General features: G+C 63.6%; 47 protein-coding genes and 2 pseudogenes (2 of these 49 cut by a window edge). 23 read left to right on the forward strand and 26 right to left on the reverse strand.

From position 1 onward, the window contains the following. Window positions 1-1,946: the 3' end of an RHS repeat-associated core domain-containing protein gene (locus tag IAE40_RS04650; RefSeq protein ID WP_200602747.1), read on the forward strand. The gene continues 3,148 nt to the left of window position 1, outside the view; only the last 1,946 of its 5,094 coding nucleotides appear in the window; the start codon falls outside the window, past its left edge; its stop codon occupies window positions 1,944-1,946. An 87-nt stretch (window positions 1,947-2,033) separates the two neighbouring features. Here IAE40_RS04650 and IAE40_RS04655 read toward each other — a convergent pair whose 3' ends face one another. Then, on the reverse strand, window positions 2,034-2,309 hold the full coding sequence (locus IAE40_RS04655; protein ID WP_197893368.1) for a polyhydroxyalkanoic acid system family protein: 276 nt from the start codon (window positions 2,307-2,309) through the stop codon (window positions 2,034-2,036). A 124-nt stretch (window positions 2,310-2,433) separates the two neighbouring features. On the opposite strand from IAE40_RS04655, the gene ubiE reads away from it, so the two are divergent. The 12 genes and pseudogenes from ubiE to IAE40_RS04710 all read left to right on the forward strand — a co-directional run bounded on the left by ubiE (window position 2,434) and on the right by IAE40_RS04710 (window position 12,579). After that, window positions 2,434-3,204 carry a bifunctional demethylmenaquinone methyltransferase/2-methoxy-6-polyprenyl-1,4-benzoquinol methylase UbiE gene (gene ubiE / locus IAE40_RS04660; protein WP_054894788.1) on the forward strand — a complete coding sequence of 257 codons (771 nt, stop codon included), beginning with the start codon at window positions 2,434-2,436 and terminating at the stop codon, window positions 3,202-3,204. Further along, the gene (locus tag IAE40_RS04665) at window positions 3,204-3,827 is read left to right on the forward strand and encodes a ubiquinone biosynthesis accessory factor UbiJ (protein ID WP_151925997.1); all 624 of its coding nucleotides are present in this window, start codon (window positions 3,204-3,206) and stop codon (window positions 3,825-3,827) included. The genes ubiE and IAE40_RS04665 overlap by 1 nt, the downstream gene beginning before the upstream one ends. Then, window positions 3,824-5,434: a ubiquinone biosynthesis regulatory protein kinase UbiB gene (gene ubiB, locus IAE40_RS04670; protein WP_197893369.1), complete on the forward strand. Its 1,611-nt coding sequence runs from the start codon at window positions 3,824-3,826 to the stop codon at window positions 5,432-5,434. The genes IAE40_RS04665 and ubiB overlap by 4 nt, the downstream gene beginning before the upstream one ends. A gap of 73 nt (window positions 5,435-5,507) precedes the next feature. After that, complete coding sequence (gene hisI / locus IAE40_RS04675) at window positions 5,508-5,900, forward strand: phosphoribosyl-AMP cyclohydrolase (protein WP_054894791.1); 393 nt, start codon at window positions 5,508-5,510, stop codon at window positions 5,898-5,900. 2 nt (window positions 5,901-5,902) lie between these two features. Continuing rightward, window positions 5,903-6,235 (forward strand): phosphoribosyl-ATP diphosphatase, encoded by a 333-nt coding sequence (locus tag IAE40_RS04680; protein ID WP_054894792.1) that lies wholly within the window; start codon window positions 5,903-5,905, stop codon window positions 6,233-6,235. 77 nt (window positions 6,236-6,312) lie between these two features. Then, window positions 6,313-6,597, forward strand: a complete 285-nt coding sequence (locus IAE40_RS04685; protein ID WP_054894793.1) for a twin-arginine translocase TatA/TatE family subunit — start codon at window positions 6,313-6,315, stop codon at window positions 6,595-6,597. A gap of 3 nt (window positions 6,598-6,600) precedes the next feature. Next, the gene (gene tatB, locus IAE40_RS04690) at window positions 6,601-6,975 is read left to right on the forward strand and encodes a Sec-independent protein translocase protein TatB (RefSeq protein ID WP_197893370.1); all 375 of its coding nucleotides are present in this window, start codon (window positions 6,601-6,603) and stop codon (window positions 6,973-6,975) included. Then, the gene (gene tatC, locus IAE40_RS04695) at window positions 6,972-7,763 is read left to right on the forward strand and encodes a twin-arginine translocase subunit TatC (RefSeq protein ID WP_063546576.1); all 792 of its coding nucleotides are present in this window, start codon (window positions 6,972-6,974) and stop codon (window positions 7,761-7,763) included. Before tatB ends, tatC begins: the two co-directional genes overlap by 4 nt. Beyond that, window positions 7,760-8,467: a 16S rRNA (uracil(1498)-N(3))-methyltransferase gene (locus IAE40_RS04700; RefSeq protein WP_200602748.1), complete on the forward strand. Its 708-nt coding sequence runs from the start codon at window positions 7,760-7,762 to the stop codon at window positions 8,465-8,467. Before tatC ends, IAE40_RS04700 begins: the two co-directional genes overlap by 4 nt. 216 nt (window positions 8,468-8,683) lie before the next feature. Beyond that, window positions 8,684-9,628, forward strand: a pseudogene (locus IAE40_RS25995) (methyl-accepting chemotaxis protein); the annotation flags it as partial. Between the two features lie 141 nt (window positions 9,629-9,769). Then, window positions 9,770-10,483 carry a methyl-accepting chemotaxis protein gene (locus IAE40_RS26000; RefSeq protein WP_414155833.1) on the forward strand — a complete coding sequence of 238 codons (714 nt, stop codon included), beginning with the start codon at window positions 9,770-9,772 and terminating at the stop codon, window positions 10,481-10,483. Window positions 10,484-10,635: 152 nt separating this feature from the next. Next, window positions 10,636-12,579 carry a HAMP domain-containing methyl-accepting chemotaxis protein gene (locus tag IAE40_RS04710; RefSeq protein WP_200602749.1) on the forward strand — a complete coding sequence of 648 codons (1,944 nt, stop codon included), beginning with the start codon at window positions 10,636-10,638 and terminating at the stop codon, window positions 12,577-12,579. Window positions 12,580-12,653: 74 nt separating this feature from the next. On the opposite strand, the gene IAE40_RS04715 is transcribed toward IAE40_RS04710, so the two are convergent. The 7 genes from IAE40_RS04715 to pip form a co-directional block, all read right to left on the reverse strand. Further along, entirely contained in the window at window positions 12,654-13,388 is a 735-nt protein-coding gene (locus IAE40_RS04715) for an amino acid ABC transporter ATP-binding protein (protein WP_054894811.1), read from the reverse strand. Beyond that, window positions 13,381-14,343: an amino acid ABC transporter permease gene (locus IAE40_RS04720; RefSeq protein WP_054894812.1), complete on the reverse strand. Its 963-nt coding sequence runs from the start codon at window positions 14,341-14,343 to the stop codon at window positions 13,381-13,383. The genes IAE40_RS04715 and IAE40_RS04720 overlap by 8 nt, the downstream gene beginning before the upstream one ends. A 78-nt stretch (window positions 14,344-14,421) precedes the next feature. Continuing rightward, window positions 14,422-15,219 carry a transporter substrate-binding domain-containing protein gene (locus IAE40_RS04725; protein ID WP_200602780.1) on the reverse strand — a complete coding sequence of 266 codons (798 nt, stop codon included), beginning with the start codon at window positions 15,217-15,219 and terminating at the stop codon, window positions 14,422-14,424. A 221-nt stretch (window positions 15,220-15,440) separates the two neighbouring features. Beyond that, window positions 15,441-18,014 carry a glucans biosynthesis glucosyltransferase MdoH gene (gene mdoH / locus IAE40_RS04730; RefSeq protein WP_200602750.1) on the reverse strand — a complete coding sequence of 858 codons (2,574 nt, stop codon included), beginning with the start codon at window positions 18,012-18,014 and terminating at the stop codon, window positions 15,441-15,443. After that, window positions 18,007-19,752: a glucan biosynthesis protein G gene (locus IAE40_RS04735; protein ID WP_081255321.1), complete on the reverse strand. Its 1,746-nt coding sequence runs from the start codon at window positions 19,750-19,752 to the stop codon at window positions 18,007-18,009. The genes mdoH and IAE40_RS04735 overlap by 8 nt, the downstream gene beginning before the upstream one ends. A 263-nt stretch (window positions 19,753-20,015) precedes the next feature. Further along, the gene (gene dtd / locus IAE40_RS04740; RefSeq protein WP_065863878.1) at window positions 20,016-20,453 is read right to left on the reverse strand and encodes a D-aminoacyl-tRNA deacylase; all 438 of its coding nucleotides are present in this window, start codon (window positions 20,451-20,453) and stop codon (window positions 20,016-20,018) included. Beyond that, window positions 20,450-21,421, reverse strand: coding sequence for a prolyl aminopeptidase (gene pip / locus IAE40_RS04745; protein WP_054894800.1), 972 nt, complete (start codon window positions 21,419-21,421; stop codon window positions 20,450-20,452). Before pip ends, dtd begins: the two co-directional genes overlap by 4 nt. A gap of 177 nt (window positions 21,422-21,598) precedes the next feature. On the opposite strand from pip, the gene IAE40_RS04750 reads away from it, so the two are divergent. Further along, window positions 21,599-27,100 carry a dermonecrotic toxin domain-containing protein gene (locus IAE40_RS04750; RefSeq protein WP_200602751.1) on the forward strand — a complete coding sequence of 1,834 codons (5,502 nt, stop codon included), beginning with the start codon at window positions 21,599-21,601 and terminating at the stop codon, window positions 27,098-27,100. A gap of 56 nt (window positions 27,101-27,156) precedes the next feature. Here IAE40_RS04750 and hutG read toward each other — a convergent pair whose 3' ends face one another. The 9 genes from hutG to hutU all read right to left on the reverse strand — a co-directional run bounded on the left by hutG (window position 27,157) and on the right by hutU (window position 38,301). After that, on the reverse strand, window positions 27,157-27,960 hold the full coding sequence (gene hutG / locus IAE40_RS04755; protein ID WP_125931231.1) for an N-formylglutamate deformylase: 804 nt from the start codon (window positions 27,958-27,960) through the stop codon (window positions 27,157-27,159). A gap of 10 nt (window positions 27,961-27,970) precedes the next feature. Continuing rightward, window positions 27,971-29,176: an imidazolonepropionase gene (hutI, locus tag IAE40_RS04760; RefSeq protein ID WP_200602752.1), complete on the reverse strand. Its 1,206-nt coding sequence runs from the start codon at window positions 29,174-29,176 to the stop codon at window positions 27,971-27,973. Between the two features lie 15 nt (window positions 29,177-29,191). Next, on the reverse strand, window positions 29,192-30,595 hold the full coding sequence (locus tag IAE40_RS04765; RefSeq protein WP_200602753.1) for an amino acid permease: 1,404 nt from the start codon (window positions 30,593-30,595) through the stop codon (window positions 29,192-29,194). Between the two features lie 104 nt (window positions 30,596-30,699). Beyond that, on the reverse strand, window positions 30,700-32,232 hold the full coding sequence (gene hutH, locus IAE40_RS04770) for a histidine ammonia-lyase (RefSeq protein ID WP_125931228.1): 1,533 nt from the start codon (window positions 32,230-32,232) through the stop codon (window positions 30,700-30,702). Between the two features lie 23 nt (window positions 32,233-32,255). After that, on the reverse strand, window positions 32,256-33,779 hold the full coding sequence (locus IAE40_RS04775) for an HAL/PAL/TAL family ammonia-lyase (protein ID WP_200602754.1): 1,524 nt from the start codon (window positions 33,777-33,779) through the stop codon (window positions 32,256-32,258). An 8-nt stretch (window positions 33,780-33,787) separates the two neighbouring features. Then, window positions 33,788-34,618, reverse strand: coding sequence for a quaternary amine ABC transporter ATP-binding protein (locus IAE40_RS04780; protein WP_054894807.1), 831 nt, complete (start codon window positions 34,616-34,618; stop codon window positions 33,788-33,790). Next, complete coding sequence (locus tag IAE40_RS04785; RefSeq protein ID WP_063541402.1) at window positions 34,615-35,466, reverse strand: ABC transporter permease; 852 nt, start codon at window positions 35,464-35,466, stop codon at window positions 34,615-34,617. Before IAE40_RS04785 ends, IAE40_RS04780 begins: the two co-directional genes overlap by 4 nt. Window positions 35,467-35,492: 26 nt before the next feature. Further along, window positions 35,493-36,461 (reverse strand): ABC transporter substrate-binding protein, encoded by a 969-nt coding sequence (locus tag IAE40_RS04790; protein ID WP_197893379.1) that lies wholly within the window; start codon window positions 36,459-36,461, stop codon window positions 35,493-35,495. A 160-nt stretch (window positions 36,462-36,621) separates the two neighbouring features. Then, complete coding sequence (gene hutU, locus IAE40_RS04795; RefSeq protein WP_063541406.1) at window positions 36,622-38,301, reverse strand: urocanate hydratase; 1,680 nt, start codon at window positions 38,299-38,301, stop codon at window positions 36,622-36,624. Window positions 38,302-38,313: 12 nt separating this feature from the next. Between hutU and IAE40_RS04800 the strand changes: the two genes are divergently transcribed. After that, entirely contained in the window at window positions 38,314-38,646 is a 333-nt protein-coding gene (locus IAE40_RS04800; protein WP_200602755.1) for a hypothetical protein, read from the forward strand. 104 nt (window positions 38,647-38,750) lie between these two features. Here the strand turns inward: IAE40_RS04800 and IAE40_RS04805 are convergent, their stop codons facing one another. Both IAE40_RS04805 and hutC read right to left on the reverse strand, forming a co-directional pair. After that, window positions 38,751-39,326 (reverse strand): HutD/Ves family protein, encoded by a 576-nt coding sequence (locus IAE40_RS04805; protein WP_153774278.1) that lies wholly within the window; start codon window positions 39,324-39,326, stop codon window positions 38,751-38,753. Continuing rightward, window positions 39,323-40,033 carry a histidine utilization repressor gene (hutC, locus tag IAE40_RS04810; protein ID WP_172964844.1) on the reverse strand — a complete coding sequence of 237 codons (711 nt, stop codon included), beginning with the start codon at window positions 40,031-40,033 and terminating at the stop codon, window positions 39,323-39,325. Before hutC ends, IAE40_RS04805 begins: the two co-directional genes overlap by 4 nt. 143 nt (window positions 40,034-40,176) lie before the next feature. On the opposite strand from hutC, the gene IAE40_RS04815 reads away from it, so the two are divergent. Further along, window positions 40,177-41,541, forward strand: coding sequence for a formimidoylglutamate deiminase (locus IAE40_RS04815; protein ID WP_200602756.1), 1,365 nt, complete (start codon window positions 40,177-40,179; stop codon window positions 41,539-41,541). A gap of 55 nt (window positions 41,542-41,596) precedes the next feature. Here the strand turns inward: IAE40_RS04815 and IAE40_RS04820 are convergent, their stop codons facing one another. Continuing rightward, window positions 41,597-42,169, reverse strand: coding sequence for a lipocalin family protein (locus IAE40_RS04820; RefSeq protein WP_197893383.1), 573 nt, complete (start codon window positions 42,167-42,169; stop codon window positions 41,597-41,599). Beyond that, window positions 42,166-42,420, reverse strand: coding sequence for an outer membrane protein assembly factor BamE domain-containing protein (bamE, locus tag IAE40_RS04825; RefSeq protein WP_054895277.1), 255 nt, complete (start codon window positions 42,418-42,420; stop codon window positions 42,166-42,168). The genes IAE40_RS04820 and bamE overlap by 4 nt, the downstream gene beginning before the upstream one ends. A gap of 222 nt (window positions 42,421-42,642) precedes the next feature. Between bamE and IAE40_RS26005 the strand changes: the two are divergent. Further along, window positions 42,643-43,677: pseudogene (locus IAE40_RS26005) on the forward strand (HAMP domain-containing protein); the annotation flags it as partial. 129 nt (window positions 43,678-43,806) lie between these two features. Then, on the forward strand, window positions 43,807-44,532 hold the full coding sequence (locus IAE40_RS26010) for a methyl-accepting chemotaxis protein (RefSeq protein ID WP_370671317.1): 726 nt from the start codon (window positions 43,807-43,809) through the stop codon (window positions 44,530-44,532). 52 nt (window positions 44,533-44,584) lie between these two features. Here the strand turns inward: IAE40_RS26010 and IAE40_RS04835 are convergent, their stop codons facing one another. The 3 genes from IAE40_RS04835 to IAE40_RS04845 all read right to left on the reverse strand — a co-directional run bounded on the left by IAE40_RS04835 (window position 44,585) and on the right by IAE40_RS04845 (window position 48,875). Next, a complete protein-coding gene (locus tag IAE40_RS04835; protein WP_197890305.1) occupies window positions 44,585-45,181 on the reverse strand; it encodes a DUF924 family protein in 597 nt (198 codons plus the stop codon). A 3-nt stretch (window positions 45,182-45,184) separates the two neighbouring features. Beyond that, a complete protein-coding gene (locus IAE40_RS04840; RefSeq protein WP_054895279.1) occupies window positions 45,185-46,195 on the reverse strand; it encodes a class 1 fructose-bisphosphatase in 1,011 nt (336 codons plus the stop codon). A gap of 229 nt (window positions 46,196-46,424) precedes the next feature. Next, window positions 46,425-48,875 carry a glycogen/starch/alpha-glucan phosphorylase gene (locus tag IAE40_RS04845; protein WP_200602758.1) on the reverse strand — a complete coding sequence of 817 codons (2,451 nt, stop codon included), beginning with the start codon at window positions 48,873-48,875 and terminating at the stop codon, window positions 46,425-46,427. Window positions 48,876-49,061: 186 nt separating this feature from the next. On the opposite strand from IAE40_RS04845, the gene IAE40_RS04850 reads away from it, so the two are divergent. Next, a complete protein-coding gene (locus IAE40_RS04850) occupies window positions 49,062-49,466 on the forward strand; it encodes a YkgJ family cysteine cluster protein (protein WP_054895281.1) in 405 nt (134 codons plus the stop codon). Between the two features lie 102 nt (window positions 49,467-49,568). On the opposite strand, the gene typA is transcribed toward IAE40_RS04850, so the two are convergent. Together typA and thiI are read right to left on the reverse strand one after the other, a co-directional pair. Next, window positions 49,569-51,389, reverse strand: coding sequence for a translational GTPase TypA (gene typA, locus IAE40_RS04855; protein ID WP_054895282.1), 1,821 nt, complete (start codon window positions 51,387-51,389; stop codon window positions 49,569-49,571). A gap of 127 nt (window positions 51,390-51,516) precedes the next feature. Then, window positions 51,517-52,971 carry a tRNA uracil 4-sulfurtransferase ThiI gene (gene thiI, locus IAE40_RS04860; protein ID WP_063541418.1) on the reverse strand — a complete coding sequence of 485 codons (1,455 nt, stop codon included), beginning with the start codon at window positions 52,969-52,971 and terminating at the stop codon, window positions 51,517-51,519. A gap of 480 nt (window positions 52,972-53,451) precedes the next feature. On the opposite strand from thiI, the gene glnA reads away from it, so the two are divergent. The 4 genes from glnA to ntrC all read left to right on the forward strand — a co-directional run. Then, window positions 53,452-54,858: a glutamate--ammonia ligase gene (gene glnA / locus IAE40_RS04865; RefSeq protein ID WP_065863890.1), complete on the forward strand. Its 1,407-nt coding sequence runs from the start codon at window positions 53,452-53,454 to the stop codon at window positions 54,856-54,858. Window positions 54,859-55,009: 151 nt separating this feature from the next. Continuing rightward, window positions 55,010-55,552, forward strand: coding sequence for a chorismate mutase (locus tag IAE40_RS04870; RefSeq protein WP_112899363.1), 543 nt, complete (start codon window positions 55,010-55,012; stop codon window positions 55,550-55,552). Window positions 55,553-55,815: 263 nt separating this feature from the next. Continuing rightward, window positions 55,816-56,901, forward strand: coding sequence for a nitrogen regulation protein NR(II) (gene glnL / locus IAE40_RS04875; RefSeq protein ID WP_063541424.1), 1,086 nt, complete (start codon window positions 55,816-55,818; stop codon window positions 56,899-56,901). Further along, a protein-coding gene (gene ntrC / locus IAE40_RS04880; RefSeq protein WP_063541426.1) for a nitrogen regulation protein NR(I) crosses the window boundary here: on the forward strand, window positions 56,898-57,671 show its 5' portion. It continues 663 nt past the right edge of the window; 774 of the gene's 1,437 nt are visible here — the first part of the coding sequence; the start codon lies at window positions 56,898-56,900; the stop codon falls past the right edge of the window. Before glnL ends, ntrC begins: the two co-directional genes overlap by 4 nt.

A 57,671-nucleotide genomic window follows, 5' to 3' on the forward strand; every position in this document is an offset into this window, starting at 1 on the left:
AGTACACGGACCAGAGCGGCCTCGACGTCACACTTGGCTACGGTGCACTCAGTCGCCCCGTCAACGAAACGATAGTGCCGGCAAAGGACCAGCCAGCACTTACGCAATCATTGGCATGGAGCCCCAATGGCAGATGCACCAGCTATAAAGATGTTGCCGGAGTCACGCAAGCCCGCAGGTACGATGCCCGCGGCAACGTAGTGGAAGTCGATGATCCGGACATCAAGGTCACCGCCGTATACGGTGCGTTCAACCGCATGAAGTCGCAGGTAATAACGCGCAAGAAAAGCGCGGAAAAGCTGACCATCGAATATTCCTACAATGCGCTCGGAGAAGAAGTCGAACGTCGCATCGTACCCGCCGACAAAAGCAAGGCAGTCACGGTCCAGCACACCTATCGCAAGAACCACCAACTGGCCACGCGCACTGTCATCGCCAAGGGGCAGACCGTACGCAAGGAAAGCTTCAGTTATGACAACCGCAACATGCTTAGCGGTTACGAATGCTCAGGCTCCGAGCTGAACCTGGATTCCTTCGGTAAAGCCATCACCAAACTGGAACTGACCAACGACGCGCTGGGCAACATCGTCACCTGCATCAGCCACTTCGACGGTGGCTCGGATACCGCAACCTTCCACTACGATAATCCGCAGGTGCCTTGCCAACTGAGCAAAATCTCTCACACACATGCCGATTACCCCGCTGTCATCGAGCTGAAATACGACGCCAATGGCTGCATGACCAAAAATGAAAAAGGCCAGACGCTGAGCTACGACGCCCTGAATCGGCTGGCCAGCCTGAAAGACGCAGAGCACACCTATCTGTATCACTACGATCCTCAAGGCCGGTTGCGCTCGCGCAGCAAGTTGACCGAACGTACCGATTGGCACTATGACCCGAGCATGACCATGCCGCTGCTGGTCAGCGAACGCCGGGGCGAAAAAACCCTGCGTCTGTGCAGGCTTGCCGAAGAGGTTTGCGCAACTACACACCCCGATACCGACAAACCGCTGCTTATCTGCGCTGACCGTGTGGGTACACCGCTGATTACCCTGGACGGAACTCTGGATCCGAAACTGATCAAGTGCTCCCCCTTCGGCATCAGCGATGCACCTCTATCGGCGGCCTGGACTGGCGGGCTGTATGACGACGTCAGCGGCGTCTATCACTTGGGTGAACGCCAATACAGCCCCTCGCTCATGCGTTTCACCACGCCCGACAGCTGGAGCCCTTTCGGTGCCGGGGGGTACAACATTTATGCCTATCTGGATCCGGTCAATTGCCCTGATCCGAATGGACATATTTCGTTCTGGGGATGGGTGGGCATCGCAGCGGCCGTACTACTTGGTGTCGTCGTGGGAGTGCTGACCATGGGGGCTGGCGTGGCGGCGATCATGGCTACGGGCATGACGTTGGCAGCAGGCATGATGGTCGCAGGCGGCGCATTGATACTCGCTGCCGGCGTAGTCGGCATAGCTGCTGAAGTGGTGCGCGACCATGACCCTGCCACCGCCCGTACGCTCGACTGGGTGGCATTTGGCCTAGGCGTGGCAGGCGCTGTCCTCACCCTGGGGGCGGGCTTCGCTCGTGGAGCGGCACAAACAGCCTTGCGTGGCGTTCGCAGCGCGGCCCCCAGGGTCGGGAGAATGAGCGTATATGCCGTTCAAGACAGAACGCTGGCTATCGAACTACAGCCGCTGGGTCAGACGCTGGAGGCTGGAGGGCGGGCAATGCAAGCCGAGTTCATTGGTGGCTCAAGATTTGCATACAGCACTGCCTCGGACATGGTCAGCGGGGTGCAGAGCGTTGGCAGCACGCTGGCATTGGACTTGCTCTCACGTCTGGCTTCCACCGCACCGTTCCGACTGGTTGGCATGACCATGGGCATGGAGGCGATGCTGGGCTTGGGCATCGGCGCCCGTCATCATCACGACCAGCAAGCCTGAGCAACGAGCACCTGTTGCATGCTTCCCTGCTGCGCCTGCCGGGCGCAGCAAGGGAAGCGCCCTACAGCCCCCGAGGGCTTCGTCAGATCACATCAGGGCCTTGTCCAGCGCACGCTCGATCTCGCCCTTGATGGTCCCGCTCATCATCGACAGCATCATGCCCAGCTTCAGCTCGACACGGATGCTGTCCTCGCCGATGTGCACGCTGCCGTTGGCGCCGCTGCGCGCGACATCGACGCGGTCGCCATTCCAGGTGGCCTTGAGGTCGTACTCGCGCGACAGCTTGTCGACCAGGCTTTCAGCCTTGGCACGGGCAGCTTCGCGACCGAGGGAATGTTTGCGTTCGACGCTGATCTGAGTCATGCGGGGTATCCAGGCAATGAAGACATAATCGGCATTATGCCCGCGCCCGCGAGACGGCACACCCCGCCAAGACAAATCCGCCCGTTCGCCCTAGAATGGCGGTAATTTTTTTCGGTGAAGCGATATGAACGACCAGCGCAAAGGCGACCACGCCGAACCCACCACCCACTTTGGCTACCAGGACGTCCCCGAGAGCCAGAAGGCGAAGAAGGTCGCCGAGGTCTTCCACTCCGTGGCCGCCAAGTACGACCTGATGAACGATGTGCTCTCCGGCGGCATGCACCGCCTGTGGAAGCGCTTCACCATCGAGCTGTCCGGTGTGCGCCCCGGCAACCGCGTGCTCGACATCGCCGGCGGCACCGGTGACCTGGCTGCCAAGTTCTCGCGACTGGTCGGCCCGACCGGCCAGGTGGTACTGGCCGACATCAACGAATCGATGCTCAAGGTTGGCCGCGATCGCCTGCTCGACCGCGGCGTGGCCGGTAATATCGAGTTCGTCCAGGCCGATGCTGAAAAGCTGCCCTTCCCCGACAACCACTTCGACTGCGTGACCATCGCTTTCGGCCTGCGCAACGTGACGCACAAGGATGAAGCCATCCGCTCGATGCTGCGTGTGCTCAAGCCTGGTGGCCGCCTGCTGGTGCTGGAGTTCTCCAAGCCCACCAACAAACTGATGTCGCGCGCCTACGACGCCTACTCCTTCGCCTTCATGCCCCTGGCCGGCAAGCTGATCACCAACGACTCGGAAAGCTATCGCTACCTGGCCGAATCGATCCGCATGCACCCGGACCAAGAAACGCTGAAAAGCATGATGGTCGATGCCGGTTTCGACCGCGTCACCTACCACAACATGACCAGCGGCATCGTCGCCGTGCACCGGGGAATCAAACCCTGATGCTCCTGGCCGGGCTGCTCGCCAGCGTCGAGCACGGGCTCAACCGTGTGCTGCGCATGGACAGCACCGCGCTGCCGCGCCTGGGCGCGCTGGAAGGCAAGGTGATCGCCATCGACTGCCGCCAGCCCGCCCTGCAGTTGTTCATCCTGCCCGACGAAGAGGGCCTGATGCTCGCTGCACATTGGGAGGGCGAGGTCGATTGCACCCTGCGTGCGCCGGCCGGCAGCCTGGCCCAGCTGGCCTTCGCCACAGACAAGAACGCCGTGCTGCACAGCCCGCAGGTCGAGCTGCATGGCGACAGCGCGGTGCTGCTCGACCTGGTCGGCGTGCTCCAGGACCTGGAGCTCGATTGGGAGTACGAGCTGTCGCGCTGGCTGGGGCCGGTCCCCACCGCGCTGATCGCCGGCCACTTGCGCCTGCGCGCACGCTGGACCCGGCAGGGCCTGTCGCGGTTCAGCCAGAATCTGTCCGAGTACCTGGCCGAGGAATCGCGTACCCTGGTCGGGCAGCGCGAAGCCGAAGCGGCATTCAGCGAGCTCGATGCGCTGAAGGTCGATATCGAACGTCTCGAGGCGCGCATCCGTCGCCTTTCCCACACTCTTGATTCCAGCGATAACGCATGAAGCTGCTCGCCGTCCGCCGTCTGTTGCGCATCCAGCGCGTCGTGATCCGCTACCGCCTCGATGACCTGCTGTTCGACCTGCCCCTGCCCTGGTGGCTGCTGAGCATCCGCCTGCTGCTGCCCTGGCGCTGGCTGCCGCGCAAGCCCAGCGAGCTCAGCCGCGGCGCGCGCCTGCGCCTGGCCCTGCAGGACCTGGGGCCGATCTTCATCAAGTTCGGCCAACTGCTCTCCACCCGCCGCGACCTGCTGCCAACGGACGTCGCCGACGAGCTGATGCTGCTGCAGGACCGCGTGCCGCCATTCGACCCACAGAAAGCCGTGGCGCTGATCGAAGCGCAGCTCGGTGCGAAAGTCGGCGAGGTGTTCAGCCGCTTCGACGTCGAGCCGCTGGCCTCGGCCTCGGTCGCCCAGGTACATGCGGCACGTCTCAAGAGCGGCGAAGAGGTGGTCGTCAAGGTGGTTCGCCCGGGGCTCAAGCCCGTGATCGCGCAGGACCTGGCGTGGTTGTTCCTGATCGCCAAGGTGGCCGAACGGGCCTCCGCCGATGCCCGCCGCCTACACCCGGTGGAAGTGGTCAGCGATTACGAAAAGACCATCTACGACGAGCTCGACCTGTTGCGCGAAGCAGCCAATGCCAGCCAGCTGCGGCGCAACTTCGAAGGCTCGGAGCTGATGTACGTGCCGCAGGTGTACTGGGACCTGTGCCGCCCGAAAGTGCTGGTGATGGAGCGCATCTACGGCGTGCCGGTCACCGACATGGCCACCTTGGCCGACCAGCGCACCGACATGAAGCTTCTGGCCGAACGCGGTGTCGAGGTGTTCTTCACCCAAGTGTTCCGTGACAGCTTCTTTCACGCCGACATGCACCCGGGCAACATCTTCGTCAGCACGGTCAAGCCGTGGAGCCCGCAGTACATCGCCATCGACTGCGGCATCGTCGGCAGCCTGACCGCCGAAGACCAGGACTACCTGGCACGCAACCTGATCGCTTTCTTCAAGCGCGACTACCGTCGCGTGGCGCAATTGCACATCGATTCGGGCTGGGTACCGGCACACACCAAGGTCAACGAATTCGAAGCGGCGATCCGCACCGTATGCGAGCCGATCTTCGAAAAACCGTTAAAGGATATTTCCTTCGGCCAGGTGCTGATGCGCCTGTTCCAGACGGCCCGCCGTTTCAATATGGAAGTTCAGCCGCAGTTGGTGCTGCTGCAGAAAACCCTGCTCAACATCGAAGGCCTGGGGCGCCAGCTGTACCCTGACCTGGACCTGTGGAGCACCGCGAAGCCCTATCTGGAACGCTGGATGCGCGAGCGCATGAGCCCCAAGGCGGTGTTCGGCAACCTCTATAGCCAAGCCGAGCAGTTGCCGCACCTGGCCGACATGACCCGCGACCTGCTCGAACGCTTGTCGCAACCGCACCTGCACGACCCGCAACTGCCAGAGCGCCGCCGGGCGGGCGACAACTGGGCGCTGCGCCTGCTCGGTGCCGGCCTGCTCGGTGGCGGGGCGACCCTGGCCACCGGTGCCGCGAGCCTCAGCGCCCCGGCCGCCTGGCCGGCGTGGCTGATGCTGGCTGCCGGGCTCTACCTGATCGTGCGCCGATAGCCAGCCGCGCTGCTGGCTGGCACACTAGGCGCAAAGGGTCCGGTACGGGAGCGGGCCTGTTTTGGAGTCGACGATGAAAGACTGGCTGGACGAGATCAAGTGGAACAGCGATGGCCTGGTACCGGCGATCGCCCAGGACCACAAGACCGGGCGTGTGCTGATGATGGCCTGGATGAACCGTGAATCGCTCGCCCTGACTGCCGCCGAGAACCGCGCCATCTATTGGTCGCGCTCGCGGGGCAAGCTGTGGCGCAAGGGCGAAGAGTCCGGCCATGTGCAGAAACTGCATGAGCTGCGCCTGGATTGTGACGCCGACGTGGTCATCCTGATGGTCGAGCAACTGGGTCATATCGCCTGCCATACCGGCCGTGAAAGCTGCTTCTATCGTGTCTTCGAAAACGGTGAATGGAAGATCGTCGACCCGGTCCTGAAAGATCCTGACACTATCTACCACGCGGGGCACTGAACATGAGCGACACACTCGATCGCCTGGCTGAAGTGCTCGAACAACGCAAGCAGGCGGCCCCCGACAGCTCCTACGTGGCGAGCCTCTACCACAAGGGTCTGAACAAGATTCTGGAGAAGCTTGGCGAAGAGTCGATCGAGACGATCATCGCCGCCAAGGACGCCGCCGTGAGCAAGGATTACAGTGATGTCATCTATGAAACCGCCGACCTGTGGTTTCATAGCCTGGTGATGCTCAGCGCACTGGGGCAGCATCCACAGGCGGTACTGGACGAACTCGACCGCCGCTTCGGGCTTTCCGGCCATGACGAGAAGGCCGCGCGCCAACCGACCTGATCGACATGCCCCTGCAGGAGCGGGCTCGCCCTGCGATAACGCCCGCTCAGGCTACACATCATTCAAGGGAGTACACCATGGGTATCTTTGACTGGAAACACTGGATCGTCCTGCTGGTCGTCGTAGTGCTGGTGTTCGGCACCAAAAAGCTGAAGAACTTCGGCAGCGACCTGGGCGAATCGATCAAAGGCTTTCGCAAGGCCATGAACGAGGAAGAAAGCAAGCCTGCCGAGCAGACTCCGCCGCCTGTACAGCCGTCCGTGCAACCCACCCAGCAGCCGCACAACACCGCGCCGCTGAGCCAGCCGCACACCATCGAGGGCCAGGCTCAGCCGGTCCAAGAGCCACAACGGAAAGACTGACCCATGTTCGGCATCAGCTTCAGCGAGCTGCTGCTCGTCGGCCTGGTTGCCCTGCTGGTGCTCGGCCCCGAGCGCCTGCCTGGCGCCGCGCGTACCGCGGGGTTGTGGATCGGCCGGCTCAAGCGCAGCTTCAACAGCATCAAGATGGAAGTCGAGCGCGAGATCGGTGCCGATGACATCCGCCGCCAGTTGCACAACGAGCACATCCTGCAGATGGAACAGGAAGCCAAGCGCATCCTCAACCCGCAGACACCGCCCGCGCAGCCCGTGAACACGCCGGCCGCGAGCGAGACTCCCGCACCTGTCGCCGACGCCAATGCCGCCCCAGCGGCGCCCACGACCACCCCTGAGCCGCACCAGCCGCCCCGAGCCCCATGAGCGAAACTCCGGAACACGACCAGCCCATGCCGCTGGTCTCGCACCTGACCGAACTGCGCACCCGCCTGCTGCGTTGCGTAGCCGTTATCTTCCTGATCTTCGCCGGGCTGTTCTCCTTCGCCCAGCAGATCTACACCCTGGTCTCGGCACCCTTGCGTGCGCACCTGCCGGCCAACGCGACGATGATCGCCACCGACGTGGCATCACCGTTCCTCACGCCGTTCAAGCTGACCATGATCGTCTCGCTATTCCTGGCCATCCCGTTCATCCTCCAGCAGATCTGGGGCTTCATCGCACCGGGGCTGTATCGCCATGAAAAGCGCATCGCCATCCCGCTGCTGATCTCCAGCATCATCCTGTTCTACGCCGGCATGGCCTTCGCCTACTTCCTGGTGTTCCCGCTGATCTTCGGCTTCTTCGCCAGCGCCACCCCTGAAGGCGTGTCGATGATGACCGACATCGCCAGCTACCTCGACTTCGTCATGACCCTGTTCTTCGCCTTCGGCGTCGCCTTCGAGATTCCGGTGGCGGTGGTGCTGCTGGTGTGGATCGGCGTTGTCGATGTGAAGTACCTGAAGAAGATCCGTCCCTACGTGATCATCGGCTGCTTCGTGGTCGGCATGATCCTCACCCCGCCGGACATCTTCTCGCAAACACTGCTGGCCGTGCCCATGTGGCTGCTGTTCGAGATCGGCGTGCTGTTCGGCGGCCTGATCCGCAAGCGCAGCCATCCGCAGGATGAAGCCGCGGACGACCACAACGACCAGCCACCAGCGACCCAGGCGTGAACCTGCTGCTGCTCGAGGAGGCCGACTTCGTCGCGGCCGACCGTGTCGTACTGGCCGACCGCCGCTTCACTCACATGCAGGACATCCACCGCGTGGCGGTGGGCGACACCCTGCGCGTAGGCCGCATCGGCAGCCTGATGGGCCAGGCCGAGGTGATCCGCCTGGAGGGCCACGAAGCCGAGCTGCGGGTCAGCTTCGATCAGGAGCCACCAGCGAAGCTGCCGCTCACCCTGGTGCTGGCCGTCCCCCGCCCCAAGATGCTGCGCCGTCTGTTCCAGACCATCGCCACCCTCGGCGTGCCACGGTTGATCCTGGTCAACAGCTACAAGGTCGAGAAAAGCTTCTGGCAGACGCCGTTCCTGCAGCCGGACAGCATCCGCGAGAACCTGATCCTGGGCCTTGAGCAGGCCCGTGACACCGTGCTGCCGGAAATCATCATCGAAAAGCGCTTCAAACCCTTCGTCGAAGACCGGCTGCCCACCATCGCCGACGGCACGCTCGGCCTGGTTGGCCATCCCGGCCCCTACCCGGCTTGCCCACGCGCGGTGCAAGGGCCGGTGACCCTGGCGATCGGCCCGGAAGGCGGTTGGATTCCCTACGAAGTGGAACTGCTGGGCAAGGCCGGCCTGGCCCCCGTACAACTGGGCGAGCGCATCCTGCGTGTGGAAACGGCGGTCACGGCTCTGCTTTCCCGAATATTCTGACCATTTGGTCAGCATCCTGGCATCAAGTTTCTCCCCAGCAGGCCGATGGCCTTGCAACACAAGAAAATTCTGGCTTTTCAAGTCGCCGGGGAGATCGTCATGTACGGAAAGGTTGTCCAGTCGCTGGGAAACGTGAGCGTCAGTCGCAAACTGGGGGCCGGCTTCGGCCTGGTACTGTTGTTGACCATGGCCATCACCGCCACAGGCTGGCGCGGCATGGACTCGATCATCGACCGCGGTGACAAGCTGGGCAACATCTCCTTGATCCTCGGCTACAGCCAGGACCTGCGCATCGCCCGCCAGCAGTACGAACGCAATCGCGACGACGCATCGGCGGGCGAGCTGGAAAAAGCGCTCGGCAAGCTCGAGCAGCAGGTCGAGATGATGCTCGGGCAGATCGAGCATCCGCAGGATCGCCAGCGCCTGGAGCAGCAGCGTCAAGCCGTGCGCCAATACCGCCAGGCCTTCGTCGAGCTCAAGCAGGCCGGCCAGCGCCGTGAAGCCGCACGCAGTGTGCTGGGTGACAGCGCCGACAAGGCCGCTGCGCTGATCGGTCAGGTGCAGCAACGCCTTGCGCAAGGTGGCGACATCAGCCTCTATCAACAGATCGTGCAGGCCAGCGCCTTGCTCCAGCAGGCGCGCTTCCAGGTGCGCGGCTACACCTATAGCGGCAAGGCCGAATTCCAGCAGACCGCGCTGGATGCCATCGACCAGGCGCTCGCTGTGCTCAAGGCCCTGCCGGCCAGGGTGCCCGCCGAATACGCCGCCAGTCTCGATGATGCCGCCAATGCCATGGGCGCCTATCGCGATGCGGTGAACCAGTTCGGCGCAGCGCAGACCAGCGCGGAGCAGACCTTGCAACGCATGGTTGTACAGGGCCAGGTGTTGATGGATGCCGGTACGCAGATGACCGCATCGCAGACCGCCGTGCGCAACAGTGGTGCCCTGCAGGCCAAGACCCTACTGGGCGGAGCCAGTGCCCTGGCCCTGCTGCTAGGCATCATTGCCGCCTGGGCCATCACCCGGCAGATCGTCGTGCCCCTGCGCCAGACCCTCAGCGCCGCCGAACGCGTGGCCAGCGGCGACTTGAGCCAGGACCTGCTGGTGCAACGTCGCGACGAACTCGGCCAACTGCAAGCCAGCATGCAACGCATGACCCAGGGCCTGCGCGAACTGATCAGCGGTATCGGTGACGGCGTCACCCAGATCGCCAGCGCTGCCGAAGAGCTGTCGGCCGTCACCGAGCAGACCAGCGCAGGGGTCAACAACCAGAAAGTCGAGACCGACCAGGTCGCGACCGCCATGAACGAAATGGCAGCCACCGTGCAGGAAGTCGCGCGCAACGCCGAGCAGGCGTCGGAAGCGGCGCTGATGGCCGATCAGCAGGCTCGCGAGGGTGATCGGGTGGTCGGCGAGGCCATCGCCCAGATCGAGCGCCTGGCCAACGAAGTGGGTAACTCCAGCGAAGCGATGAACCAGCTCAAGACCGAGAGCGACAAGATCGGCAGCGTGCTCGACGTGATCAAGTCGGTTGCCCAGCAGACCAATCTGCTGGCCCTCAACGCCGCCATCGAAGCTGCACGCGCAGGTGAGGCTGGTCGCGGATTCGCCGTTGTCGCCGATGAAGTACGCAGCCTGGCGCAGCGCACCCAGCAGTCGACCGAGGAGATCGAGGAGCTGATCGCCAACCTGCAGAGCGGCACCCAGCGGGTATCCAGTGTGATGGACAGCAGCCGCGAACTCACCGACAGCAGCGTCGAACTGACCCGTCGCGCCGGCAGCTCGCTGGATACCATTACCCGCACCGTGTCGTCGATCCAATCGATGAACCAGCAGATCGCTACGGCGGCAGAGCAGCAGAGTGCAGTGGCCGAGGAGATCAACCGCAGCGTGATGAATGTACGGGATATTTCCGACCAGACCTCGGCGGCCAGTGAAGAGACTGCCAGCTCCAGCGTCGAGCTGGCGCGGCTCGGCACCCACCTGCAGGGCCTGGTAGCCCGCTTCCGTCTCTGAGCGCCGCCGGGCAAGGAATAATCACTACCTGCCAGTGGAACTTTCCCACAGGATTTACAGGTCGAGTCCCACGCGCGCTCTGCCGATGAGCAGAAGGACCATGCTGGCAACCTACCAGCATGGTCCTTCTCTCATATGGATGGAGACTCGCCATGTTCGGATATCTCAATCGCTGCCTCGCCAACCTCAGCGTGCGACTCAAACTCACCCTCGGCTTCGCCGTGGTCCTGTTGCTCACACTCGCAACCACCGTCAGCGGCTGGCGCGCCCTGGACGGTGCCATCATCCGCTCGCAACAGCTCAGCGAGATCGTGCAGATCAGTGACCTGAGCAAAGACCTGCGCGCCGAACGCATCACCTACCGCGTGCTGGCCGACGACACCAGCAAGACACGCATCGACGCGATCCTCGACCAGCTCGAACGCCGGCTCACCGTGCTCCAGCAACGCAGCAGCGTCGACCAGTCGCGCGAGCTGCTCAGCGAGAAGCTGCGTCAGTTGCAGCGCCTGCGCGAGAACTACGCCGAGCTGCTGCGCGCAGTCGATAGCCGTGCCGAGCTGCGCAAGATCATGCGCGACAAGGACCGGATACTGGATGAAGTCATCGACGACCTGCAGACCCAAGCGCTGCTCAAGCTTCCCGCCGACCAGCCGCAGGGCAACCTGCTCGGACTGATGGACACGCTCACGCGCCAGGTCGACAGCGCCAACCAGCAAAGCCTGGTACCCGCCTACACGTTCTCGCCCGTCGAGGACTTCGCACAGGTCGGCAATGCGGCGCTCGATGCTGCGCAAGCCAGCCTGGAGCAAATGCTGACGGCACTTGCACCGCTCGCATTGCCGAGCGAGCTCATGGCGCGCCCCAAGCCCGCCCTGGCCGAGTACCGGGCCAGCCTGGAGCAATACCGTCGCGCAGCGATCCGCGTCGAACAACTGCAGAGCGACATGGAAGTCATCGGTAACGACCTGAGTGACGCCAGCGTGACGCTGGCCGAGCAGAAAGTTGCACAACGCGACCATGAAGCCGTAGCCGCTCGCTCACTGCTGACCAGCGTGGCACTGCTGGCCTTGGCTGTCGGCGTGCTGGCCGGCTGGCTGATCACCCGGCAGATCACCGAGCCACTGCGCCAGACACTGGCCCAGGCCGCCCGCATCGCTCGCGGCGACCTCAGCCAAGTGGAAACGGTGGCGCGTCGCGACGAAATGGGCCAGTTGCAGCGCAGCATGTGCGAGATGACGCTGAGCCTGCGCCAGCTGATCGGCGGCATCGACCAGAGCGTCGAGCACTTGTCACAAGCGGCCTCGCAACTGGCCGGGGCCAGCGCAGACACGCTCGAGCGCATCACTCAGCAGCGCGAGGAAACCGACCAGGTGGCCACGGCGATGAACCAGATGAGCGCGACCGTGCAGGAAGTGGCACAGAACGCCGAACATGCCTCATTGGCCGCAACCGACGCTGACCAGCAGGCGCAAGTGGGCGATCAGGTAGTGGCCGAAGCCATCGCGCGTATCGAACAGCTGGCAACGCAGATGGACCGCTGCCTCACTTCGATGCAACACCTGGCGGGGGAAAGCCAACGGATCGGCAGTATCCTCGACGTGATCAAGTCGGTGTCAGAACAGACCAACCTGTTGGCCCTCAATGCGGCCATCGAAGCGGCACGTGCCGGCGAAGCCGGTCGCGGGTTCGCGGTGGTGGCCGACGAAGTACGGGGCCTGGCCCAGCGCACCCAACAGTCGACCGAGGAGATCGAGCACCTGATCGAAAGCCTGCACCAGGGCACCGATGAAGTCACTTCACTGCTCGACAGCAGCAGGACCCTGACCGAGCAAAGTGTCGAGCTGAGTCGCCGCGCGGGCGATGCATTGGGGCAGATCACCCGGACCGTATCGAACATCCAGGGGATGAACCAGCAAATCGCCACCGCCAGCGAAGAGCAGAGCGTGGTGGCCGAACAGATCAACCGCAGCGTGATCAGTGTGCGCGAGGCTTCCGATCACACCAGTTCGGCGAGCGAACAGACGGCCACTTCCAGTGGTGAACTACAGCAGCTGGGGCAGCAGTTGCGGGGGATGGTGGGGCGATTCAGCCTGTAGGAACGGTGGTGTGCCTTGGCGGGCAAGCTTGCGCCTACAAGAGGTCGGGCTTGCCCACGCAAAGAGCGATCCGATCAAAGCACCTGGCGCAAGAACGCCTGGGCCCGCGGGTCCCTCGGCGCCGCGAAGAACGCAGCGGGTGCCGAATCTTCCAGCAACTTGCCATGGTCGAAGAACAGCACCCGGTCAGCCACCTCACGGGCAAAGCCCATCTCATGGGTCACGCAGACCATGGTCATGCCTTCCTGGGCCAGGGTCTTCATGACATCCAGCACCTCGCCGACCATCTCGGGGTCGAGCGCCGAGGTCGGTTCGTCGAACAGCATCACCTTCGGATCCATCGCCAGGGCGCGGGCAATGGCCACCCGCTGCTGCTGCCCCCCCGAGAGGCGAGAGGGGTATTCATTGACCTTCTGGCCAATGCCGACCTTCTCCAGCAGTGCACGGGCCTTGGCTTCGCGGTCGGCCTTGCTACGTTTGCGCACCACCTTCTGCGCCAGGCACAGGTTCTCCAGCACGGTCATGTGCGGGAACAGGTTGAAGTGCTGGAACACCATGCCGACTTCACGGCGGTAGGCGTTGATATCGGTCTTGGGGTCTTCCAGGCGCAGCCCATCGATGGCCACATGGCCTTCGTCGAAATGCTCCAGGCCGTTCAGGCAGCGCAGGAAGGTCGACTTGCCGGAACCCGAGGGGCCCAGCACCACCACCACCTCGCCCTTGGCAACCTGGGTGGAGACGTTGTCCACCGCACGCACCACCTGGCCACGGGTGTCGAAGACTTTCAGCAGGTCACGGACTTCAATCACTTTGCGCAAGCCTCCGCTCGAGCCGGCTGGCAATGTGCGACAGCGGCAGGTTGATCAGCAGGTACAGGCCTGCCACGCAGAACCAGATTTCGAAGGTCGAGAACGACGTGGTGATCGCCTCGCGACCGCTCTTGGTCAGCTCGGTAATGGCGATCACCGACACCAGCGAGGTGTCCTTGACCAGACTGATGAACTGCCCCGCCAGTGGCGGCAGCACACGCTTGAACGCCTGGGGCAGGATCACATGGCGCATCGACTGGCTGGCATTCAGGCCCAGCGAGCGCGCCGCTTCGTTCTGCCCCTTGGCGATCGACTGCACACCGGCACGGACGATCTCGGCCACATAGGCGCCGGTGAACAGCGCCAGCGCCGCCACCCCGGCGAACTCGCGGGACAGGTTGAGCACGGTGCCGATGAAGAAATAGAAGATGAAGATCTGCACCAGCAGCGGCGTACCGCGCACCAGTTCGACATAGACCGTGGACAGGTCGCGCAGGGTCGGGTTGCTCGACAACCGGCACAACCCGGCGAACAGGCCGATCACCAAACCGAACGCACCGGAAAGCACCGAGATCCACAAGGTGGTCCACAGGCCCCAGGCCAGCGGGCCGGCCGCCCAGTGGCGGGTGACGCCGATCTGGTCGCCCTCGGCGACATCGTCACCACGGCTCAGTTGCAGACTGTCCTTGACCACCTCCAGCACTTGCACCTCGCCGTCCTCGCTCTTGAGCGTGACGCGGGCGTCGTTGCCGGACACGACGATCTCCTCGACGGTGCCGTAGGCCGCGGCGCGCTGCACGTCTTCGGCCTGGAAGGCGAAGTACTGCGGCACACGGTTCCAGCGCCACTCGTAGGAAATCATCGAGGTGGCCATGTACAGACTGAACGCCAGGCCCACCAGCACCAGCGCGGTAAGCGCGTGCCAGGGCCACTGGGCTTTCTTGTGTTTGATCACGTGGGTGCTTCCGTAAATGCGAACGCGCAGGGGTTGCCTGCGCGTCAGGGTCATCGCCAGGGCTTGTGGTCCGGGCTCTTATTCCATGTCCTTCAGCCAGTCGGTCTTCTTGAACCACTTGTCGTGAATACGATCGTAGGTCCCGTCGTGCTTGATCTGGTGCAGGAAGTTGTTGATGAAGTTGATGCTGTCGTAGTCGCCCTTCTTCAGGCCGAATGCCAGCGGCTCGTAGGTGAAGGGTTCTTCCAGGTAGACCAGCTTGCCGGCGCCTGCCTTGTTCACCGCGACCACGTTGTACGGCGCGTCGTAGACGAAGGCATCGGCCTTGCCGTTGACCACGTCCATCACCGCTTCCTGCTCGTTGTCGTAGCCGTGGTACTTGGCCTTGCTGATCAGCTTCTTGGCGACCAGCTCGCCGGTGGTGCCGAGTTTGGAGGTCAGGCGGTACTTCTCGTTGTTCAGGTCCTTGTACGACTTGATCTCGCCTGCCAGCTCCTTGCGGATCAGCAGGGTCTGGCCAACGACGATGAAGGGTTCGCTGAAGTTCAGGCGCAGGTTGCGTTCCTGAGTCAGGGTCATGCCGCTGCCGATCATGTCGAACTTGTCGGTCAGCAGGGCCGGGATGATGCCGTCATAGGCGGTGGAGACGGTTTCGAGCTTGACGCCCATGGACTTGGCCATCGCCTTGAGGATGTCGACCTCGAAGCCGACGATCTCGCCGCGCTTGTTGGTCATCTGGAACGGCATGTAGGTCGGGTCCATACCCACGCGCAGGGTGCCGCGCTTGACCGCATCATCGATGGCGCCCGCCTGGGCGGTTGTGACCGCGATCAGCGCGGTGACGCCGAGCAGCATGCGCGACAGGTATTTCTTCATCATCACCAGGTCCCCTAGCAAGAAGTACGCAGAATTTTATTGTGTGCACGATCGTTCCGACCGGTGCGTTGTGTCGGGACGGATGCTAACGCATGCAGGCCCTGGGACCTAGAGCCGGTGGGGACTTTGTTGGCCAAAAATCATGGCAGCAGAAAAAGCTTCGCGGGCAAGCCCGCTCCTACAGGCTTTGTAGGAGCGGGCTTGCCCGCGAATGCGATGGATCAGGCGCCGACAAGTGCCGGCTGGCCCTCACCCTCGGGATGCAGCGGCAACAGCGGCGAGTGCGGATCGTTGGCGATGGAGTTGCGCCACACCTTGATCCACGCCTCGTTCTGCTCGGTCCACACCCGCTCGTGCAGGCGCGACAGCGCCACCGGATCGCTCAGCAGGGCCAGGCGAGTATTGCCGTCGATCCCCTTGGGGCCCGCTTCCAGCGCCTTGGCGATACGCTCGGCGCGCAGCGTCTCGATCGCATCGGACTGACCATGACGGGCCGTACCCATGGCGCAGGCCAGGGCGTTCTGACGCGGATCGACCACGGCGCGAACGAAGCCATCCTTCAGGGCGTGCCAGCGGTTCTCGTGGGTGTACTGGTCGGTTGCCAGCAGCTCGTGCGGCGTGGCGTATTCCTCGGGAATCAGGAACAAGCGCTCGTCCTTGGCCGCCAGGCCCAGGCGCACACGGCTGGAGATCACCGAAACCGGGATCGACAGCACCAGCGAGCCGACGATCGGCGCCAGCCACCACAGGAAGCTCGGATTCAGCCAAGCCACCAGCGCAGCCCAGGCGATACCCAGCAAGGTCTGCGGGCCATGACGCCGCACCGCTTCGCTCCACGGGGTGGAATCGTCGTCACGCTGCGGCGAATTCCAGGTCGCTGCCCAGCCGAGGAACGCGGCCAACACGAAGCGGGTGTGGAAGATCATCCGCACCGGCGCCAGCAACATGGAGAACAGCATCTCCATCAGCATCGACAGGGTCACCCTGATCCGCCCGCCGAACTCGGTCGCGCCCTTGGCCCAGATCAGGATGATGCTGAGCAGCTTGGGCAGGAACAGCAGCACGATGGTGGTAGAGAACAGCGCGATGGCTTTTTCCGGGTGCCACTGCGGCCACAGCGGATACAGCTGGAACGGCTCGATGAAGTACTGCGGCTCCATCAGCGTGTTGGTTGCCAGCAACGCGGTCGACAGCACCAGGAACAGGAACCACAGCGGCGCCGACAGGTACGACATCACCCCGGTGAGGAACACCGCGCGGTGCACCGGGTGCATGCCCTTGACCAGGAACAGGCGGAAGTTCATCAGGTTGCCGTGGCACCAGCGCCGGTCGCGCTTGAGCTCATCGAGCAGGTTCGGCGGCAGCTCTTCATAGCTGCCCGGCAGGTCGTAGGCGATCCACACGCCCCAGCCGGCACGGCGCATCAGCGCGGCTTCGACGAAGTCGTGGGACAGGATCGCGCCGGCGAAGGCGCCCTTGCCCGGCAATGGCGCCAAGGCGCAGTGCTCGATGAAGGGCTTCATGCGGATGATCGCGTTGTGCCCCCAGTAATGCGATTCGCCCAGCTGCCAGAAGTGCAGGCCGGCGGTGAACAGCGGGCCGTACACACGGGTGGCGAACTGCTGCATGCGCGCATAGAGCGTGTCCATGCCCGAAGCCTTCGGCCCGGTCTGGATGATACCGGCGTCCGGGTTGGCCTCCATCAGGCGCACCAGGCTGCTCAAGCACTCACCGCTCATCACGCTGTCGGCGTCGAGCACGACCATGTACTTGTATTCGCCCCCCCAGCGACGGCAGAAGTCGTCGAGGTTGCCGCTCTTGCGTTTCACGCGGCGGCGGCGGCGGCGATAGAAGATACGACCGAAGCCTTTCGCCTCACGGCACACCTCGAGCCACGCCTGTTGCTCGGCAACGGCGATGTCGGTGTCGTTGGTGTCGCTGAGCACGAAGAAGTCGAAGCGGTCCAGGTTGCCGGTGGCGGCCACCGACTCGAAGGTCGCGCGCAGGCCAGCGAAGACCCGTGGCACATCTTCGTTGCAGATCGGCATGACGATCGCGGTGCGGGCATCGGCCGGGATCGGCTCGTTGCCGGCACTGCTGCCGGAAATCTTGTACTTGTCGCGGCCGGTGAGCAGCTCGAGGAAGCCCATCAGCGCGGTCCAGAAGCCCGCCGACACCCAGCAGAACAGGATGCCGAAGAGAATCAGGATGGAAGTCTGCAAGGCATAGGGCCAGACCTGCACGACGGTGTCCCAGATCGGCTGGTTGACCACTTCGTCCAGGTCGACGAACGACCAGCCCTGGTACGGCAGGATGCCCTTCATGTACCAGCCGGCGACGATGGTCTGACCGATCATCAGCGCCAGCAGGATGTAGCGGCGCAACGAACCGACCCGGCGCCAGCGTGCCGGCGGCAACTCGCGCTTGGGCGGTTGCGGAGCGTTGGTGCGGCCAGTCATGCGCCGCCACATGCGCACCAGAATATTGGTGCGCCAGGGCTCGGGCAGGACCTTGGTACGCTTGATCGGCGGGGCGATCTTCAGGCACAGGCGGCCACCGCCGTCGACGCCGAGCATCTCGGCCTCTTCGAGCTCGGCGGCACTGCCAACCGTCAGACGGGAACCCACCGAAGCCTGGACGGCCTCGGTGGCGCTGGCGGCCGGATCGGCCGCCAGGCGTTGGTGCAGCTCGCTGAAGGAAGAGCAGCTGGCGAGTTCCGCTCGCTGCTCATCGCTCAGAGGGAGGTGGGCCAGGTACTCGCCAAGCGATTCCGGCCTTGCGCTTGAGTTACTCATCGGCAGGCAACTGATAGCTCCAGGTTTCGGTCAGCACCTTCTCGGTGGTGGCCGGGGCCCCGTTGGTGGACGCCGCGTCGGCGGCTGGTTGCTCGGCAGGCGTCTCGGCCTTCTCGGCCTTGGCATGCTGAGCCTTGGCGTGCTTGGCGGCCGCCTTGTCCTGCTTGGTTTCGGCAGGTTTGGTTTCCTTCGGCGCCTCGACCGGAACATCGCGTACCAGCGCGGCACGCATCTCGGTGGACTTCTTCGGATCCTTGACCTTCAACCGCAGGGTCAGACGCCAGCCCTTGATCTCAGGGTTGTAGCGTAGATTGTTCTCGACCAGCTCGGCATTGTCGCCCACGCTGACCTGGCTGCGCACCGCGGTGTCTTCCGGCAATGCCGCCAGCACCGGGCCGTTGAAGTCGACCAGGAAGGCCACGCTGCCATCGGCCTGACGGATCAGGTTGGCTTGCTTGACGTCACCGGTGGAACGCAGGGTCTGCTTGACCCAGCCAAGGTCCTGGGCCTGGAACTTGGGCTCGCTGATGGTCCAGTGCAGGCGGTAGTTGTACTCGAAGGGCTTGCCTGGCTCAGGCAAGGTTTCCGGGCTCCAGAAAGCAACGATGTTGTCGTTGGTCTCGTCGGCAGTCGGAATCTCGACCAGGTCGACGGTACCCTTGCCCCAGTCGCCCTTGGGCTCGATCCAGGTGCTTGGACGCTTCTGGTAGTTGTCGTCGAGGTCTTCGAAGTCGCTGAAGGCGCGCTGACGCTGCATCAGGCCGAAACCACGCGGGTTCTCGACGCTGAAGTTGCTGACTGCCAGGTGTTTCGGGTTGTTCAGCGGACGCCACAGCCATTCGCCGTTGCCGGCGTGGATCGACAGGCCTTCGGAGTCATGCAGCGCCGGACGGTAGTTCTGTACCTTCGACGGCTGGTTCGGGCCGAACAGGAACATGCTGGTCAGCGGGGCGATGCCCAGGCGACTGACGTGATCGCGCAGGAACACCTTGGACTTGACGTCGACGATGGTGTCGTCGCCTGGACGCACGGTCAGCTTATAGGCGCCGGTGGAACGTGGCGAATCAAGCAGCGCGTAGATCACCAGGTGCTTGTCGGCGGGCTTGGGCTTCTCGATCCAGAACTCGCGAAAGCGCGGGAACTCTTCGCCGGACGGCAGCGCGGTGTCGATGGCCAGGCCACGGGCAGACAGGCCATAGGCGTGCCCCTTGCCGACCACGCGGAAGTAGCTGGCGCCCAGCAGGGTCATGATCTCATCCTGCTTGTCAGGCTTGTTGATCGGGTAGAGCACGCGGAAACCGGCGTAGCCGAGGTTCTTGGTGGCATCGGCGTCATGCGGTACGTCGCCGAACTCGAAGCGGCTCGGGTCGTACTTGATCTCTTCGACCTTCTTGGCGGTGATCTCGTTGATGGTCACCGGCGTGTCGAAGTGCATGCCCTGATGATAGAAGGAGAGCTTGAACGGGGTCTTGTCATTCGCCCATTCGGCCTTTTCCTGGATGAAGCGGATTTTCTGATAGTCCGCGTACTTCATGTCGCGGAACACCGGAGGCAGGTTGCTCTTCGGTGCTTCGTACTTCTGGCCGGCCAGATCCTTTGCCTTGGCTGCAACATCGTCAAGATTGAATGCCCACAGCTGGCCAGCGCTCATCAGGCCAACCAGCGCTGCGCCTGCCAACAAGGCCGTGCGCAGCCGATTGCCGGGGATTCTTGGTGCATTACAGGGACTTACAATCACGAGCAACCCTCGCCGTAAACAGATCATGAAACCAACGGCCAGCGACCAATGCCGGGTTGGCGAGCACTGTTCGGACCCCGCAAGGGCGCAATGATTCCCCAAACGGATCCAGACAATGCTCGAGTCAGAGTGAAACGAACCTGCGAACGCAGGCTCACGCAGCGCGCGATTATCCAGCAGGCTGCGTTACAACGCATCAGGCTGGACAAACTATTTATCGTACAAAACCCCTTGTTTTCCTACAAACAAGGGGTTTTTGCGGCTCATATTTGTAACATAAATGTTACGGGGCCATCATTGACCAGGTGAACCTGCATATCTGCACCAAAACGGCCACTCTCGACGTTCGAGTGCTGAAGCTTAGCCTGCTGCAAAAGATAGTCGAAAAGCTCGGCTCCCAGTGCAGGCGGCGCCGCCGTCGAAAAGCCCGGCCGCATGCCACTACGGGTGTCGGCGGCCAGGGTGAACTGCGACACCAGCAGCAGCCCGCCGCCGATGTCCTTGAGCGACAGGTTCATCTTGCCTTGCGGGTCGCTGAACACCCGGTAGTTCAGCAGCTTGTGCAAAAGCTTATCGGCATGTTCGCGGGTATCTTCAGGCTCGACCGCCACCAGCACCAGCAAACCCTGGTCTACGGCGCCGACGATCTCGCCCTCGACTTCGACCCGTGCTGCGCGTACACGCTGCAGCAGGCCCTTCATGCTTCTTCCAGGGGCAGGTCGAGCAGGCGACGCGCCATCTGGTCTGCCGCGCGTACCAAGGCATCGGTGATGCCTGGCTCGGACGCGGCGTGGCCAGCATCGCGGATCACCTTGAGTTCGCTGTTCGGCCAGGCCTGGTGTAGCTCCCAGGCGTTGTCCAGCGGGCAGATCACGTCATAGCGTCCATGCACGATCACCGCCGGCAGGTGGGCGATCTTCGGCAGATCGCGGATCAGCTGGTCCGGCTCGAGGAAGGCATTGTTCATGAAGTAGTGGCATTCGATACGGGCGATCGACAGCGCACGCTGAGGCTCGGAGAAGCGATCGACCACCAGCGGATTGGGACGCAGCGTGGCAGTACGGCCTTCCCAGGTCGACCAGGCCTTGGCGGCTTGCATCTGGGCGATCTGGTCGTGGCCGGTCAGGCGCTTGTGGAAAGCCTTGACCAGGTCGCCGCGCTCATCGGCCGGGATCGGCGCGATGTAGTCCTGCCAGTAGTCGGGGAACAGACGGCTGGCGCCCGCCTGATAGAACCATTCTATTTCCTGGGGACGGCACAGGAAGATCCCGCGCAAAATCAGGCCATGCACGCGCTCGGGGTGGGTCTGGGCGTAGGCCAGCGCCAGCGTCGAGCCCCAGGAGCCACCGAACAGTACCCATTTGTCGATGCCCAGGTGCTCGCGGATGCGCTCCAGGTCTTCGATCAGGTGCCAGGTGGTGTTGTTCTCCAGGCTCGCGTGTGGCGTGGAGCGCCCACAGCCGCGCTGGTCGAAGGTGATGATGCGGTAGAGGTTGGGGTCGAAGTAGCAACGACTCTGCGCGTCGCAGCCCGAGCCCGGACCTCCGTGGATGAACACCACCGGCAAACCTTCAGGCGAACCACTTTCATCGACATACAACACGTGCGGCGCTTCCACGGCCAGATCGTGCCGGGCGTAGGGTTTGATCTGCGGGTAGAGGGTCTGCATTGCGCACTCCGTGTGAGGATTGTTCGGCCGAGGGCCATCATAAACCTGAATTGCGCTTTGAGCATGTACCCGTGTGATGGGCCTGCCAGATCATTGCCCCACGGCCTCTATAAACTGTTATGTCAGCCTGGCCTGCGCGGCTCACTAGCATCGGCGATTTCCCCATGAGACACCGCCATGAAGCCTTCAGCCCCCCTCGCTCCCCACGCCTTGATCGAACACAAGATGCCGCCGTGGATGCACACAACCCCTGCCCATGCGCACACCATCATGCGCGAAACCCTCAAAACCCCGCCGACCTGGTTCGCGCAGGCCAACACTACCACCCGTGACCTTGCCCAGGCCTATACCGACTACCAGGCCCACAGCACCGAGCTCAATGCGCAACTGGGTGCGCTCCCGGCGCTGACAGCGTTCGCCACCCAGCACTTGCGCCAGGCGATTGAAAAGCGGTTCACGTTGTCCCTCGACGTGTCCACCCACTACCTGATCAATGCCAGCAAGGCAGAAGCCTACAAACTGCAGCTGGAAGGCGATCCCGTCGTCAATGGGCAGCGTGCGTTGAAACTGGCCACTCAATCGCTGCTGCACTGTGCGCTGCAGAATTTCGAGGAGGCCGAAGCCGAGCCCAATGGGCTAGATGGACAATGGCTCAGCGCAGCCGTTGTCGACAGCAACACTTTTACGTTCCTTACGCCGGACGGAAAGCAACTCTCCATCGTTCCCCACGAGTTCGCGGCCCTGAGCCGTGAGCTGGACATCGGCGGCCAGTACCAGACGCTGATCGGCGACGTGTTGAACTCCGCGGCGCCAGCGCTGCGCGCGACCGAACAGGCGGCCTTGCGCGTGGAGGTGCATAAAGCCTTACTCAGCCAAGCGATCGACGCCGAATTGCACTCGATACTGCTCGCCCTCGTCGAGGACAAGCCAGCCGAGTACCAGGGCAGCCCGGTGCGTTGCGCCGGGCTGGCCCTGTTCGGGGTGCCGTTGACCGGGGCCATGGTCATCGGCGCCGTCCCCTCTCCCGAGCAGCTACTGACCTACGATCCGCTGCTATTGCCGCACAAAGGCCTCCTCGTCACCTACCTGCCCGGCAGCGACACCCCCTTGCAGCAGCACCATTCGGTGCACGAGGCACAGGCCCACTTGCGCGAACAGCTGTGGATGATGCCGATCGATCAGCTCAAGCGCGCAGTGCCGGCGCGTGACAGCGCCACCTTCTTCGAAAAGCTGCGCGACTGCCTGCAACCGGTCGACTGGAGCACCGTACAACCTGGCCCCGACGGCCAAGACGGCCAGGTCGAGCGGGTCCGCGACCCAGACGCCTGGGTTCCGGTGACCCTGGAGCCCTTGCGCCAGCCGCTGCTCACCCATCAGGTCGAGCACAAGCAGCAGCGGCTCAAGGACGACGCGGCATTCCACGCGGTGCCCACCGCCGTCGAGGACGAAAAGACCGCCGAAAAGCGTCGAGCCTACTTCACCCAGCTGGCATTCGACGCGCTCAACATCAGCGCCTTCTTCATACCCGTGCTGGGCCAGGTGATGATGGGCGTGGCCGCTATCCAACTGAGCTACGAGGTGTTCGAGGGCCTGGACAGCTGGGCCAGCGGCGACCAGCAACAGGCCTTCGAGTACCTGATGGATGTGGTCGAGAACGTGGCGCTCACCGCCGCACTGGGGGCCGCCGGCGGCACAGGCGAGGTACCGGCGCTCGAGCGTATTCCGGTCGAAACGCCCTCGTTCATCGAAGAACTCACCCCCGTCGAACTGCCCGATGGCCAGACCCGCCTGTGGGCCCCCGACCTGCGGCCGTTCGCGCACGACATTCTGCTGCCAGCCGACCTGCAGCCAGATGAATTCGGCCTGTACCATCACCAAGGCAAGACCTGGCTCGCGCTGGACGGCACCCACTATTCGCTGAGCCAGGCGACGCCTACTGGTGAATACCGGCTCGAACACCCGCACAACCCGCAGAGCTACCAACCGAGCCTGCGCCACAATGGTGCCGGTGCCTGGCTGCACGAACTGGACCAGCCGCTGACCTGGCAGGCGCTTACCCTCATGCGTCGCGCAAGCCCGCTGGCCGCCGCGTTCGATGATGCAACCATCACCCGCATTCTGGAGATCAGCGACACCCAGGAAGACGTGCTGCGCCGGATCATCGCCGATAACCAGCGGCTTCCCGCACTGCTGGAAGACACCCTGGCGCGCTTCACGCTGGACCAGCAGATCAGCCAGACGCCCGCCTACGCCGAGCCACACATGGCCCAGGCAGAATTCGCCAATCGCTACAGCGCCTTGTCGAGCAGCGTGACGCCATCCGCAGAGCTCATCCAGCAGCGCTACCCGCAACTGCCGAATGCCATCGTCGAGGAACTGCTGCGCCACGCCACGCCCGAGGAGCTGCAAAGCCTGGCACAAGCCAAGGTGCCCTACCGCCTGGCCCAGGAAATACGCCTCTACCAGCAACAGGTGCGCCTGGCGCGTGCCTACGAGGGGTTATTCCTGGACTCGGTGCGCAATGCCGATAGCGAGCGGCTGGCGCTGTACACGCTGGAGCAGTTGTCCGACTGGCCAACCGGCACCCGCCTGACACTGGAGCAGTTGCCTGGCGGAACCTTCGAGATCGGCACCACCGACACGCAGGGCCAGACCCTCGTCAGCACCGCCTCAGGCTACCTTGCGGAATCGGCCACCTCCTTGTCCTCGCATACTTCGTTGTACAGCGCACTGCTCGAGGTGATACCCGCCGCCCTGCGCGAAACACTGGCGGGCGACGGTGCCGAACAGACCCTTGCCTTGCAGCGCCTGATCCAGGCCAACCTCCTGCCACGCGCTACGTTCAGGCGCCTGCTGGGCATGCAACCGCTGAACCCAGGCTACCGCTCACCGATGCGCCTGGCCGACGGGCGCATCGGCTACCCACTGGGCGGTCGAGGTGCGGTTGGGGGTTCGTTCACCCGCCATACACTGCTGCGCATCATCCGCACCCTCGAACTGCCCGAACACCTCTCCCGCTCGGCCGAACAGATCCTGACCCGCCTTGAAACCAGCGGCATGAACCGTTCGGACATCCATAACCGCCTGCGCGAGCTGCAAGAACAGCGCACCGCCCTGCAGCGCTGGCTGGACGATTGGCGCACGGCGGTCCACCCCGACATCCTTGTCCCGCCACAAACGTTCTCCGAGCTTCAGGCACGCTTCATGAATCACTGGCACCGCAACGCATTGCCCGCCCTCGGAGACACCCAAGCCCCGCTGCACCTGGAGCGCATCGACCTCAGCAGCTTCCCTTCGGACCTGCCCGACTTCCTCAGGGCGACCATCACGCACGTGCAACTGACCGAGCCGTCATTTGGCAGTAGCGTGGGTTGGACCGCATACGAGCGGCACCTGAACAACCTGTTCCGACAGTTGCCAGGCGTGCGCTCACTCGAAATCAGCCGCCCCTACTCGCAAACCGCCGCCCCATCGCAAATGCTGTTCAGCGTTGGGTTGATGGCAATACACTTCCCCGAACTCGAATCGCTCAGCCTGCTGAACCAGAACCTGCAACTGTCCGAGAGCGACATCAACAGCCTCGCCGGCCTGCCTCGCCTGCGTCGCCTGGACTTCAGCGGCAATCGCCTTTCCGAACGCTACCGCCCGGATTTTCGCGAGCTCACGCTGGACTACCTTGGTCTCGACCGTATGACCCTCGACCACTGGCCGCAGGGTCTGGGCCTAGGGGCACTGGCGAACATCGGCGAACTTTCGCTACGCGACAACAACCTGCGGGTACTGCCTGGCATGCTGCTCAACAGCCACGCCGACGCACGCCCACACACCGTCATCACACTGGAAGGCAACCGCATCAGCGATGACCAATTGCTGCGCCTGCTGTTGGCCCAGGAAGCGTCGAGCCCCAACGTCACGGTCGATATCTCGCCCAGCCTGCGTACCCGTCTCGACCAGCACCTCCAGCAACGCCAGACGCTGCACGAGGCCATCGACCAGTGGGCCAACGCCTCCAGTTCGAGCGCACCGCCAAGCCAAGCCGCGACACTTGCCCGCCGCCGTATCGGCTCCGCGTTGAGCACCTTCTGGCAGAGCCAGGAACAAGGCCTGACCCAGACGACCTTGCGCTTGGAAGACATGGACCTGGGGCATTTCCCGCCACAGTTGCCGACCTTCTTCAACGAGCGGGTGCGCAACCTGTCCCTATCCCGAGCGAGTGGAAGCACAGAGCAGTTGGATGCGTTTCTCGCCCGACTCCCGAACGTCGAGAGCCTGAACCTGGTGGAATACATCGGCGCCACCCAGACCCTGCCCACGGCACTGCTCCGCCTGCCACGCCTGACCTATCTTTCGATGCGCGACATGAACCTGGAGGTGGACGACAGCATGCTTGCAACCCTCGCCCACTTGAGCAACCTGACAGTGCTGGACCTGGGCGGCAACCACATGGGCAACATCACCCAAGTGCCCGAAGCGCTACGCAACCTGCGCCGCCTCGACCTGAACAACATGGGCCTGCAGCAATGGCCGGCATGGATCGACAGCCTGCTGCCGATGGACATGCTGGATCTCAGTGAAAACCAGCTCACCGAACTTCCCGAATACATCCTCAGCAACATCGATAACGGTTTCCCGATCTCATCGATCGCATTGTTCGGCAACCCGTTGAGCATGGACACCATGACGCGCGCGCGCACCTCATCGGACAGCCAGCACAGCTATACCTTCGCCATGGACGTGCCCGAAGATCTGCTCTTGCTCACCTCTTCAGATGATGAAATGGCTGGCGGACACCTGCATAACCCGATGCTCTCTGCCGATAACGACCTGCCCAACGTCGACGACTGGTCGCTCGGCGCCCAGGCGCAGAACGAGGCCCTGAGAAGCGCCTGGGAAACCCTCGAAGAAAGCGGTGACGCTGCCAACCTGCTGGCGCTGGTCGGTCGGTTGCGCCAGGCTGCCCCCTATCGCAACGGCCAGACCCGCCAATCGTTCTGCGAGCGCGTGCGTCTGATGCTGGTCAAGGCCGCGGTCAATACCGAGGAGCGTCTGCTGTTCAACGCCGTGGCCGAAGAGGCCCTGGTGCAGCCCGACACCGGCAACCAGACCTGCCATGACGGCGCCCTGCTGGTGTTCCAGAACATCGAACTGCTGATCGACGGCCGGCGCTTGCTGACCGAGGCGGCAGAGTCGGAGCACACGCTCTACCGGGAGCTGCGTCGTCTCTTCCGCCTGCACCGGCTGGACGAGATCGCCCGGGACAAAGCCAGGGGGCGCGACGAGGCAGAGGTGCGCCTGGCCTATCGACGCGGGTTGAATGCGGAACTCAAGCTTGGCGTACCGGACGACAACATGCTGTACGAGGCTTTCGCCGATGTCAGCCGTAACGAGCTGGCGCTGGCCGTGGACCAGGTGCACCGCGAAGAACAGGGCGAGTCGTTCCTGAACTACGCCACCAGCAACGAAGAATGGATTCGCTACCTGCGCCACACCCACCAGGCGCGCTTCGAAGCGATCGAACAGCAGTACCAGGCGCAGGTACTGGCGTTGCCCGAGCAGTTCCCCGACAGCACCCTGGAGCAACTCGCGCCGGAGTTCGACAGCTTGAAGCATGAAAAGCAGGCAAAGGAAGCCCGCCTGATACAGGAGCTGACCCTCCAGGCCAACCCCGAGCGCGAATGACCCGCTGGCGACACCGCACTACCCCGGGCCGGCTTTGTCCCGGCCCGGGGTTGCCCTCACTTGCCGTAACGCCCCTTGCCCCATTCGAGCACGCTGGCGAGCAGGCGCCGCAGCACCTCCTGCGTGGGCCGCGCCAGGTCCTCGCGGTAGGCGAACGGCTCAACCTCTTCCATGTAGGTGCTCTGCGCCAGTTCCAACTGCACCGCGTGGACGTGGTTGGCCGGATCGCCGTAGTGACGGGTGATATGCCCGCCCTTGAAACGCCCGTTGAGTACATGGCTGTAGGCAGGTGCGTCGGCGCACACCGCCTTGAGCCGCTCGGCCAGCGCCGGGTCGCAGCTCGCGCCGTTGAAGGTACCGAGATTGAAGTCCGGCAGCTTGCCCTCGAACAGGTGCGGAATCAGCGAACGGATCGAGTGGGCGTCCCACAGCAGCGCGTAACCGAACTCGGCCCGCAGGCGATCCAGCTCCTGGCGGAGAGTGCCGTGGTACGGGCGCCAGATCTTCTCCAGGTAGGTGGCACGCTCGTCGGCCGACGGCACCTGCCCTTCCTTGAACAGCGGCTCTCCGTCGAACAGCGTCGCCGGGTACAGCCCGGTGGTGGCGCCGACGTACAACGGCTTGTCGTCGTCCGGCCGGTTCAGGTCGATGACGAAGCGCGAGTACTCGGCCGCCACCACGCTGGCCCCCAGCTCACGGGCAAAGTCGTACAGCTGCGGAATATGCCAGTCGGTGTCCGGCAGGCTCCTGGCCTCGTCCACCAGCCCGGCTTCGACCGCCGGGGTCAACGTGAGACCGGCGTGGGGCATGCTGATCAGCAGCGGCAGGCGACCTTGATGAAAACTCAATACCTTGTCCATGACGCCTCGCTCAGTGGGAAATTTCGTGGCCCAGGCGCACCACGCGCTTGGGCAGGTCGCCACCCAGCCAGTAGGCCAGGTCGGCAGGACGGTCGATCTGCCAGGCGACGAAGTCAGCGACCTTGCCAGCCTCCAGCGAACCATGGCTGTCGCCCAGGCCCAAGGCCGTGGCGGCATGCAAGGTGACACCGGCCAAGGCCTCTTCCGGGGTCATGCGGAACAGGGTGCAGCCCATGTTCAGCATCAGGCGCAGCGAAAGCACCGGCGAGGTGCCGGGGTTGAGGTCGCTGGACAGGGCGATCTTCACGCCATGCCGACGCAGGGCGTCCATCGGCGGCAACTGGGTTTCACGCAGGAAATAGAACGCCCCCGGCAGCAGCACGGCGACGGTGCCCGCCTGGGCCATGGCGATGGCATCTTCCTCGGTCATGAATTCCAGGTGATCGGCCGACAGCGCCTGGTAGCGTGCCGCGAGGCTCGAACCATGCAGCGACGACAACTGCTCGGCGTGCAGCTTGACCGGCAACCCCAGTTCACGCGCCTTGATGAACACCCGCTCGACCTGCGCTGGCGAGAACGCCAGGTGTTCGCAGAACGCATCCACCGCATCCACCAACCCTTCGGCGGCCAGGGCCGGGAGCATCTCGTCGCAGATATGGGTGATGTAGTCATCGGCCCGCCCGGCGTACTCCGGCGGCAATGCGTGAGCGGCAAGGCAGGTGGCGCGCACGGTCACTGGCAGCTCTTCGGCGATGCGCCGGGCAACGCGCAGCATCTTGCGCTCATTGGCCAGGTCAAGGCCGTAGCCGGACTTGATCTCCAGTGTGGTGACACCATCGCGCAGCAACGCCTGAACACGCTGACGGGCGCTGGCCAGCAGTGCGTCCTCGCTGGCCGCACGCGTGGCACGCACGGTGCTGGCGATGCCACCGCCCTGGGCGGCGATCTCGGCATAGCTGACGCCCTGCAGTCGCTGTTCGAACTCACCACTGCGGTTGCCGCCGAACACTGTGTGGGTATGGCAGTCGATCAAGCCAGGAGTGACCCAGGCGCCGCCCAGGTCGACCACACGCTCGGCATCGACGCCCGGCAGTTCGGCCTTGGGGCCGATCCATTCGATCAGCCCGGCATTGGTGACGATCGCCGCATCCTCGATGATCGAGTAGCTGCCGTTGGCCATGGTGGCCACGTGGCAGTGCTGCCAGAGGGTTCTCATAAAGCTCTCCACAAGTCAGCGGTGCAGTTCGGCCTGCTCCCGGGCGACCTGGCCCTGCCCCGAGCGCGGCTTGCACCACAGCAGGTAGGACAGCACCAGGAACACCACCCACGCCACGCCCACCAGCAGCGCCGCCTGAGTGTTCGGGAAGTAGCCGAGCACACCGAAAATGAACAACATGAACACAATCGCCAGCGCCGGGCCCCACGGCCAGAACGGCACCGGGAACTCCAGCGCGGCCGCTTGCTCGCGGCTCATGCGCCGGCGCATGGCCACCTGGGTGACCAGAATCATCAGCCACACCCACACGGTGGCGAAGGTGGCGATCGAGGCGATCAGCAGGAAGACGTCTTCCGGAATCAGGTAGTTGAGCAGCACCCCCAGCAGCAGCGCAGCGCCCATCACCAGCACCGTCAGCCACGGCACGCCGTGCCGGGACAACTGTGCGAACCCTCGCGGCGCCTGGCCTTGCTCGGCCAGGCCGTACATCATGCGACCCGCACCGAAGATGTCGCTGTTGATCGCCGAGACCGCCGCGGAAATCACCACCACGTTCAGCACCGCAGCGGCCGAGCCGATGCCCAGGTTGCTGAAGATCTGCACGAAGGGGCTGCCCTGGGTGCCGATCTGTGGCCAGGGGTACAGGCACATCAGCACGAACAGCGTCAGCACGTAGAACAGCAGGATGCGCAGCGGCACGGCGTTGATCGCCTTGGGGATGACGCGCTTGGGATCCTGCGCCTCACCGGCGGTGATACCAATGATCTCGATGCCGCCGAAGGCGAACATCACCACCGCGAACGAAGCGATCAGGCCGCCGATACCATTGGGCAGGAAGCCGCCATGCTCGAACAGGTTGGCGACCCCGACCCCGGCTTCGGCACCGGCCTGGCCCAGACCGAACGCCATGATGCCGAAGCCGGCCACGATCATCGCAACGATGGCGCCAACCTTGAGCAGCGACAGCCAGAACTCCATCTCGCCGAACACCTTGACGTTGCACAGGTTCAGCCCGCCGATCAGGAACACGATGCCCAGTACCCAGATCCAGCGCGGTACCTCGGGGAACCAGAAGCCCATGTAGATCCCGAACGCGGTGACGTCGGCGATGCACACGATGATCATCTCGAAGGCATAGGTCCAGCCGAGCACGAACCCGGCCATTGGCCCGAGATAGGTGCTGGCGTACTGCCCGAAAGAACCGGCCACGGGGTTGTGCACCGCCATTTCACCGAGGGCGCGCATGACCATGAACACCGCCGCGCCGCCGATCAGGTAGGCCAGCAGCACCGCTGGCCCGGCCATCTGGATCGCCGACGCCGAGCCGTAGAACAGGCCGGTACCGATGGCCGATCCCAAGGCCATGAATCGAATGTGTCGGGCTGTCAGCCCGCGTTTGAGTCCTTGTGCTGGTTGCATGGTTCGTCCTTATTGTTGTTCTCAAGAGCCTCATCGCGGGGCCAGCCCGCTCCTGCAGGTTCGACTGCGGGAGCGGGTTCGCCCCGCGAAGGCATGGACACCGATCACAGGCTCGGCAGCACTCCAGCCGGCAACAAGCCGGTCAGGCGCCCGTCGGCCAGCAGCTCCACAGCCACCTCGATATCCGGCGCGAAGAAGCGGTCACGGTCATAGTGCGGTACCTCGCGGCGCAGGGTCTGGCGCGCCTGCTCCAGCTTCGCCGAGGTCTTCAGGCCCTCACGCAGGTCCAGGCCCTGGCAAGCGCCCAGCCATTCGATGGCCAGCACGCCACGGGTGTTCTCCGCCATCTCCCACAGACGCTTGCCCGCGGCGGGGGCCATCGACACGTGGTCTTCCTGGTTGGCCGAGGTCGGCAGGCTGTCGACGCTGTGCGGGTGCGACAGCGCCTTGTTCTCGCTGGCCAGCGCGGCGGCGGTGACCTGGGCGATCATGAAGCCGGAGTTGACCCCGCCGTTTTCCACCAGGAACGGCGGCAGCTGCGACATGTGCTTGTCCATCATCAGCGAGATGCGGCGTTCGCTCAGCGAGCCGATCTCGGCAATGGCCAGGGCGATGTTGTCAGCCGCCATGGCTACCGGTTCTGCGTGGAAGTTGCCGCCCGAGATCACTTCGTCCTCGGCGGCGAACACCAGCGGGTTGTCAGAGACGGCGTTGGATTCCACGGCCAGCACTTCGGCAGCCTGGCGCAGTTGGGTCAGGCAGGCGCCCATGACCTGCGGTTGGCAGCGCAGCGAGTACGGGTCCTGGACCTTGCCGCAATTCTTGTGCGATTGCGAAACCTCGCTGGAGTCGCCCAGCAGGTCGCGGTAGCAGGCGGCAGCGTCGATCTGGCCCCGTTGGCCGCGCACCTCATGGACACGCGCATCGAACGGCGAGCGCGAGCCCAGTGCCGCTTCCACGGTGAGCGCACCACAGGCAATGGCCCCGGCGAAGAGGTCTTCGGCCTGGAACAGGCCACGCAGCGCATAGGCGGTGGACGCCTGGGTGCCGTTGAGCAGGGCCAGGCCTTCCTTGGCAGCCAGGGTCAGCGGCTCGAGGCCAGCCACCGCGAGGGCTTCGTTGGCATTCAGCCATTGCCCCTGGTAACGCGCCTTGCCCTCGCCCAGCAACACCAGCGACATGTGCGCCAGCGGCGCGAGGTCGCCAGAGGCACCAACCGAGCCCTTCAGCGGAATGTGCGGATAGACCTCGGCGTTGACCAGGCTGATCAGCGCATCGATGACCTTGCGGCGGATGCCGGAGAAACCCCGGCTGAGGCTGTTGATCTTCAGCACCATGATCAGGCGCACCAGCGCGTCGTCCAGCGGCGCGCCGATCCCGGCAGCGTGGGACAGCACCAGCGAGCGCTGGAGGTTTTCCAGGTCGTGGCTGGCGATGCGGGTCGAGGCCAGCAGGCCGAAACCGGTGTTGATGCCGTAGGCCGTGCGGTCTTCGGCAAGAATGCGCTCGACGCAGGCAACGCTGGCGTCGATGGCGGCACCCGCGTCGGCATCCAGGCTCAGGCGCACCGGCGCCTGGTGGATGCGGCGCAACTGGGCCAGGGTCAACTGGCCGGGGGTCAGGGTCAAAGCTTCCATGTTCATGCTCCTTGTTATTTTGTCTAGTGCAGCGCAGCCAGCAACGGCTGCGGCAACCGGGGATCCTTGAGCAAGGCCGCGGTGCTGGCGATGTCCGGCGCCAGCCAGCGGTCCTGCAGGTAGGCCGGCACGCTCTCGCGCAGCAAGCGCCAGGCCGCGTCGGTGCCCGCGCCGAACCGCTGTTCCTTGAGGAATTCGAATGCCTGGGCGGCCAGCAGGTACTCGATGGCGAGGATCTGCGTGCAGTTCTCCAATACCTGGTGCAGCTTGAGTGCGGCATTGGTGCCCATGCTCAGGTGATCTTCCTGCAGCCCCGAGGTGACGAAATTGTCGAGCACTGCCGGCTGCGCCAACTGGCGGTTCTGCCCGCACAGCGAGGCGGCGACGTACTGGGCGATCATCATCCCCGAGTTGACGCCGGGGTTGCTGACCAGGAACGCCGGCAGGCCACTGACATGCGGGTTGACCAGGCGGTCCAGGCGGCGCTCGGCGATCGCGCCGATCTCGGCCATGGCGATCGCCAGCAGGTCGGCAGCCAGGGCCACCGACTGGCCATGGGGGTTGGCCTGCGAGACCACACGGAAATCGTCCGGTGTACCGAGCAGCAGCGGGTTGTCGTTGGCGCCGTTGAGCTCGGCCTCGACCTGGCGCACCACGTGGGCCAGTTGGTCGCGGGCCGCGCCGTGCACCTGCGGAATCGAGCGGATGCTCAGGGCGTCCTGGGTCCGGATGCCTTTGCTCGAGGCGATCACTTCACTGCCATCGAGCAGCGCGCGCAGGTTCTCGCCCACCAGCTGCATGCCTGGGTGTGGCTTGAGGGCGATGATCTCGGCGTCGAACGCAGCGATCTGGCCGCGCAGGGCCTCGAAGCTCATGGCGCCGATCACATCGGCCCATTGCAGCAGGCGGCTGGCGTCATCCAGCGCAAGGCTGGCGAGGCCGGTCATGCACGGCGTGCCGTTGACCAGGCATAGCCCGTCCTTGGCTCCGAGCTGCACCGGCGCAAGCCCGGCATCGGCCAAGGCCTCGGCGGCCTCGACGAGGCGCCCGCGATAACTGACCTTGCCCACACCCAGCAGGCTCACGCCGATGTGGGCCATGTGCGTGAGATAGCCCACCGAGCCCTGGGACGGGACCTGCGGGGTAATGCCATGTTCGAGCAACGCCAGCAGCGCCTCGACCACCGAACGCTGCAGGCCCGACTTGCCATGGCTGTAGTTGACGATGGCAGCGCAGATGATCGCTCGCGTCTGTTCGTCCGACAGCGCCGGACCGACGCCGCAGGCGTGGCTGAGCAAGGTGTTGCGCGACAGTGCGCTGAGCTGCTCGCCCTGCAGCGAGACGTTGCACAGGGCGCCCAGGCCGGTGTTCACGCCATAGGCGCGCTCGCCGCTGTCGACGATACGCCGGACGATGGCCTGGGCATTGTCGATACGCGCCCACACCTGCGGCGCCAGCTCCAGGCGCGCGCCGTGGCGGGCCACGGCGGCAATGTCCTGCCAGCGTACCGGCCCGTTGCCGATCACCACGACTTCAGGTTTCGACATGATGCTCCTCATACCGCGACGGCGCGGCGCTGAACGAAACGGTCAACGTATTCGTCGGCCGGCGAGTGCAGGATTTCCTGCGGCGTACCAACCTGGATCAAGCGGCCATCCTTGAGAATGGCGATGCGGTTGCCGATGCGTACCGCCTCGTCCAGGTCGTGGGTGATGAAGACGATGGTCTTGTGCAGGGTTTTCTGCAGTTCCAGCAACTGGTCCTGCATCTCTGCGCGGATCAGTGGGTCGAGGGCGCTGAAAGCCTCGTCCATGAGAATGATGTCGGTATCGGCGGCCAGCGCCCGGGCCAGGCCCACACGCTGGCGCATACCACCGGAGAGCTGATGCGGATACTTCTTCTCGTAGCCCTTCAGACCCACGGTCTCGATCCACTGCAGCGCACGTTCCTGGCACAGCTGCTTGCTCTCGCCACGCACCTTCAGGCCGTAGGCGACGTTGTCCAGCACATTGCGGTGCGGCAGCAGCCCGAAGCTCTGGAACACCATGCTGATCTTGCGTCGGCGGAATTCGCGAAGGGCCTCCATGTCGTACTGCAAGATGTCCTCGCCATCGACCAGGATCTGCCCGCTGGTGGGGTCGATCAGGCGGTTGAAGTGGCGCACCAACGTGGACTTGCCCGATCCGGACAGGCCCATGATGACGAAGATCTCGCCGCTGCCGATCGACAGCGACAGGTCGTTGACCCCGACCACGCAGCCGGTCTGCGACAGCACCTGCTCCTTGCTGCGCGCCTCACGGATCAGTTGCAGGGCTTCCCCGGCGCGCTCGCCGAAGATCTTGAAGACGTTCTTCACTTCGATCTTGCTGATCGGCTGCGTGCTCATTTGCTCACCTCATGACGTGGCCGACCATAGGCCTGGGTAATGCGGTCGATCACCACCGCGAGAATCACGATGGCCAGGCCCGCTTCGAGGCCGCGGCCAACGTTGAGGGTCTGGATACCGACCAGCACATCCTCGCCCAGGCCACGGGCGCCGATCATCGAGGCGATCACTACCATCGACAGGGCCATCATGGTGGTCTGGTTGATCCCGGCCATGATGCTTGGCAGTGCCAGCGGCAGTTGCACGCCGAACAGCTGCTGCCAGCGGTTGGCGCCGAAAGCATTGATCGCCTCCATCACCTCGCCATCGACCTGACGGATCCCCAGGTCGGTCAGGCGAATCAGCGGCGGCGCGGCATAGATGACCGTGGCGAAGATCGCCGGCACCTTGCCCAGGCCGAACAGCATCAGCACCGGGATCAGGTACACGAAGCTGGGCATGGTCTGCATGATGTCCAGCAGCGGCATCAACACCGCCCGCAGGCGGTTGCTGCGCGCCGACAGGATGCCCAGCGGAATGCCCACCAACACCGAGATCAGCGTGGCCACCAGCATCAGCGCCAGCGTCTGCATCAACTTGTCCCACAGGCCGACGGCGCCGACCAGGAACAGCAGGCCGGCGATCACCAGGGTCGGCAGGATGCGGCGGGTGGCGTGCCAGGCGATGACCGCGACGATACCCAGCATCAGCCACCAGGGCGTTGCACGCAGCAGGCCTTCGAGGTTGACGATGGCCCACAGCAGGGTGTCGGAAATGTGCCGGAACACATCGCCGTAGTTGGTCACCAGCGCATCGACCCAACCATTGACCCAGTCGGCGATGGAGAATGTGAGATTGTCAGGGAACATAGGTACCACTCATCAGGTGAGGACGCTCAGAGCGCCGCATTGATCTTCTTGGCAGCGTCTTCACTGACCCACGCCTGCCAGACTTCAGGATGTTCCTTCAGGAAGATCTTGGCCAGCTTCGGCGATTCGATGCGTTCCTTGCTCATGCGCCCCAGGTTCTGGTTGAGAATGTCGATCGGGATATTGACCTTCTCCAGCACGCCGACCAGCTCCGGCGCTTGTTCGTGGAAGGTTTTCGACAGGCCGACCTTGATCGACACGGTCTTGTCGACGCCCGGTTTTTCCTCGAGCTTGACCAGGTCGATCTGGCCCATCAGCGGGGTTGGCGTCCAGTAGTAGAAGAGGATCGGCTCGCCGCGCTTGTAGCTCGACAGCGCCGCCGCATCCAACGCAGGGCCGGTGCCCGGGCGGAAGTTGGTGAATTTGTCTTCCAGGCCGTATTCCTTGAGCATCTGGGTGTTGTCCAGCTCACAGGTCCAGCCGGCCGGACAGTTGTAGAAACGGCCTTTGCTCGGTTCTTCAGGGTCCTTGAAGAGGCTGGCGTACTGGGCCAGGTCGGCAACGTTCTTCAGGCCTGGCGCCTTGGCTTCGAGCTTGCGCTTGGCATCGCCCTCGATCACGTAGCGCGGCACGTACCAGCCTTCGACCGCACCGACCACCGGTGCGCCGACGCCGACCACCTTGCCGGCTGCCTCAGCCTTTTTCCACACTTCGCTGCGACCCACCCACTCCTCGGCAAAAACCTGGATATCGTTGGTGCCCAGGGCGTTCTCCATGGTGATGGAGTTGCCCGGCAGGCTGTCGGTCTTGCAGTCGTAGCCCTTCTCGAGCACGAACTGCATCACATCGGTCAGCAGCATGCCGCTTTCCCAGTTCAGCCCGGCGAATTTCACCGGTTTGCCGGATTCGCACCAGGTAGCGGCCTGAGTGACACCGGCGCTGCCGAGCAGGCCAAGGGCGAACAGCGAAGCAAGCAAGGTCTTGTTGGTTTTCATTGCGTGACGCTCCCAAACTTAAGAAGTGGAAATCGGCAGTCCTTGCAAAGAAGGTGGATCACCTGGGGCCACTGCGTGCCCCTTCGCGGGCAAGCCCGCTCCTACAGTAGGAGCGGGCTTGTCCCGCGATGGGGCTGCGCAGCAACCCCTGGGACGCGGATCAACCCGTGATCATCGGCAGGTTCAGACCCTGCTCTTTGGCGCAATCGATCGCAATCTGGTAACCGGCGTCGGCATGGCGCATCACACCGGTGGCCGGGTCGTTGGTCAGGACGCGGGCAATACGCGCAGCCGCTTCGTCGGTGCCGTCACAGACGATCACCACACCCGAGTGCTGGGAGAAGCCCATGCCCACGCCACCGCCGTGGTGCAGGGAAACCCAGGTGGCGCCACCCGCAGTGTTGAGCAGGGCGTTGAGCAGCGGCCAGTCGGACACGGCATCGGAGCCATCCTGCATGGATTCGGTTTCACGGTTCGGGCTCGATACGGAGCCGGAATCCAGGTGGTCACGGCCGATCACCACCGGGGCGGACAACTCGCCGCTGCGCACCATTTCGTTGAACGCCAGGCCCAGCTTGGCGCGCAGGCCCAGGCCAACCCAGCAGATACGTGCCGGCAGGCCCTGGAAGCTGATGCGCTCGCGGGCCATGTCCAGCCAGCGGTGCAGGTGCTCGTCGTCCGGGATCAGTTCCTTGACCTTGGCGTCGGTCTTGTAGATGTCCTGCGGGTCGCCCGACAGGGCTGCCCAGCGGAACGGGCCGATACCGCGGCAGAACAGCGGACGGATGTAGGCGGGCACGAAGCCTGGGAAGTCGAAGGCATTCTTCACGCCTTCTTCCTGGGCCATCTGGCGGATGTTGTTGCCGTAGTCGAAGGTCGGCACGCCGGCTTTCTGGAAGTCGAGCATGGCTTGCACGTGCACCGCCATCGATTGCTTGGCGGCCTTGACCACGCCAGCCGGGTCGGTCTTGGCGCGGTCGCGGTACTGCTCCCAGGTCCAGCCGATCGGCAGGTAGCCATTGAGCGGGTCGTGGGCGCTGGTCTGGTCGGTGACCATGTCCGGACGCACGCCACGCTTGACCAGTTCCGGGAGGATTTCAGCGGCGTTGCCATGCAGGGCGATGGAAACCGCCTTGCCTTCGGCGGTGTACTTGGCGATGCGCGCCAGGGCGTCATCGAGGTCGGTGGCCTGCTCGTCGACATAACGGGTGCGCAGGCGGAAGTCGATGCTGACCTGCTGGCATTCGATGTTCAGCGAGCAGGCGCCAGCCAGGGTCGCGGCCAGAGGCTGGGCGCCGCCCATGCCGCCGAGGCCTGCGGTCAGAACCCAGCGGCCCTTGAGGCTGCCGCCGTAGTGCTGGCGACCGGCTTCGACGAAGGTTTCGTAGGTGCCCTGGACGATGCCCTGGCTACCGATGTAGATCCAGCTGCCGGCGGTCATCTGGCCGTACATGGCCAGGCCCTTGGCATCCAGTTCGTTGAAGTGCTCCCAGTTGGCCCAGTGCGGCACCAGGTTGGAGTTGGCGATCAGCACGCGCGGGGCGTTGCTGTGGGTCTTGAACACCCCAACCGGCTTGCCCGACTGCACCAGCAAGGTTTCATCGTCGTTCAACTCCTTGAGGGTGGAGACGATCTTGTCGTAGCACTCCCAGTTGCGCGCAGCACGGCCGATGCCGCCGTACACCACCAGCTCCTTGGGGTTTTCGGCCACTTCCGGATCAAGGTTGTTCATCAGCATGCGCAGCGGGGCCTCGGTCAGCCAGCTCTTGGCGTTCAGCTGGGTGCCACGTGGGGCGCGGATCTCGACGTCACGGAAAGTGGTGGGCTTTTTGTCAGTCACGAAAGGTGCTCCTTGAGCGATCTATTCAAACCCGACGAGATCGGCGGGCCGGGGCTGTTCGGTACCGTGCGGATGGGACGGCCTATCCACTATCGCGCACTTATCTTTACTTGTACATACAAGCATATGCAATTGAATTGCCGAGTCATCGAAACGGGTGGTTCGAGAGGCTCGGGCGATGGGCTGAAGGCCTCGTGGTTCAAGGCCTTGGGACGTGAAGAAAAATCGCGGGAAGGATTTGCCGGGGAATTCAGACAGCAATGGCTTTGCGCCACTTTGGGGCATTCGGTAACAGGGCGCGCTGTTTGCGGGCGTTACCGGGTAACTGTTTTGCAGGGTTTTTGAGGGCCCTATCGCGGGACGAGCCCGCTACTACAGGTTCGATGCGCCAGCCAGACCGGCGCTGAACCTGTAGGAGCGGGCTCGTCCCGCGATAGGGCCCTGAAGACTTACAACAGTTGAGGGCTCAACTCGATAACGCAGCAGCGCCCCGATACCTCGACCTCCAGCAAACCCGCGTTACCACTGAGTTGCAGGCAGTCATACAACCCAAGCACCGACGCCTGCCCCTGGATCCCGACGCGCAGGTCCGCCTCGGCACTGAACACCAGCACGGTCTCGGCCGAACTGAACAGGCGAGTCCCCCCCATGAACCACTGCAACCGCGCGCGGTAGCGGTTCGGCGCATAGATCAGGTTGAAGTCGCGGATCGGGCCACCCTGCAGCGTGCAGGCGACCTGGCTCTCGCCGCTGAACGCAAAGGCATCGAACGGCAGCAGCGGCCGGCTTTCGTGACCGTCCACCGACAAGCGCATGCCATCGCCCTGCAGCACGGTGATGATCCGCTGGTAACCGGTGAAACTGGAAAAGCCGCCGGAAGCCTCGATATCGGCGATCGACAGGCGCCAGCCGAACCCGTCCAGGCCAACGCCCGCATCGCGGGTGATCTCTTCGGTGGACCCACCACCGTTCTTCCAGGGCATGCGCGGATAATCGTGGGCACGCAACAACTGCAGCTGGCTCATTTGCTGAAACGTCCTTCCAGGCGATGACGGGAACCGGGGTGAATCAAGCGCGCGGCGGTAACCGGCTGGCGGCCCGACCAGGTACGCCGACGGATGAGCAGGCAGGGCTCGCCACGCTCGATCTGCAACAGCTTGCATTCGTCTGGGTCAGCCAGGATCGCTTCGACCACGTGCTCGCCTTCGGTCAGCGGCGCGACCTGGGACAAGTACGCATAAGGCGTCTGCCGGGTGAAATCCTGGCGCAGGTAATCCGGGGCGATCGCCGCGTTCACATAGCGATCCTCGATCTGCACCGGCACATCGTTTTCGTAGTGCACGATCAGCGAATGGAACACCCGCTGCCCCTCGCGCATGTCCAGGGCCATGGCGCGCTCGGAACCTGCGGCCTCCTCGGCGAGGATGATCACCTGGCAGCGGTGCTGATGCCCGCGGCTGGCGATCTCGTCGGCAATGTTGTTGACTTCGAACAGCGCCGAGCGCGTCTTGGGTTCGGCGACGAAGGTCCCGACGCCCTGCATGCGGACCAGCAGGCCCTCGGCGGTCAGCTCGCGCAGGGCGCGGTTGATGGTCATGCGGCTGAAGCCCAGCTGGCTGACCAGCTCGCTCTCCGACGGGACGCGATGATGAGGCGGCCAGCTGCCGTTTTCGATCTGCTGGACGATCATCTGCTTGACCCGCGCATACAGCGGCGCCGGCCCTTCGCCCATCTGGGCCACCAGCGCGGAGACGGAAGGTGTCGGCACGGCTATGCATCCTTGTGCAATTTGATTGACGGTAGCTTGCCGCAGTTTACCCGGCAGGCAAACGTCTGTATATGTATATACAAATAACGATACAGGATGACCGAGTGATGTCCGCCTACTTCGCCGAACGCGCCCTGCTCCCTTCAGGCTGGGCCAGCAATGTCCGCCTTGAGGTGTCCACCGCCGGACGCCTCGAAAAAATAGACGTGAACGCCAGCGCCGAAGGCGCCGAACGCTTGGCCGGCCCGCTGCTGCCGGGCATGCCCAACCTGCACTCCCACGCCTTCCAGCGCGCCATGGCAGGCCTGGCGGAGGTGGTCGGCAACCCCAACGACAGTTTCTGGACCTGGCGCGACCTGATGTACCGCCTGGTCGGCCTGATCACTCCCGAGCAATTGCAGGTCATCGCCCGCCAGCTGTACATCGAGATGCTCAAGGCCGGCTACACCTCGGTGGCCGAATTCCACTACGTTCACCACGACAATGCCGGCACGCCCTACGCAGACCCCACCGAGCTGTCGCGCCAGATCAGCGCGGCAGCGAGCGCCAGCGGCATCGGCCTGACGCTGCTGCCGGTGCTGTACTCCCATTCCGGCTTCGGCGGCCAGGCGCCGAACGAGGGCCAGCGCCGCTTCATCAACTCCACCGAGCAGTACCTGCGCCTGCAGGAGCAGCTCAAGCCGCTGCTGGCCGCGCAACCCGCGCAGCACCTGGGCCTGTGTTTCCACTCGCTGCGCGCGGTAACGCCACACCAGATCGCCGAAGTGCTGGGCGCCAGCGACAAGACGTGCCCGGTGCACATCCACATTGCCGAGCAGCAGAAGGAAGTCAACGACTGCCTGGGCTGGAGCGGCCGTCGCCCGGTGCAATGGCTGTACGAGCACGTCGAGGTGGATGCGCGCTGGTGCCTGGTGCATGCAACCCACGTCGAGGCCGACGAAGTCAGCGCCATGGCCCGCAGCGGCGCGGTGGCAGGGCTGTGCCTGACCACCGAGGCCAACCTGGGCGATGGCATCTTCCCGGCCGTCGACTTCCTGGCCCAGGGCGGGCGCATGGGCATCGGCTCGGACAGCCATGTTTCGCTGAGCGTGGTCGAAGAGCTGCGCTGGCTGGAGTACGGCCAACGCCTGCGCGATCAGCGACGCAACCGGCTGTACCGCAGCGACCAGCCGATGGTCGGCCGCACACTCTACGACGCGGCGCTGGCAGGCGGCGCGCAGGCCCTGGGGCAAGGCATTGGCGAGCTGGCGGTGGGCAAGCGTGCCGACTGGCTGGTGCTCGATGGCCAGGATCCGTACCTGGCGACCTCGACCGGCGACGGCATCCTCAACCGCTGGCTGTTCGCTGGCGGCGACCGTCAGGTACGTGATGTGATGGTTAACGGCCGGTGGGTGGTACGCCAGGGGCGACATGCGCTGGAAGAGCAAAGCGGGCAGGCATTCGCCGCGGTACTGCGCACGCTGCTGGGCTGAAAGCCGGCGTGATCAGCTGCGGATCGCGCCAGGCCTGACCTGGAGCCCGGGAGACTCAATGCCGGGCAACGATCGCCCTGTCCGACACCCGCCAGATCAGCCGACTGGTGTCATACCCCTGCTGGCGAGCCTTCGACAGCAGGTTCTCGCGCTCCCACGCCGGCAGGCTCGGAGTTCGCGACAGGATCCACAGGTACTTGCGATTCGGGCTGCCGACAATCGCAGTGCGGTAGTGATCGTCCACGTACAGGATCCAGTAGTCCGCCTTGGTCAGCCCCGGTACCAGGCGCGTGAACCAGTTGTCGAACTCCACCCACAACTTGTCGGTGTGCCCCGGCGCCTCGATGCCCGCACGACCTTCAGCGCGCAACCATTCATCACCTTCGGTACGGCAACGATTGAGCACACCCAGGCTGCCATCGGGCTTGAGGTTGTAATGGGCTTCGGACTGCGCGCAGCCTTCCTGGAAGCGCATCGGCAGGCGGGCCAGCTCGAACCACTTGCCCTGGTAGCGCTTGAGGTCGACGTTGCCGGCCGTCTTGGGCGCCAACGAATCCACCGACGAGCTGGCACACCCGCCCAACGCCAACGCCAGACCCAGCGCCAGCAGCAGATGCGCGGCCCTCATTTGAGGCCCTGCCCTGAGTACATCAACACCTTGTCAGCGGCGTACTGAACACTGATGAAGCTCTTCTCGTCCCCCCAGGTACAGCTGCTCATGCCGAGTGCGCCCGAGCACTCCTTCGGCGACCCGAGCAGTTGCTCGACCTCGGCCTTGCTCATGCCGGCCTTGAGCTTGGAATAGTTTTCCTGGTTGATCTTGCTGCAGGCGGTCAGGACGACCAACAAGGACAACAGGGCGAGGGAACGCAACGACATGAAGGGCTCTCCTGGAGATGGATGCAACAGGCGAGACGGCCTGCAGAGACCTTAGAAGCGAAAATGCCTCCCCGGTTCCCTGCTACCCCTGCTTTCGTACCATGCCGTTGGTCGGGTCCCGTCACAAATCTCTCATGGCTAATTCATCACGGGCGACATAGCATTCAGCGATGTGGCCCTTTGCCGCACCCTCCTCCCGAAATGCCTGCGCAGACCTTGCACATGACAAAAAATCTCAAGTTCAGCCACAAGATCCTGGTGGCCGCCGCACTCGTGGTGGCCGTCGCCTTCGCCTGCTTCGTGCTGTTCAACGACTATCGCCAGCGCCAGTCGCTGCGCAGTGATACCGAAACCAACCTGCAGGAACTGGGCAACCTCACCGCGGGCAATATCCGCACCTGGCTCGACAGCCGCATCCAGTTGCTACAGTCGTTGGGCCAGCAGGTCGCCGTGGACGGCCCGGAAAAGGCCAGCCTTGACCGCAGCCTGGCGCTGCCGGTCTACGCCAGCAACTTCCAGCTCACCTACTTCGGCGGCAAGGACGGCCGTATGCAATCGGTGCCGGCAGGCAATCGCGCCCCCGACTACGACCCGCGCGCCCGCGGCTGGTACAAGGCCGCCAGCGCCGCCAACCAGACCATCATTACCGAACCCTACATCTCGGCGTCGGCCGGCAAACTGGTGATCACCCTCGCCACGCCCGTGCAGCAGGCCGGCCAACTGATCGGCGTCAGCGGCGTCGACACCGACCTGCAGACCATCAGCAACCTGGTCAATGCCCTGGACTTCGGCGGCAACGGCCACGCCTTCATCGTCAACGGCGAAGGCAAGATCCTCATCCATCCCAAGGCCGAGCTGGCACTCAAGAGCCTGGCAGACGTCTACCCCAATAACACCCCGCGCATCGGCAAGGGGCTGGCCGAAGTCGAGGCAGACGGTCGCAGCCAGTTCATCAGCTTCACCCACGTCGATGGCGTGCCGGCGGACTGGTACGTCGCACTGGTCCTGGACCAGGATGCTGCCTTCGCCATGCTCGGCGAACTGCGCACCTCGGCGGTGGTGGCCACGCTGATTGCCGTGGTGGTGATCATCGCCCTGCTGGGCCTGCTGATTCGTGTGCTGATGGAGCCGCTGCACGTGATGGGCCGAGCCATGCGCGATATCGCCGAGGGCGAAGGCGACCTGACCCGGCGCCTGACCATCCACGGCCAGGACGAATTCGGCAGCCTGGGGCAGTCGTTCAACCGCTTCGTCGAGCGTATCCACGAGTCGATCCGCGAAGTGGCTTCGGCCACTGGCCAGGTCAACGCCGTGGCCAAGCAGGTGGTGAGTGCATCCAACGCCTCCATCGACAACGCCGACCAACAGTCCAGCCGCACCAGCAGCGTGGCGGCGGCGATCAACCAGCTGGGCGCCGCAGCCCAGGAGATCGCCCAGAACGCCGCCCTCGCCTCGCAGCACTCCAGCGACGCCCGCGACCTGGCCGCGGAAGGCCAGCAGGTGGTTGGCCAGACCATCGATGTGATGAACAAGCTGTCGGCGCGAATCAGCGATTCGTGCGGCAATATCGAGACGCTCAACGCCCATACCGCGAACATCGGCCAGATTCTCGACGTGATCAGCGGTATCTCCCAGCAGACCAACCTGCTGGCGCTCAACGCCGCCATCGAAGCAGCGCGGGCCGGCGAGGCAGGGCGTGGTTTTGCCGTGGTGGCCGATGAAGTGCGCAATCTGGCGCACCGCACCCAGGAGTCGGCGCAGCAGGTACAGGGGCTGATCGAGGAATTGCAGGCCGGCGCGCAAGTGGCGGTGAGCACCATGAACCAGAGCCAGCAGCACAGTGATCACAGCGTCGAGATCGCCAACCGCGCAGGCGACCGCCTGGGCAGCGTGACCCAGCGCATCGGCGAGATCGACGGCATGAACCAGTCGGTGGCCACGGCGACCGAAGAGCAGACGTCAGTGGTCGAGTCGATCAATGTCGACATCACCGAGATCAATACGCTGAACCAGCAAGGAGTGCAGAACCTGCAGAGCACCTTGCGTGCCTGCAACGACCTGGAGCATCAGGTCGATCGGTTGAAGCAGTTGGTGGGGAGTTTCAGGATATAAGGTTCGGCGGCGCCTTCTTCGCGGATAACCCCGCGAAGAAGGCGCCGCTGATTCAGAACCGGGAACCCGGCTCCAGCAGGAAGTCCATCTCTTCACTGGTACTCGGCCGCCCCAGCATCAGGTTGCGATGCGGAAAACGCCCAAACCGCGCGATCACCCGCTGGTGCTGCTCGGCATAGTCCAGAAAGCCTTCGAACAGCCGGCGATTGGCCTCGGGTTGCTCGTCCAGCAAGACCTGGTAGCGCTCCACGCACAGGTTCTGCCAATCCAGCACCTCGGCGTGCTCCAGCACCAGCAGCACGAACACGCGCTGGATCGGCAGCAACTGATAGTCCCAGCCCTTCTGCAAACCCTGCATGGCCACCACCTGCGCGCGCCGGTCGCCGTCGAAGGCGCGCGGTGTGTCGCGGTAGATCATGCGCGGCAACTGGTCGAGCAGGATCAACAACCCCAACCAGCCCTGCGGGCTCTGCTGCCACTCATCGAGCCCACCCGCCAGGGCCTGCTCGACCAGATCGCCGAACAGTGCCTGGGCCTCGGCATCGTCATGCTTGCCGAACCAGCGGGTGTTTTTCTCGTCAGCCACGGCCTGGGCACTGGTGCCCCAACCGAACCACCATTCCAGCAACGGCTGCCAAGGTGCGAGCATGACTTACTCCTTGTGATAGGCGGTGACGCGCTCGACCTCTTCCTTCGAGCCCAGGATCACCGACACGCGCTGGTGCAGGCTCTCAGGCTTGATGTCGAGGATGCGCTCGTAACCGTTGGTCGATGCGCCGCCGGCCTGCTCGATGATGAACGACATCGGGTTGGCTTCGTACATCAGGCGCAGCTTGCCCGGCTTGCTCGGCTCGCGAGCGTCGCGCGGGTACATGAACAGGCCGCCACGGGTCAGGATGCGGTGCACGTCGGCCACCATCGAGGCGATCCAGCGCATGTTGTAGTTCTTTTTCAGCGGCCCGGTCTCACCGGCCAGCAGCTCGCCCACGTAACGCTGCACTGGGGCTTCCCAGTGGCGCTGGTTGGACATGTTGATGGCGAACTCGGCGGTGGTTTCCGGAACGCGGATGTTTTCGTGGGTCAGGACGAAGCTGCCCAGTTCGCGGTCCAGGGTGAAGCCCTTGACGCCATTGCCCAGGGTGAGGATCAGCATGGTCTGCGGGCCGTAGATCGCATAACCGGCGGCGACCTGCTGGGTGCCTGGTTGCAGGAAGGCGTTTTCGTTGAGGGTTTCGTTCTGGCTCAGGTACTCGTTCGGGCAACGCAGCACGGAGAAGATGGTACCGACCGAGACGTTGACGTCGATGTTCGACGAGCCGTCCAGCGGGTCGAAGACCAGCAGGTAAGCGCCTTTGGGATATTTGCCCGGGATCTGGTAGGCGTTGTCCATTTCTTCGGACGCCATGCCGGCCAGGTGGCCGCCCCACTCGTTGGCCTCGAGCAGGATGTCGTTGGAAATGACGTCGAGCTTCTTCTGCACTTCGCCTTGCACGTTTTCGGTGCCCATGCTGCCCAGCACGCCGCCCAGGGCGCCCTTGGACACGTGGTGGCTGATTTCCTTGCATGCGCGCGCCACCACTTCGATCAGGAAGCGCAGATCGGCAGGAGTGTTGTTGCTGCGGGTCTGCTCAATCAGATAGCGACTCAGGGTAACGCGGGACATGTATGGCTCCGAAGTGGAAAGGGGTAGAAAAACCCCCGCAGTTTACAGGGAGAGTGGCAGCCTAGCGAGCGAAGAGACTCGCCTGGCGGATCAGACGGTGGTTCGGGCGATGAGTTCAGGCAGTTGGTCGGCGGCGGCCCCATCGCGGGGCAAGCCCGCTCCTACAGGGCCAGCGCCGTCCTTTGCAGGAGCGGGCTGGCTCCGCGATCGGGTCGGAACTGACACTCTGCTAGTCCAATGCCTTCCATATCTCAGTGGCATATTCGCGAATGGTCCGGTCCGAGGAGAACCAGCCCATCCGCGCGGTATTGAGCACCGCCATGCGCCACCACTCCTGCGGCGTATGCCACAGTTCCTCGACCCGCATTTGGGCATCCCAGTACGCATCGAAATCGGCACACAGCAGGAAGCGATCGTAGGCCACCAGGCCGTCGATCAGTCCGGCATAGCGCCCTGGATCATCCGGCGAGAACACCCCGCTGCGGATCGCCTGCAGGACATCGCCAAGGCGCCCCGACGCTGCCACGGCAGCCGCCGCACCGAAATCGCCCGCGCGCTTGCGGGCCTCGACCTGCTGGGCGGTCAGGCCGAAGATGAACATGTTTTCCGCGCCGACCTGCTCGCACATCTCGACGTTGGCGCCGTCGAGGGTGCCGATGGTCAGCGCGCCGTTGAGGGCGAACTTCATGTTGCTGGTACCGGACGCTTCGTACCCGGCAGTGGAGATCTGCTCGGAAAGGTCGGCCGCCGGGATGATGCTCTCGGCCAGGCTGACGTTGTAGTTGGGCAGGAACACCACCTTGAGCAGCCCGCGCACGGTGGGGTCGTTGTTGACCACCCGGGCGATGTCGTTGGTCAGCTTGATGATCAGCTTGGCCTGGTGATAGCTGGCCGCCGCCTTGCCGGCAAAAATCTTCACCCGCGGCGCCCACGCAGTGCCTGGGTCATTGCGGATGGCCTGGTACAGCGCGACGGTATGCAACAGGTTGAGCAACTGGCGCTTGTACTCGTGGATACGCTTGACCTGCACGTCGAACAACGCTTCGGGGTTGACCGTCACGCCAATCCGGTCCTGGATGATGCTCGCCAGTGCGCGCTTGCTGTGCAGGCGCTGGGCTGCGAACTGCTTGCGGAAGGTGGCTTTCTCGGCATGAGGCGCCAGCGCCTTGAGCTTGCCCTCCGGATCGTCCAGCACCTCGGCGCCCAGGGCGTCGACCAGCATGGCGGTCAACTGCGGATTGGCCTGGTACAGCCAGCGGCGGAAGGTGATGCCGTTGGTCTTGTTGTTGATCCGTTGCGGATACAGCTTGTGCAACTCGGCGAACACCGTGCTCTTCATCAACTTGCTATGCAGCGCCGACACGCCGTTGACGCTGTGCGAACCGAGAAACGCCAGGTTGCCCATGCGCACACGGCGGCCGTTGTCCTCCTCGATCAGCGACACCGCGCGCAGCACGTCGAAGTCGTGCAAGCCTTTGGCCCGCAGCGCGTCGATGTGGTATGCGTTGATCAGGTAGATGATCTGCATGTGCCGCGGCAGCATGCGCTCCATCAGCGCCACAGGCCAGGTTTCCAGGGCCTCGGGCAGCAGGGTGTGGTTGGTGTAGGCCAGGGTGCCGACCGTCAGCTCCCAGGCCTTTTCCCAGGGAATCCCGTGCTGGTCGACCAGCAGGCGCATCAGCTCGGCGACGGCGATCGAGGGGTGGGTGTCGTTGAGCTGGATCGCCGCCGAGTCCGGCAGGTTGAGCAGGTCATCGTGCATGTTCAGGTGACGTCGCAGCAGATCCTGCAGCGACGCGGAGACGAAGAAGTACTCCTGGCGCAGGCGCAATTCCTGCCCCGCTTCGGTGCTGTCCGCCGGATAAAGCACCCGCGAGATGCTTTCGGCCCGCGCCACTTCGGCCACCGCCCCCAGGTGATCGCCGGCATTGAAGCGCTCCAGGTGCAACTCTTCGAGCGCCCGGGCACGCCACAGGCGCAAGGTATTGACGCTGGAGCCGCGCCAGCCGACCACCGGCGTATCGTAGGCCACTGCACGAACGGTTTCGCCCGGCGTCCAGACCTGCCGCGCAGCACCATGGGCATCGTGCAGCGTTTCGACACTGCCGCCAAAACTGATCGGGTAGATCACCTCGGCGCGCTCGAATTCCCAAGGATTGCCGAAGTCCAGCCAGTTCTCGGTCTGCTCCTGCTGCCAGCCATCGACGATGGCCTGGCGGAACAGCCCGTGCTCGTAGCGGATACCGTAGCCATGGGCGGCGATGCCGAGGGTCGACATGCTTTCCATGAAGCACGCCGCAAGCCGTCCCAGGCCACCATTACCCAGCGCTGCATCGGGCTCGAGCAGGCGGATGCGCTCAAGGTCCACGTCCAGCCCCTCGAGCGCTTCACGGGCGATTTCCAGATAGCCCAGGTTGCTCAGGCTGTCGTACAGCAGCCGGCCGATGAGGAACTCCAGGGAGAGGTAGTAGACCCGCTTCTGGCTGCGCCGGTAGGCCTGGCGGGTGTGGTCCATCCAGTGGTCGACCATGTGATCGCGGGCGGCCAGGGCGATGGCTTCGAACCAGTCATGGTCGAAGGCATGTTCCGGGTCTTTGCCGACCGCGTAGGTCAGTTTGTCCAGTACAGCGGCGCGAAACGCGGCCACCTCGGCGTCACGAGCTTTGGGTTCCTGGGACATGCGGCATCCTCGGGCAAGTTGACGAATACGGAGGGAGATTGAAGAGACTAGACCCTTCGACAGGGAGTGACAGGCTCGGTTCGCAGTTTTCATGCCGCCTTGGCGATTCCGGCAAAAGGTTGTTCACAAATTGAACAACTCCGGTATGATCGCGCGCCCCAAGACCGTGATCCGCCCACTATTAAAATGAAACCGACCCTGATCGCCGCCGCCGAAGTCGACCGCCTGGAAACCTGGCAGCGCTACACCAGCAGCATGTGCCATGGCTGCCATTCGACCTGCTGCACCCTGCCCGTGGAGGTGAAGATCAAGGATCTGATCCGCATCGGCGTGGTGGACGAGTTCGAGAAGGACGAGCCGCCGAAGAACGTTGCCAAACGCCTGCAGAAAGAAGGCATCATCGAACGCTTCAACCAGAAGTCGGGCATCTTCACCCTGACCCGGATGAGCAACGACGATTGCATGTATCTGGACCGCAAGAGCCGGCTGTGCACCATTTATGACAAGCGCCCGGACACCTGTCGCAACCACCCCAAGGTCGGACCGCGACCGGGGTATTGCGCGTACAAGCCCAAGGTGGTTGGGCGATAGGCCTGTAGCGCCGGTACGGGCCTCTTCGCGGGCAAGTCCTGCAGGCAAAAAAAACGCCCCCGGCCTTTCGACCGGGGGCGTTTTCATTCAGCCTGAGCTAACTCAGTTCTTGGCTTTCTTGGCAGCGCGGGTACGCTCGCCTTCGTCCAGGATCTTCTTGCGCAGACGGATCGACTTCGGCGTCACTTCGCACAGCTCGTCGTCCTGGATGAATTCCAGGGCCTGCTCGAGGGTGTGGCGAACCGGCGGAACCAGGGCGATGACTTCGTCTTTGCCCGAAGCGCGCATGTTGTCGAGCTTCTTGCCTTTGGTCGGGTTCACGCCCAGGTCGTTGTCGCGGCTGTTCAGACCGATGATCTGACCGTTGTAGATCTCCTGGCCGTGCTCGACGAACAGCTTGCCGCGCGCCTGCAGGGTTTCCAGCGAGTAGGTCAGGGCCTTGCCGGTCTCGACCGAAACCAGAACACCGTTCAGACGACCGGACATCTGGCCCGACTTCATGGTGTCGTAGCGATCGAAGATCGAGGTCAGGATGCCTGCACCGTTGGTCAGGGTCAGGAACTGGTTACGGAAACCGATCAGACCACGGGCCGGAATGTTGTATTCCAGGCGCACACGGCCCTTGCCATCCGGGACCATGTTGGTCAGGTCGCCCTTACGCAGGCCCATCTCTTCCATGACCTTGCCCTGGGATTCTTCAGGGATGTCGATGGTGACGTTCTCGAACGGTTCCTGCTTCACGCCGTCCACTTCACGGATGATCACTTCAGGACGGCCTACAGCCATCTCGAAGCCTTCGCGGCGCATGGTTTCGATCAGAACCGACAGGTGCAGCTCACCACGGCCCGATACCTTGAACTTGTCAGGGGAGTCGGTTTCCTGAACGCGCAGGGCTACGTTGTACAGCAGCTCCTTGTCCAGACGGTCCTTGATGTTGCGGCTGGTGACGAACTTGCCTTCTTTACCGCAGAACGGCGAGTCGTTGACCTGGAAGGTCATCGAAACGGTTGGCTCGTCGACGGTCAGCGGCTTCATCGCCTCTACCGCGTCCGGGGCGCACAGGGTGTCGGAGATGAACAGCTCGTCGAAACCGCTGATGCAGACGATGTCGCCAGCCTGGGCTTCTTCGACGTCGACGCGGTGCAGGCCGTGGTGGCCCATCAGCTTGAGGATACGGCCGTTGCGCTTCTTGCCGTCGGTGTCGATGGCGACAACCGGAGTGTTCGGCTTGACGCGACCACGGGCGATACGGCCAACGCCGATAACACCGAGGAAGCTGTTGTAGTCCAGAGCGGAGATCTGCATCTGGAACGGACCTTCACGGTCAACGTTCGGCGCAGGTACGTTGTCGACGATCGACTGGTACAGCGCGGTCATGTCCTCACCCATTTCGGTGTGGTCCAGACCGGCGATGCCGTTCAGGGCCGAAGCGTAGACGACTTTGAAATCCAGCTGTTCGTCGGTGGCACCGAGGTTGTCGAACAGGTCGAAGATCTGGTCCAGAACCCAGTCAGGACGCGCGCCCGGACGGTCGACCTTGTTGATCACGACGATTGGCTTGAGGCCGGCTTCGAAGGCTTTCTTGGTTACGAAGCGGGTTTGCGGCATCGGGCCGTCCTGGGCGTCGACCAGCAGCAGCACCGAGTCGACCATCGACATTACACGCTCAACCTCGCCACCGAAGTCGGCGTGGCCGGGGGTGTCGACGATGTTGATGTGGTAGCCGTTCCAGTTGATGGCGGTGTTCTTCGCCAGAATGGTAATGCCGCGCTCTTTTTCCTGGTCGTTGGAGTCCATGACGCGCTCGTCGTTGAGCTCGTTACGCTCCAGGGTGCCGGACTGGCGCAGGAGTTTGTCGACCAGGGTGGTTTTACCATGGTCAACGTGGGCGATGATGGCGATGTTACGCAGATTTTCGATCACAACTGTATCTCGTGCAGAGGATTCGGTTTGCCGCCAGTCTAGGCGGCCAATATGAAGGTAAAAGGCTCAGCGGGCCCGCAGGTCGGGAGGGCGATGGCGGATGCTGCCGCCATACAGCCCTGGCGTCTTATGCCGGACGATAAACACGCACATTGGCATGTCCCTCACTGAGCAGGTGGTGTGCGTGCAGACGGCTCATCACACCCTTGTCGCAATAAAGCAGGTACTGCCGGTTGGCATCGAGCTGCTTGAACTTGCTGTTGATCGCGTAGAACGGCAGCGCCTGGACCTCGACGCCGTCGATCTGCAGCGGCGCGTCTTCCTGGGCGTCAGGGTGACGGATGTCGATGACGATCTGACCTGGCAGCGCCTCGGCCACTTCCTCGATATCGATATCCTTGCCCAACTCGTCGATCACGTGGTCGATGGAGATCAGCTTGGCGCGTTCCAGGGCGCGCTCGAGCACCGCCATGTCGAACTGCTTCTCTTCATGCTCCATGCGGTGGCGCTTGGCATGGGTGGTCGGGTTCACCGAGATCACACCGCAGTATTCGGGCATGTGCTTGGCGAAATCGGCGGTGCCGATCTGGTAGGCGGTATCGATGATGTCCTGCTTGTGGCTGGCCAGCAGCGGACGCAGCACCAGCTTGTCGGTGGCCGAGTCGATGATCGCAAGGTTGGGCAGGGTCTGGCTGGAAACCTGCGAGATCGCCTCGCCGGTGACCAAGGCGTCGATTTCCAGGCGATCGGCCATGCGCGCCGCGGCACGCAGCATCATGCGCTTGAGCGTCACGCCCATATAGCTGTTGTCGACCTTGCCGAGAATCTCGCCGACCACTTCCTCGAACGGCACGCTGATGAACAGCACGCGCTGGCTGCTGCCGTATTTCTTCCACAGGTAGTGCGCAACTTCCATCACGCCCAGCTCGTGGGCACGGCCACCGAGGTTGAAGAAGCAGAAGTGGGTCATCAGGCCGCGGCGCATCATCTGGTAGGCCGCCACGGTGGAGTCGAAGCCACCGGACATCAGCACCAGCGTCTGCTCCAGCGCACCCAGCGGGTAGCCGCCGATGCCGTTGTGCTGGTTGTGGATGACGTACAGGCGCTGGTCGCGGATTTCGATGCGCACCATCACTTCGGGGGTCTTCAGGTCGATGCCGGCGGCGCCGCACTGCTGGCGCAGCTGGCTGCCGACGTAGCGGTCGACGTCCATCGAGGTGAAGTCGTGGTGGCCGCCGCGCTTGCAGCGTACGGCGAAGCGCTTGCCGGCCAGCAGGTGACCGAAGTGCTGCCTGCATTTGTCGACGATGTCGTCGAAGTCGCCCAGCGGATACTCCTGCACCTGCAGGAAGTGGGTGATCCCTGGGGTGCAGGTCAGGCGTTCGATCATCTCGCGCTGGACTTTCTCGTCTTCGATGCGGGTGACCACCTCGAGATTATCCCAGACACCATCGACCACGAGCTCCGGATCCAGATCCTTGAGCACGTTGCGGATGTTCTTGCCGAGCTGGCGGATGAAGCGCTTGCGCACCGGCCGGCTCTTGATGGTGATCTCTGGGAAGACTTTGACGATAAGTTTCATTGGGTTAACAGCGCGCCCGGGGCCTGCCGAAAATGAGGGGCGCGAATTATAGCGGAAATGGCTCGAGGTTTGAGCAACTTTTGATCAGAGGTTTGTTCGAGGGCTTTCCAGGCGGGATTGATGGAGCCTGCAAAGGCCCTTTCGCGGGTAAACCCGCTCCCACAGGATCTGCGCCAACCGGTAACCCGTGGGAGCCGGCTTGCCCGCGAAGAGGCCCTCAAAAAACGCATCACATCCAAATAAGCGCACCAAAATGACGCATTGACGCGATGAAATGCCTTTTATGAGTGCACAACCCCACTCCCCTCCCTCGCCAAACACCCGCAAACGCCCACTTTCACGGCGCCCTCGCCATTTTCGGGCACTGGCATGCAATTTGCTCCCTTGTGATGCAGGTAAGCTTGGCCGACTATCCGCGCCCGGCGACACCCTTTTTCCAGGGCAGCGGCCAAGCGCACCCTAGACCATCCGGAGGACAACATGTCGAAGTCGGTTCAACTCATCAAAGATCATGACGTCAAGTGGATTGATCTGCGTTTCACGGACACCAAAGGCAAACAGCACCACGTCACCATGCCGGCTCGCGATGCGCTGGATGAAGACTTCTTCGAAGCTGGCAAGATGTTCGACGGCTCCTCCATCGAGGGCTGGAAAGGCATCGAAGCTTCCGACATGATCCTGCTGCCGGACGACTCGTCCGCCGTGCTCGACCCGTTCACCGAAGAGCCGACCCTGATCCTGGTCTGCGACGTGATCGAGCCGTCCACCATGCAAGGCTACGACCGCGACCCACGCGCCATCGCCAAGCGTGCCGAAGAGTTCCTGAAGACCACCGGCATCGGCGACACCGTGTTCGTCGGCCCAGAGCCTGAGTTCTTCATCTTCGACCAGGTCAAGTTCAAGTCGGACATCTCCGGCTCGATGTTCAAGATCTACTCCGAACAAGGCTCCTGGATGACCGACCAGGACGTCGAAGGCGGCAACAAGGGCCACCGCCCTGCCGTCAAAGGCGGCTACTTCCCGGTTCCGCCGTGCGACCACGACCACGAAATCCGTACCGCCATGTGCAACGCCATGGAAGAAATGGGCCTGGTCATCGAAGTTCACCACCACGAAGTGGCGACTGCCGGCCAGAACGAGATCGGTGTGAAGTTCAACACCCTGGTCACCAAGGCTGACGAAGTCCAGACCCTGAAGTACTGCGTGCACAACGTTGCCGACGCCTATGGCAAGACCGCAACCTTCATGCCGAAGCCACTGTACGGCGACAACGGCTCGGGCATGCACGTTCACATGTCGATCTCCAAGGACGGCAAGAACACCTTCTCCGGCGAAGGCTATGCCGGCCTGTCCGACACCGCCCTGTACTTCATCGGCGGTATCATCAAGCACGGTAAGGCCCTGAACGGCTTCACCAACCCGGCTACCAACTCCTACAAGCGTCTGGTACCAGGCTTCGAAGCCCCAGTCATGCTGGCCTACTCGGCCCGCAACCGCTCGGCCTCGATCCGTATCCCTTACGTTTCCAGCCCGAAAGCCCGCCGCATCGAAGCGCGCTTCCCGGACCCGGCTGCCAACCCGTACCTGTGCTTCGCTGCACTGCTGATGGCCGGCCTGGACGGTATCCAGAACAAGATCCACCCAGGCGATGCCGCCGACAAGAACCTGTACGACCTGCCGCCTGAAGAGGCCAAAGAGATCCCACAGGTTTGCGGTAGCCTGAAAGAAGCCCTGGAAGAGCTGGACAAGGGCCGTGCGTTCCTGACCAAGGGCGGCGTGTTCTCCGACGACTTCATCGACGCCTACATCGAGCTGAAGTCCGAAGAAGAGATCAAGGTCCGTACCTTCGTTCACCCGCTGGAATACGACCTGTACTACAGCGTTTGATGTGCGCGGCGCCTGCGCCGTGACCGTCTAGAGAACGGCCTCCTTCGGGAGGCCGTTTGCGTTTTCACATCCAGAATTTACAGAACCTTCCTACTAGAAGGTTAGTAAAATTGCTGCGAGACTCAGAGGCTCCAACCCCATGGAGACTCCCATGCGTCGTTCATTTATCACCTTCTCCTGCATCGCAGGGCTGTCCGCTTGCGTGAATGCCAACGAGCCCCGCTCCCCCTTCGATCCCCTGCTCGACAGCATCGAACAGCGACTGGAAATCGCCCAGGCTGTCGCACTGCATAAATGGGATCGCCACCAACCGGTTCAAGACAGCCCACGTGAGCAACAGGTACTGGCCAAGGTCGGCCAGGCAGCCAGTGCCCATCGATTGAGCGCCGACCGTGCCGAACAGTTCTTTGCCGATCAGATAGAAGCCAACAAGCTCAGGCAGTACCACCTGCTCAACCAGTGGCACCTGCAACATCAAGCGCCTGATATTCCGCGCCAGGACCTCGCCAGCGAGATCCGCCCCATACTGGATCAGCTCCAGGACCGGTTGCTCGATGCACTGGCCGAGTTCGACCAACAACGTCCGCAGCGCTGCAGCGAAGCCCTGGCTGAAGCGATTGCATCGAGGACTACAGATGCCCCACGTCGCCTGTTCCTGATCAGGGCGACCGCCAACCTGTGCCAACGCCCCTGACGCTCTATGCTCTATATTGGTGCACAAAACCGCTGAACGCCCCGCAATGCACCCCAAATTAGGTCAGGAGAATCGGTAAACCAGGCTTTTCTGAGCCGATTTTGCGCATATCCAGCGCTTTATCGGGCAATTCCGCTTCTTTTCGGAGCCTTGGTTTGTTTCTTGCATTTTCAGGCTATCAGCGGATTACCAGCGTGCCCGCCCCTGGTCGAGCCAGGGGCGCCATGTGCCAGAACAGCGCCAAAAGAGGTCAACCACGCACCATGACCATCAGCGATGCACAGCACCGTCTGCTCCTGGACAACCTGACCACTGCCACCTTGCTGCTCAACAGCGACCTGCGCCTTGAGTACATGAACCCGGCAGCGGAAATGCTCCTGGCCGTCAGCGGCCAGCGCAGCCATGGCCAGTTCATCAGTGAGCTGTTCACCGAATCGACCGAGGCGCTCAATTCCCTGCGCCAGGCCGTGGAACAGGCGCACCCGTTCACCAAGCGCGAAGCCCAACTGACCTCGTTGACCGGCCAGAGCATCACCGTCGACTACGCCGTGACGCCGATCCTGCACCAGGGCAACACCCTGCTGCTGCTCGAAGTCCACCCGCGCGACCGCCTGCTGCGCATCACCAAGGAAGAGGCGCAACTGAGCAAGCAGGAAACCACCAAGATGCTGGTGCGCGGCCTCGCCCACGAGATCAAGAACCCGCTCGGCGGCATCCGTGGCGCAGCGCAGTTGCTGGCCCGCGAGTTGCCCGAAGACGGTCTGCGCGACTACACCAACGTCATCATCGAAGAAGCCGACCGCCTGCGTAACCTGGTCGACCGCATGCTTGGTTCGAACAAGCTGCCGTCGCTGTCGATGACCAACGTGCACGAAGTGCTCGAGCGTGTCTGCAGCCTGGTGGAGGCCGAAAGCCAGGGCGGCATCACCCTGGTGCGCGATTACGACCCGAGCCTGCCGGACGTGCTGATCGACCGCGAGCAGATGATCCAGGCCGTACTCAATATCGTGCGCAACGCCATGCAGGCAATCAGCGGGCAGAACGAGCTGCGCCTGGGCCGCATCACCCTGCGCACCCGCGCGGTGCGCCAGTTCACCATCGGCCATGTGCGCCACAGGCTGGTGGCACGGGTCGAGATCATCGATAACGGCCCCGGTATTCCCGCAGAACTGCAGGACACCCTCTTCTATCCCATGGTCAGCGGGCGCCCGGACGGTACCGGGCTCGGGCTGGCCATTACCCAGAACATCATCAGTCAGCATCAGGGCCTGATCGAGTGTGAAAGCCATGCCGGCCATACCACCTTCTCGATCTTCCTGCCCCTGGAACAAGGAGCCACAGCCCCATGAGCCGTAGTGAAACCGTGTGGATCGTCGACGATGATCGCTCCATCCGCTGGGTCCTGGAAAAAGCCCTGCAACAAGAGGGCATGACCACCCAGAGCTTCGACAGTGCCGACGGGGTCATGGGCCGCCTGGCCCGGCAGCAGCCGGACGTGATCATCTCCGACATCCGCATGCCTGGCGCCAGCGGCCTGGACCTGCTCGCGCAGATTCGCGAACAGCACCCGCGCCTGCCGGTGATCATCATGACCGCCCACTCCGATCTGGACAGCGCGGTGGCGTCCTACCAAGGGGGTGCCTTCGAGTACCTGCCCAAGCCGTTCGACGTCGATGAGGCGGTGTCGCTGGTCAAGCGCGCCAACCAGCACGCCCAGGAACAGCAGGCGCTCGAAGCGCCGCCCGTACTCGCCCGCACGCCCGAGATCATCGGCGAGGCACCGGCGATGCAGGAGGTGTTTCGCGCCATCGGCCGGCTGAGCCATTCCAACATCACCGTGCTGATCAACGGCGAGTCCGGCACCGGCAAGGAACTGGTCGCCCACGCTCTGCACCGCCACAGCCCGCGTGCGGCTTCGCCGTTCATCGCGCTGAACATGGCGGCGATCCCCAAGGACCTGATGGAGTCCGAGCTGTTCGGCCACGAGAAAGGCGCCTTCACCGGCGCGGCCAACCAGCGGCGCGGACGCTTCGAACAGGCTGACGGCGGCACCTTGTTCCTCGACGAGATCGGCGACATGCCTGCCGACACCCAGACCCGCCTGCTGCGCGTGCTGGCC

The organism is Pseudomonas sp. S44, assembly GCF_016624805.1.
In the GTDB taxonomy this organism is placed as follows: Bacteria; Pseudomonadota; Gammaproteobacteria; order Pseudomonadales; family Pseudomonadaceae; genus Aquipseudomonas; species Aquipseudomonas machongensis.

Excerpts from the sequence above, each read along its gene's own strand:
- glnL (WP_063541424.1), top strand. The coding sequence starts at position 55,816 with ATGACCATCAGCGATGCACAGCACCGTCTGCTCCTGGACAACCTGACC.
- IAE40_RS04710 (WP_200602749.1), top strand. The coding sequence starts at position 10,636 with ATGTTCGGATATCTCAATCGCTGCCTCGCCAACCTCAGCGTGCGACTC.
- IAE40_RS04750 (WP_200602751.1), top strand. The coding sequence starts at position 21,599 with ATGAAGCCTTCAGCCCCCCTCGCTCCCCACGCCTTGATCGAACACAAG.
- IAE40_RS04790 (WP_197893379.1), bottom strand. The coding sequence starts at position 36,461 with ATGAAAACCAACAAGACCTTGCTTGCTTCGCTGTTCGCCCTTGGCCTG.
- IAE40_RS04870 (WP_112899363.1), top strand. The coding sequence starts at position 55,010 with ATGCGTCGTTCATTTATCACCTTCTCCTGCATCGCAGGGCTGTCCGCT.
- IAE40_RS04775 (WP_200602754.1), bottom strand. The coding sequence starts at position 33,779 with ATGTCGAAACCTGAAGTCGTGGTGATCGGCAACGGGCCGGTACGCTGG.
- IAE40_RS04655 (WP_197893368.1), bottom strand. The coding sequence starts at position 2,309 with ATGACTCAGATCAGCGTCGAACGCAAACATTCCCTCGGTCGCGAAGCT.
- IAE40_RS04850 (WP_054895281.1), top strand. The coding sequence starts at position 49,062 with ATGAAACCGACCCTGATCGCCGCCGCCGAAGTCGACCGCCTGGAAACC.
- ubiE (WP_054894788.1), top strand. The coding sequence starts at position 2,434 with ATGAACGACCAGCGCAAAGGCGACCACGCCGAACCCACCACCCACTTT.
- IAE40_RS04835 (WP_197890305.1), bottom strand. The coding sequence starts at position 45,181 with ATGCTCGCACCTTGGCAGCCGTTGCTGGAATGGTGGTTCGGTTGGGGC.
- tatC (WP_063546576.1), top strand. The coding sequence starts at position 6,972 with ATGAGCGAAACTCCGGAACACGACCAGCCCATGCCGCTGGTCTCGCAC.
- IAE40_RS04765 (WP_200602753.1), bottom strand. The coding sequence starts at position 30,595 with ATGCAACCAGCACAAGGACTCAAACGCGGGCTGACAGCCCGACACATT.
- IAE40_RS04840 (WP_054895279.1), bottom strand. The coding sequence starts at position 46,195 with ATGTCCCGCGTTACCCTGAGTCGCTATCTGATTGAGCAGACCCGCAGC.
- IAE40_RS04820 (WP_197893383.1), bottom strand. The coding sequence starts at position 42,169 with ATGAGGGCCGCGCATCTGCTGCTGGCGCTGGGTCTGGCGTTGGCGTTG.
- tatB (WP_197893370.1), top strand. The coding sequence starts at position 6,601 with ATGTTCGGCATCAGCTTCAGCGAGCTGCTGCTCGTCGGCCTGGTTGCC.
- IAE40_RS04685 (WP_054894793.1), top strand. The coding sequence starts at position 6,313 with ATGGGTATCTTTGACTGGAAACACTGGATCGTCCTGCTGGTCGTCGTA.
- hutI (WP_200602752.1), bottom strand. The coding sequence starts at position 29,176 with ATGAGAACCCTCTGGCAGCACTGCCACGTGGCCACCATGGCCAACGGC.
- IAE40_RS26000 (WP_414155833.1), top strand. The coding sequence starts at position 9,770 with ATGAACGAAATGGCAGCCACCGTGCAGGAAGTCGCGCGCAACGCCGAG.
- mdoH (WP_200602750.1), bottom strand. The coding sequence starts at position 18,014 with ATGAGTAACTCAAGCGCAAGGCCGGAATCGCTTGGCGAGTACCTGGCC.
- IAE40_RS04805 (WP_153774278.1), bottom strand. The coding sequence starts at position 39,326 with ATGAGCCAGCTGCAGTTGTTGCGTGCCCACGATTATCCGCGCATGCCC.
- hutC (WP_172964844.1), bottom strand. The coding sequence starts at position 40,033 with ATGGGCGAAGGGCCGGCGCCGCTGTATGCGCGGGTCAAGCAGATGATC.
- glnA (WP_065863890.1), top strand. The coding sequence starts at position 53,452 with ATGTCGAAGTCGGTTCAACTCATCAAAGATCATGACGTCAAGTGGATT.
- dtd (WP_065863878.1), bottom strand. The coding sequence starts at position 20,453 with ATGAAGGGCCTGCTGCAGCGTGTACGCGCAGCACGGGTCGAAGTCGAG.
- IAE40_RS04680 (WP_054894792.1), top strand. The coding sequence starts at position 5,903 with ATGAGCGACACACTCGATCGCCTGGCTGAAGTGCTCGAACAACGCAAG.
- pip (WP_054894800.1), bottom strand. The coding sequence starts at position 21,421 with ATGCAGACCCTCTACCCGCAGATCAAACCCTACGCCCGGCACGATCTG.
- IAE40_RS04785 (WP_063541402.1), bottom strand. The coding sequence starts at position 35,466 with ATGTTCCCTGACAATCTCACATTCTCCATCGCCGACTGGGTCAATGGT.
- hutG (WP_125931231.1), bottom strand. The coding sequence starts at position 27,960 with ATGGACAAGGTATTGAGTTTTCATCAAGGTCGCCTGCCGCTGCTGATC.
- IAE40_RS04815 (WP_200602756.1), top strand. The coding sequence starts at position 40,177 with ATGTCCGCCTACTTCGCCGAACGCGCCCTGCTCCCTTCAGGCTGGGCC.
- IAE40_RS04845 (WP_200602758.1), bottom strand. The coding sequence starts at position 48,875 with ATGTCCCAGGAACCCAAAGCTCGTGACGCCGAGGTGGCCGCGTTTCGC.
- thiI (WP_063541418.1), bottom strand. The coding sequence starts at position 52,971 with ATGAAACTTATCGTCAAAGTCTTCCCAGAGATCACCATCAAGAGCCGG.
- IAE40_RS04665 (WP_151925997.1), top strand. The coding sequence starts at position 3,204 with ATGCTCCTGGCCGGGCTGCTCGCCAGCGTCGAGCACGGGCTCAACCGT.
- hutH (WP_125931228.1), bottom strand. The coding sequence starts at position 32,232 with ATGGAAGCTTTGACCCTGACCCCCGGCCAGTTGACCCTGGCCCAGTTG.
- bamE (WP_054895277.1), bottom strand. The coding sequence starts at position 42,420 with ATGTCGTTGCGTTCCCTCGCCCTGTTGTCCTTGTTGGTCGTCCTGACC.
- IAE40_RS04780 (WP_054894807.1), bottom strand. The coding sequence starts at position 34,618 with ATGAGCACGCAGCCGATCAGCAAGATCGAAGTGAAGAACGTCTTCAAG.
- IAE40_RS04725 (WP_200602780.1), bottom strand. The coding sequence starts at position 15,219 with ATGAAGAAATACCTGTCGCGCATGCTGCTCGGCGTCACCGCGCTGATC.
- hisI (WP_054894791.1), top strand. The coding sequence starts at position 5,508 with ATGAAAGACTGGCTGGACGAGATCAAGTGGAACAGCGATGGCCTGGTA.
- ubiB (WP_197893369.1), top strand. The coding sequence starts at position 3,824 with ATGAAGCTGCTCGCCGTCCGCCGTCTGTTGCGCATCCAGCGCGTCGTG.